Origin of the sequence: Burkholderia sp. BCC1988, from assembly GCF_905339895.1 — a bacterium.
Classification (GTDB): domain Bacteria; phylum Pseudomonadota; class Gammaproteobacteria; order Burkholderiales; family Burkholderiaceae; genus Burkholderia.
In genome coordinates, this window is sequence record NZ_CAJPHA010000021.1 from 1 (window position 1) to 55,589 (window position 55,589).

Genomic DNA, 55,589 nt, shown 5'->3' on the forward strand with positions numbered 1-55,589 from the left:
GGTGGACAGCGAACTGATCGAGCTGTTAGCCGACGACAGGCCGGTCGACGTGGACGACGAAAGCGACGTAACCGAGCTATTGGTCGAGCTCAGGCCCGTGGACAGCGAGTTGATGCCGGTCGAAGTCGAGGTGGACAGCGAGCTGATCGAGCTGTTAGCCGACGACAGGCCGGTCGACGTGGACGACGAAAGCGACGTAACCGAGCTATTGGTCGAGCTGAGACCCGTCGACAGCGAGTTGATGCCCGTCGAGGTCGAGGTGGACAGCGAGCTGATCGAGCTGTTAGCCGACGACAGACCGGTCGACGTGGAAGTCGACAGCGACGCGACCGAGCTGTTGGTTGAGCTCAGGCCCGTGGACAGCGAGTTGATCCCCGTCGAGGTCGAGGTGGACAACGAGCCGATCGAACTGTTAGCCGACGACAGACCGGTCGACGTGGACGACGACAGCGACGTAACCGAGCTGTTGGTCGAGCTCAGGCCCGTGGACAGCGAATTGATGCCCGTCGAGGTCGAAGTGGAAAGCGAGCCGATTGAGCTGTTAGCCGACGAGAGTCCGGTCGACGTGGAGGTCGACAGCGACGCGACCGAGCTGTTGGTCGAGCTCAGGCCGGTGGACAGCGAGTTGATGCCCGTCGAAGTCGAGGTGGACAGCGAGCTGATCGAGCTGTTAGCCGACGAGAGTCCCGTCGACGCCGACGTCGACAGGCTGCTGATCGCGCTCGTCGTCGTGCTCATTCCGGTGCTGAGCTGGGCCACCGTGACCGCGTCCTGCGGTGCCGAGCCGTCGGCGACGTTCGTGATGCGACGCAGGGCCGTCGCGCTGCCGACCGACACTTCCGATGTCGGCGCGGCGCTGCCCGTCAGATAACCCGTTCCCGTCGGCGCTGCCGCGCCGGTCACGCTGCCGGCACCGATCGCGACGCTGGATGCGTAGTTGGCCGTGCCGCCGAGCGCGATCGCATTGGCGCCCGTTGCCGTTGCGCCATTGCCGATGGCGGATGCGCCGGAGCCGGCAGCGGTGGCGCCCGAACCGAGCGCGGTGCCATTGGTACCAGTCGACGTGACGGTCGCATTCGCGCCGATCGCAATGCCCGACGTCGTCGCGGCGTTGACGTTCGAGAACCGGCCGATCGCGATTGCGTTGGTGCCCGCAGCGATGGCGCCGCCCGTGCCCGAGCTGTTGCCGCCGCCGAGCGCGATTGAGCTGGTGCCCGATGCCGTCGCGTCGTTGCCGACCGCAGTGGCGCCGGTATTGAGCGCGGTCGAGCCGGAGCCGATGCCGATCGCGCTTGACCCGGTGGCTACGGAACGCTGGCCGAACGCCTGTGAATAGCTGCCCGATGCGGTCGCGTTCGCGCCGATCGCGATCGACGTTGCGCCGCTGGCCGTGGTCGTACTGCCCGAGTTGCCGCCGATGGCGATCGCCTGGGCGCCCGAGGCTATGACCGAGCCGCCTGCGCCGCCTGCGGAGTACTGTGCGTGCGCGACGTTGCCGACGGTCGCCCCCGCGACGAGCGCAACGGTTGCCACGGCCTTCACGACGGCCGACTTGTTCGGCTTGCCCCGTGCCGAATCGTGTTCGGATGCCGCGACCCAGGCGCCAAGAGCTTCGTTCCAGATCGAGCGGTACGTGCGGTTCATGTCCTACTACCTCCAAATAAGCACGCCACACACCGGTCTCTTTCGTTAGAGGAATCTGCCGTGCGCTCGCGCGAATCTTAAAATTGATGGGCGGAGTTTATTTGAGGCGATATTTTGAGATTGACAAACAGTGATAAATCGAAGGTTTTGGAAGTTAAAAGATGGTTAATAGATCGTGTTTTGAGATGTTGGTGTGTAAGAAAGTTGAAAATGACTGGAAGGTGGAGTGAAGGTCGCGTTCGGATGCGGTGATGGATGAAAAAAGCCATAAAAATCAAGGTAGTGACGTGGTTTTGTGTGTGGTGCCGCACATTGGTTAACCAAAAAAGTAAGACAAATGAAACGACAAACGTTTGCGGCAAACGTTTGCTTTTCTGAGTTGTAATGTCAGACGGGACGCTGGATCGTATGCATTCTAGGCTCTTGTTAATTTATTAATACGAGATTTGATGTGAATTTTTAATTGTATTTATTGGTTTGCTGGTAAATCAAAAAAACATGAGCCACGGATTGTCTGATTATGCTGGTTTGCGCATCTCATCGGCCGCGCGCGCCCGTGGGGCGGGCCTTCCCCGGCGCCGGTTTCACAAAGTTGTAAAAAAGTGCTACAGGTGCATTGGTACGGCGATTGGGATTCCAGTTCGGAATCTGTTCAATTGACGTACTTCATATGACGGGTTGGGGCAGGGGAGACGAGGTGCCAGATCGCCCGCGCCGGCCAGTTTTGCAACCGGAGTCGTTGCGATGATGTGGCGGGGCGTCCACGATGACGGCTGAAGACGCGAACGAAGGGGAGCAACGGGGAGCCGCGAGCAGGAAACCCGGATCTGCTTCACGGTGACTCGACCGTGCTGGCAAGGGGGCATTCCGCGGGAGAGAAAGACGATACGCAAGCGCGTCGGATGAGCACCGTCAGGCTGATGGGTGTCCGTTGGCTGGCGTGATGCCGCGCCCAAATCGCCGGATGCGAGCCGGGGTGTGGTTCGTTCTCGTCCGGAAGGGGGAACCGCGATGAGGATGGCAGCCGCGGCAACGCGCCCCGGTTCTGCCACCCGGTCCGGGCGGCGCAGTACATCGTCCCGGACAATGCGCCGGCGGCCGGCCTGCACCGCCGGCAACCCGCCGCCGCAGCCTTATTTCCGCATGAATCGCAGCGCGAGGCGCGCCATGCGCGGCACGAACATCGGGCGCAGCAGCCGTTTGTCGTACCCGGCCATGCGCCGGTCGTTCTCGCTGACGCACAGTTCGATCAGTTCGCGCGGATTCAGCGCATCGCCGATGTCGGCGGTGCTCGTCGCCGGAAAGTTCGCGTCGTGCGCGACGCCGTCCGCATCGATCCCGCGCGCGATGCCGATACGTTCCCGGATCAGGAATGCCCACACGGCCGCCACCCGCGCGAAGAACCACGGCCGGCGCCACCACGGCAAACTCCGCCAGTACCACGCATACCAGTTCACGAAGAACAGGATGTGCCGGCCTTCCTCCTGGATCACGGGCTCGAAGGTGTCGACGAGTTCGGGCGGGAAATAGCCGGAGCGCTGCGCGGAGCGGAACAGGCCGAACGCGAAGAAGCTGTCGATGCATTCGCTGAAGCCGGTCACCATCCACGACCACTCGGGGTCCTTCGGTGCCGGATAGGCCGGTTCGGGGGCGAGCTTGATGCCGTATGCCTGGACCAGCTTCGACAGCACGACCTTGTGCCGAGCCTCCTCGGCGCCGTCCATCTCGAGCGCCCGGCGCAGCAGCGGATCGCCGACGGTTGCGGCGAAGGTGGCGACGCGGATCGACGCGCGGCCTTCGGTCTGCACGGCGATGTCCCAGATCGGCAGCGACGTGAGCCGCTTGAGTTCGTCGGGCTTGAGCGGCGGCCAGTCGATGACGGCCGGTTTGTACGGGTTGTGCGTATCGAGCAGCATGCGGCAGAACATTTGCCTGTGCGCATCGGAACCGATCCTGACCGGACCTTGACGTTCGAAAGTCCAGTTGCGCATGGCGTGATCTGCCGCTGCATGGTCTTCCTGCAGCGTGTCGGACATGGCTGTTGTTATGCGATTACGAGACGAAAGATTCTTGCATAGCTTCCGTAATCGCGCATTTTCGAGCAGCCCTGCGCTGCCGGGTGCCGCGCTCAGGCCTGTGTATCGACCCAGAGGCGTCCCCAGCGGGACGCATACGCGAGCGCGTGTTCCTCTTCGAAGAAGAAATCGATTGCGTCGAACGATACGGCGCGCGGCGACGGGCCGCCGCTTGCCTTCTCGATCGTCAGGTTCGCGGCGAACAGCCCGTTCGGCAGCCGGGCGGCGGCGGGGGCGACTTCGTAGCCCTTGTAACGGATCGTGCGGTTCATGGCGTGCGCATGGAAGGTTCGGGCTTTCAGCGTACGAAAACCCGCGGCCCGCGTGAACCAATCTTTCGGCCAATGCAAATCACGTGGCGGGCCGGATCGTTATCGGGGTGGGGCGCCGGCATGAAGCAGGCGGCAGCGCTGCGATGCGCGCCGGACGGCCGGATGCGCGCAGCCCGCGCGCGGCGAACGTCGTCGGCCGGGCGCGGGCTGCGGGGTGGCGGGGATTACTGGTTGGCGATCTTCAGCACGGGCGCGAGCGCGTCGACCGATGCGGCATGCGTGGCCGCGCGATGCGATGCGAACGCGAGCGCGAATTCGGCTGCCTGCGAGCCGACGGTCTCGAGCTGTGCGACGACCTTCGGATCCGAGCAGCTGTCGGCGCTTTCGAAGCGCGTTTCGAGCGTGTTTACGGTGGCGCCGAACGGGGTCGGCCAGCCGCGCAGCGCGTGGACGATCGACCGCAGCGACGTCAGCACGGTGCCGGCGGCTTGCCAGCCGTAGGCCGTGACGATCAGGCCGACCGCGCGGCCGTCGAGGTACGGGCGCTCGTCGGCGCGCAGTTCCTCGAGCGTGTCGAGCGCGTTCTTCACGAGGCCGGACACGCCGCCGTGATAGCCGGGCGTCGCGATGATGATCGCGTCGGCTTCGCGCACGGTGTCGATCAGTTCTCGCTGCGCGTCGGTCAGCGTCTTGTGTTCGGGGGCGTAGTGCGGCAGCGTATGCAGGAACGGGCCGTCGAACAGGCGCGTGCGTGCGCCGGCGGCTTGCGCGCCGCGCAGCGCGAACGACAGTGCGCGCTCGGTCGACGACGCGGCCCGGGTGGTGCCGCCGATGCCGACCACGAACGGGCGGCGGTGTTGATCGAATGCAGTCAAAGGGCGCTCCTTGGGGATGGCTTGCCCGGCTAAGCACAGGCTTAAAACCAGATGGTAACGACCCCGCCGCCACTCTGAAAACGACTTTTCGTTCTATCGATATGCCAGGCACGCGGGGCGCGCGTGCGCGCGGCGACGCAGATGGATAGCAGAAATGCTTGGTTGGGACGGCGAGCCGCGCTCGATAAGATGGGCCCGTCTCCTCCATGATGTCTCTACTGACATGGGTTGGCCCCGCCGCGCGGATGCAGGCGGGGCTTTTTTTCGTCCGGCGCCGGAAAGGGGGCGCGATGCGCGGGGTTACTCGAACACCGGCCGGAAGAAGCTGCGCTCGTAGCTGACGATGCAGCGCGTTTCCTCTGCATACCGGAACGCGGCCTGGCACGCGGGATCGGCCTTCGAGCGTTCGCGATAGCGCTCGTACTCGGCGAGACTCGGGAACGAGAACATCGCGAGCGCGATGTTGCTGGCGCCCTCGGAAGGCAGGAAGTAGCCGTGGTGCGTGCCGCCGAATTGCTCGACGAGCGGAATCCACATCTTGCCGTAGGTTTCGAACTGCTCGAGTTTGTACGGATCGATGACGTAGCGAAGGAAGCAGGTGACCATGGGCGCTCGCGGTGAGGTGGAGGATCAGCGAGTCTGGAGCGCGTCGCCGGGTGTGTCAACGACGATGCGGGGCGCTCGCGCGGGGCATCGCGAGTCCGGAATCGCGCGGCATGGTGTCGGCGACGAAGTGCGTCTCACGCATTGCTTGCAGGCACAACGATCGGTGTGTTCGACCACGGGTCCGAAGGCGCCGAACGCATGAATATGCACACCGTCGCGCCATCGCCTCGCTTCGAATTCTCGTCTTTTTTACGACATTTTTTCTTGCGACGCCTCGCGGCGCGCTCCTAGACTTCGGTCATCCTGACCACGGAGCGCTGCCATGTCGATATCCCGGAACACGATCGCCGAACGTTCACCCGCCGCGCCGCCTGCCGTGCGCGCCGACCGGGTCGTCGTGCGGCGCTTCGATCCGGCAGTCGACAGCTACACGCAGCTCACCGCGCTGCTGCACCGTGCGTTCGCGCGACTCGGCGCGATGGGGCTCAACTGTACGTGTGTCGACCAGGCCGAGGAGGTCACGCGTCGCCGCGCGGAAGCGGGCGAATGTCATGTCGCGGTGTCCGGCTCTCGCGTCGTCGGCACGATGACGCTCTACGCCACCGATCCGGCGTCGCCGTGTTCGCTGTACCGTCGCGACGGCGTCGCGAGCGTGCGCCAGGTGGCCGTCGATCCCGGCTGGCAAGGCGGCGGGATCGGTGCGACGTTGCTCGCGTTTGCCGGGCAGTGGGCCGCGTTGCGCGGTTATTCGCTGCTCGCGCTCGATACGCCGCATCCCGCGTCGCATCTGCTGGCGTTCTACCGGGCCCAGGGCTTCGACGTCGTCGATATCGTGCGCTTCGCCGGCAAGCGCTATGACAGCGCGATCCTGTGCAGGCGTCCCGTCGCATGCGTCGCGCGTCGCATGTCGCCGGCATCGCGGCGGGGCGTGCGGCCTGTCGTGATGGCGCAATCATGGGCGCTTCGCGCGATCGCGGCGATCCGGGCCGACTGGCGTGCGCGTCGCGGTACGCGCTCGCCGGCGATGGGGGCGGCCGGCGCGGCCAGCTGCCGCTCGTCGCCGTGGCGTCCGCGTCCGCACGGCCGCGTCGCGGTGCGAACGGTGCAAACGGTGCAAACGGTGCAAACGGTGCAAACGGTGCGCGCGGCACCGGCCTGATTCGGTGTACCGGCGTGCCGGCGTGGTCCTACTCGTCGCGAGCAGGCGTGTCGCCGCCGCCGCGTGCGAGGCGCCATGCGATCGTGCCGAGCACGCCGACCGCGACGACCAGCGCACCCCACAGCACGTAACGGCGGGCCGCATCCGTATCGGCTGCGGGCCCGGGCGGGACCGCCGACGCCGGCAGCGCCGCACCGACGCGCGCGGGCCGCACCTCCGGCGCCATTCCGACCAGCAGCGCATCGCGGCTCACGGCCGACGACGGCAGCGACGCATTGCCGACACCGAGCGTGAACGGCGGCGTGCCGCGCGCGACGAAGGTCAGGGCGGCCGGATGCCAGCCGACCGCGACGGCCGGCTGGCCGCCGCCGAGCCCGCCGTTGCGCATGTCGACGACGATTCGCCACGCGCGATCGGGATTCGACGCAAACGCCAGCGGCGGGTTGCGCTGCTCGCCGCCCTTGCCCTGCAGCCGGAACAGCACGGCGCCGGCGACCTCGCGCCACGGCGCCTGCGCGTCGGGGCGACTCTGCAGCGTTGCGCGCGCAACCGTATTCGGTTGCGGCAGGTCGATGCGCACGCGGTCGACCGGATAGGCGCCGTCGGTATCGAACAGATACTCGCCGGGCGCGCTGCCGGCCCGCACGTGTACCGCTTCGCGCCATTGACGCGGCACGGCAGCGGAGTCCGTCGTGCGCGCATCGTGCGGTTGCGTTTCGATCTCGATCGATCCGATCGCGGGCGCGCCGTCGAGCCAGTCGAGCCGCAGGTAGCGCGGTCCCACGCCCTCGAGCGCGATGCGTTCCTGCACCAGCAGGTCGCCGCCGCGGCCGACCTTCAGCAGTTGCGTGCTGCCGAGCGAGCGCCAGCTGCGCAGGTCGTCGCTCGCTTCGACGGCGACACGGCCCTGGTAGCTGTCGTCGCTCACATGCACGAGCAGCACGTCGACCTCGCCGTCCGCATGCGACAGGTCGACGAGATCGGCCGCATGCTTCGCGCGAGCCGGTGCGGTGACGGCCGCGCGCAGCGAGCCGTCCGGCGCGACCGACACGCCGAGCGGCGCGCGACCGTCGTCGGCGCGCACGGGCGGCAGCGGGAACCAGTGTACCGGCGTGCGCGCCGGCGGCACGGCGGCCGCCGCAGGCGCATCGAGCGAATACGGCACGGGCTCGCCGGCGCCGTTGAACACGCGCACGTCGCCGAGATCGTCGCGCCGGCTGGCCGCATAGACGGCCTGCGGCACGGTGAGCTGGTAATACGCGGCGCTGCCGTCGAGATCGAGCGAGAAGCGTCGGGCGACGCGTTCCGCGCCGGGTGCGCCGTCGGCCGTCGCGAACGACGTCAGCAGGCTCAGGCCGAGCAGGGCTGCGAGTCGTTTCATGGTTGGGTGTCGCCCGGTTGGGCCGCGGCCTTCGGCGGCAGCGGCGAGAAATAGCCGATCAACAGCAGCAGGATGCCGATGCCGATGAACGACACGATGCGTTCGATGCCGGTGACGTGCGACAGGTCGAACAGGAACAGCTTGATCACCGTGAGCGCGAGGAGGGCGGCGCCGACGAACCACAGCGGACGCAAGCCGCGGCGTGTGGCCCAGATCATCGTCGCGAGCGCGCAGAGCGTCCAGTACACGGAGACCGACGCCTGCACGAGCGTCGATTCCGCCATCGCGTCGAATGCGTACGGCACGCCGGTCCAGTGATGCAGCGTGCGCAGCAGGATCGCGTTCAGCCACAGGAAGGCCGTTGCGCCGGCCGCGCCGAGCAGTTCGACGCGATAGTTGTCGAACGGCCAGCCGAGCGTGCGTGCGCGCACGAACCACGACGCGGCGAGCGCATAGACCACCACCAGCACGAGGTCGAGCGGATTGAGCAGAGGAATGCGCGCCCAGCTGCCGCCGTCCTGCGTGAAGTTCGCGTAGAAGGTCCAGGCCCACATCACGACGATCAGCGGCAGCGACGCCAGCGCGCACACGCGCGCGATGCCGTTGCGGCGCGTCAGCCACATGCCGGCGAACGCGAACAGGCTCCAGCCGACCATGAACACCTGCTGGATGCCGAACGACGACAGCACGGTGTCGATGTCGTAGGCCAGGTGGAAACGCTGATGCAGCGTGCGCAGCAGCAGCGCGTTGAACCACAGGAACACGGTCGCGAGCGCGGCGAGGTCGGCCGCCAGCGGATGCCACGTGACCCCGAGCGTCTTCAGGCGGCGCAGCCAGGTGGCGAACGCGACGAAGATCAGCAGTTGCGCGACGTCGAGCGGATTGAGCAGCGGCAGCCAGAACAGCGGCGACGCATCGCCGTCGCTCGTCACGCTGGCGATGCTCCACAGCCACAGCAGCGCGGCGAGCGGCGCGGCACCCCATACCTGATACGCGCGCGGAAACGCGGCGACCGGCCAGCGCAGGCGCGAGCCGGGGCCCGACACCAGCAGAAGCAGCGCGCCGAAACCGTAGGCCCACGCGCTCCAGCTCCACGCGCCTTCGGGGACGAACGCACGCAGGCGCCAGAAGCCCTCGAGCGAGAACAGCCCGCACAACGTCCAGAACATCAGCGTGTGCAATGGCGCGATCACGGGGGCGGGGATGGCCGCCACGGCCGACGTGCCCGTCGCGCCCGCCGCGCCCGCTGCCGGACCGGCGACCGCCGTGCCGCGCGACTGCCGCAGCAGCAGCGCATAGCATGCGATGACGGCGATCGGCCACGCGAACGCGCCCATGCCCGACAGCGGCGCCTCGTGCGAATCGAACGCGCGCAACGCGAGCAGCGCGAGCACCGGCGTCAGCGCGAGCGCCGGCCATTCGGCGATCGGCCACGCGAGCTTGCGCCGCGCGACGTGCGCGAGCCACGCGGTGCCGGCGGCGAACAGCGCGGTCGCGTCGACGACGAACCGGTCCGCATGCAGGTCGACGTGACGGCCCGCGTAGACGAGGATCTCGTGCAGTCCGCCGCTCACCCACCACAGCAGCCCCCACGCCGCGGCGGCCGCGCCGACGTCCGGCATCCACGCGTGCCACGCGCGCGCTTCGTCGCGTCCGTGCAGCCACCAGCCCGTGAACAGCCCGGCGAGCGCGATCAGCAGCATCGCGATGTATGCGCTATTGAGCACCGGCAGCGCGTTCGTGTCGGCCGGGCCGAGCAGGCTCGTGAAGAATGCGCCGGCCGCGGCGATCTGCATCAGCAGGCCGAAGCCGAACGGCGCAAGGCGCTTCTCGCGCACGCCGACCCACACGATCGCCGCGCCTTCGATCGCCCACGCGGCACTGGTCGTCGGGCCCGAGAACGCGAGCGGCACCGCGAGCGTCGCGAAGATCACCGCGAGCGCGAGCATCGCTTCGAACAGCAGCGCGAGACGATCGCGGCGCCGCGCGAGCCAGGCGGCGATCGCGACGTAGAACGCCGACAGCGCGACCGCGCTCCATGCTAGCCCGAACGGCATGTCCTTCACGAGCGACGCCTGCAGCGCGGTCGCGACGATCGGCGTGCCGAACACGAGCGTGCCGTCGACATAGTGGCGCAGCGCCAGCTCGCGTTTCACCGCGTACAGCAGCGCGATGCCGACATACATCAGGAAGAACAGGATCAGGAACGGCTCGGTGGTCGCGAACAGCGCGGGGCGGTACGCCGTCACGCCCCACGCCGAGCCGATCGTGAACGTGAACACGAAGCCGAGCAGGTTCAGCGGACGCCAGGCCTTGAACCACGCGATCGCGAAGATGCCTGCGTTCAGCAGTGCGTAGTAGCTGAACAGCGCGACATGGCTACCGTGGCCGGTCGACAGCAGCACCGGCGCGAGAAAGCCGCCCGCGCTGCCCATGAACGCGAGCGGCAGCGCGTTCTGCTTCACCGCGAGGAACGCGCTCAGCGCGCACACCGCGACCATCAGCGGGAACGCCGCGCCGACCGGCAGCAGCGTGTAGAGCTTGGTCGCGGCGAAGATCGTCAGGTACAGGATGCCGATGCCGCCGCCCTGCAGCACGAGGCCGTACGCCGCGCGGCGCGCGCGCACGCGCCAGCCGATCGCGAGCAGCGCGGCCGCGGCGAGCGCCGTGCCGGCCAGGCGGAATTCGATCGGCAGCATGTCGTTGTCGGCCGCGTACTTGAGCAGGAACGCGACGCCGAAGAACAGCACGATGATGCCGACGCGCACGACCGTGTTGCCGCCGAGCAGCCAGTCGCGCGCGGCGCGCAACGCGCGTTCGGCGATACCGGGTTCGCGGGGTTCGGGCGGGGCGGGCGGCGTGGTCGTTGCGGGCGCACTCGTCGGTGCGCCGGCGGCGGCCGGTGCGGCGCTCGTCCGCATGGCGACTGCCGGCGCGGGAGCGGGCGCGGACGTCGACGACGGCACGCCGGCGCTCGCGACCGCAGGCTGCACGGATGGTCGAGGCGGGATCGCGGCGGGCGCAGGCGTGATGGCGGAGGGAGGCGTCGACGGCACCTGCGCGGCGCTGCCGGTCGTCGCGGCACCGGCCTTCGCGCCGGCGAGCTGGCCGCGCAGCACGTCGAGCTCGCGCGTGAGCGCGTCGACCGTCGCTTCGAGGCGCGCGACGCGATCGGCGAGCGGCACGGGAGCGGGTTGCGGCGTCGCGGAAATCGCGAACGCGTCGGGGGTCGTACCGCCGTGCGTGCGCTTGCGTTGCTGCAGCGCGTAGCCGATGCAGAACCCGGCCGCCGCACCGAGCAGCGTGCCGTTGGCGGCGGAGAAATCCCCGAACAATGCGGCGATACCGCCCACGATGAAACCGATTGCGGCAAAAGCCCAATTCATCGCCTTGCTCCCTCTCTCATTTCGTTATCGTCCTTCGATCGTCGCGTGGCCCGATCGAGGCTGTTTCCGCATGGCCGGCAGGCGAACCGGCATGCGCGGACTGCCGGCGCAGCGCCATGCGCAAGGCGCGCGGCGACGTCGCGATCGGCGTGTTTGCCGGAATGTATCACAATGGCCATGGGGGATTTTCTGGGTTGCGGGCGGGTCGCGAAGCATGGCTGTCGCGCGTTCGCGGCGCCTGTTTTCGTACGACCATTCTTTTTGCCGGCGCCGGGCAGGCGAGACGGTCCGATCGGACGTGGAATTGTCGCAAAGCGACGCGCGGTTTTTGCGGGTTGTCGCAAAACGCCGCCGCTCGCGCGTCGCGCTGCTGCGCACAAGTCACGCCCGTGATGCCCGCCGGTGCTGGCTGTGCGCGTATTGCGTCGCCGCAATCGGGGGCCGCCGAGCGCCGCGCCCCGCCGGGCGGGCCTGCGGGGTGTGTCGTATTTGCGCAAGCGTTTGTCGTAATTCGTCGGCAGGTCGGGGTTTTTTCTGGCAACTATGTAGGCACGTTGAGTCACACGCGTGAGTCCCCGCTACACGAGGAGAAGGTTTCGATGGATGCCCCCAAGGTCGTAGTCGAAGGTCTGTGCAAGGTATTTGGAAGCAACCCGCAGCAGGCGCTCGACATGCTCGCCGCCGGCGCAACGAAAGACGATGTGCTCAAGCGTACCGGTCAGGTCGTCGGTGTGCACAACGTTTCGTTCGACGTGCAGGAAGGCGAAATATTCGTGCTGATGGGCCTGTCCGGCTCCGGCAAATCCACGCTGATCCGCCTCGTGAACCGGCTGGTCGATCCGAGCGCCGGCAAGGTGCTGATCGACGGGCTCGACGTCGCGTCGGCACGCCGCTCGGCGCTGACCGCGCTGCGCCGCAAGGACATGAGCATGGTGTTCCAGTCGTTCGCGCTGATGCCGCATCGCACCGTGGTGTCGAATGCCGCATTCGGCCTCGAGGTCGCGGGCGTCGGCAAGAAGGAACGCGAACGCCGTGCAATGGAAGTGCTCGAGCAGGTCGGCCTCGCACCGTTCGCGCACAAGCTGCCGTCCGAGCTGTCGGGCGGCATGCAGCAGCGCGTCGGGCTGGCCCGCGCGCTGGCCGTGAACCCGTCGCTGATGATCATGGACGAGGCGTTCTCCGCGCTCGATCCGCTCAAGCGCCGCGAAATGCAGGACGTGCTGCTGCAACTGCAGAAGGAACAGCGCCGCACGATCATGTTCGTGTCGCACGATCTGGAAGAGGCGCTGCGCATCGGCAACCGCATCGCGATCATGGAAGGCGGCCGGCTCGTGCAGGTCGGCACGCCGCAGGACATCATCGCGAACCCGGCCGACGACTACGTGCGCGCGTTCTTCGACGGCATCGACACGAGCCGCTATCTGACGGCGGGCGACCTGATGCAGACGGGCGCCGTGCCGACCATGTCGAAGTGCGATGCCGCGAACGTCGCGGCGACGCTGAACGGCAGTGCCGAATATGCGTTCGTGCTCGACGCCGCACGCAAGATCCGCGGCTTCGTCACGCGCGAGGCGATCGGTCAGGACACGCCGTCGGTGCGGCCGATCGAAAGCATCCGGCGCGATGCGTCGCTCGAACATGTCGTCGCGCGCGTCGTCGCGAGCCCGAATGCACTGCCCGTCGTCGACGACGACGGCTGCTACTGCGGCTCGGTCGACCGCGCTCTTATCCTGAAGGCCATCACGCGTTCGCGAGGCTCCCATGTCTGAAATGATTCCGCTCGGTACCTGGGTCGACCAGTCCGTTCACTACCTGCTCGATCATGACGCGGCGACGTTCGATGCGATCGGCCGCGCGATCGAGGGGCTCGCCGCCTTCGTCGAGCACAGCCTGCAGGCGATCCCGATGTGGCTGATGATGGCGATCTTCATCGGCGTCGGCTTGTGGCGCGTGGGCTGGCGCTTCGCGCTGTTCACCACCGCGTCGCTGCTGCTGATCTTCGCGACGGGCTTCTGGGACCAGACGGTCATCACGCTCGGCCTCACGCTGTCGTCGACGATCATCAGCCTCGTGCTCGGCATTCCGCTCGGCATCTGGGCCGCGAAGAGCAAGTGGGTCGCCGCGATCGTGCGTCCGATCCTCGACCTGATGCAGACGATGCCCGCGTTCGTCTACCTGATTCCGGCCGCGATGCTGTTCGGTCTCGGCCGCGTGCCGGGGATCCTGTCGACGGTGATCTTCGCGATGCCGCCGGCCGTGCGCCTGACGAGCCTCGGCATCCGTCACGTGAACCGCGAGATCGTCGAAGCCGGCCAGGCATTCGGCTGCACGCCGTGGCAGCTGCTGTACAAGGTGCAGTTCCCGAACGCGCTGCCGTCGATCATGCAGGGCGTGAACCAGACCATCATGATGGCGCTGTCGATGGTGATCATCGCATCGATGGTCGGCGCGGGCGGCCTCGGCAACGACGTGCTCGCAAGTATCCAGCGCCTCGACATCGGCCTCGGCTTCGAAAGCGGTCTGTCGGTCGTGCTGCTCGCGATCATTCTCGACCGCATCACCGAGAGCTTCGGCCGCGCGCCGGGCACCGCGAAAGCACCGCTGTTCTCGGGCCTGAAGCAGCTGTTCCGCGCGAAGGCCGCGCCCGCGCAAGCGTAAGCAACCGGCGGCCGGTTCGACTTCCGGCCGCCTCTTCCGATTCGATACCGGCTTCCGTGGCGTTTGCCACGGGGCTGGCTGCGTGCAACCTGCTCAACCGTTCGCCAGGAGCTCGATGTGACGTCCGCCGCCGCTGCCGCCGTGCCTGCCGCTCGCGTTTCACCGGTTTCGTCTCTTGCCCATTTCGGCTTCCTGACGCTGCCGCACTTCTCGATGATCGCGTTCTCGAGCGCGGTCGAAGTGCTTCGGATGGCGAACTACGTCGGGCGTGCCGATCACTACCAGTGGTCGATCTATTCGCTCGACGGCGCCCCCGTGCGGGCCAGCAACGGCATCGCGGTGCGGCCGACCCAGGCGCTCGACTACACGAACCTGCCCGACGTGATGATCGTGTGCGGCGGGATTCACATCCGCGAGGTGGTCGACGACGGCGCGCGCGACACGCTCGCGGCGCTCGCCGAACGCGGGCTGCCGCTGGGCGGCATCTGCACCGGCGCGTATGCGCTGATGTCGGGTGGCCTGCTCGACGGCTATCGCTGCACCGTGCACTGGGAGAACCTGTCCGCGCTGCATGCGGAGTTTCCGCAGGTGGGGTTCGCCGACGAGCTGTTCGTCGTCGATCGCGACCGGCTCACCTGCACCGGCGGCACCGCGCCGCTCGACCTGATGCTGAATCTCGTCGGCATGCGTTTCGGCCAGCAGCTCGCCGCGCAGGTGTCCGAGCAGTTCATCCTCGAACGCATCCGCAGCTCGACCGATACGCAGCCGATCCCCGTCGATGCGCGCGTCGGCTTCTCGCGCGCGGAACTGATCGAGGTCGTGCGGCTGATGGAAGCGAACATCGAGGAGCCGCTGTCGCTCGAGGAACTCGCGCGGCTCGTGCGGCTGTCGCAGCGTCACCTGCAGCGGATGTTCAAGGTGTACCTGAACGTGTCGCCCACTCACTATTACCTGACGCTGCGGCTGAAACGCGCGCGCGACCTGCTGCGCACGACGGATGCGTCGATCGCGCGCGTGACGACGACGTGCGGATTCCATTCGCCGTGTCACTTCAGCAAGGCGTATCGCGCGCAGTTCGGTCACGCGCCGAGCTACGAGCGACGGTTGCCGGGGCGCTGACGCCACCCGCGCGAACCATTCGGTCCGCGACGCCGCCGGGATCGCGGCGCGCGGCTTCAACCATCGATCCCGCCCCCATGAAAAACGACGTCACTTTGAGGAGAAGACAGATGAAGCGCCAATTGATCGCAGCGGTATGCGGGATCGGGATGGCCGCGCCGATGTCGGCGGTTTATGCGGCTGACGCGCCCGTGTGCAAGAACGTGCGCTTCGCGGACGTCGGCTGGACCGACATCGCGGCCACCACCGGCCTTGCTGCGACGATGCTGCAGGGGCTCGGCTACGCGCCGACCAAGACGATCGCGTCGGTGCCGATCACGTTTGCGGGCATCAAGAGCAAGCAGATCGACGTGTTCCTCGGCTACTGGTCGCCGACGATGGACCCGATCATCCAGCCGTTCACGAAGGCCGGCACGATCAAGGTGCTCGCCACGCCCAACCTGACCGGCGCGAAATATACGCTCGCGGTGCCCGACTACGTGTACCAGGGCGGCCTGAAGTCGTTCGCCGACATCCAGAAGTACGCCGACAAGCTCAATGGCAAGATCTACGGGATCGAACCGGGCAACGACGGCAACCTGCTGATCAAGAAGATGATCGACGGCAACCAGTTCGGCCTCGGCAAGTTCAAGATGGTCGAGTCGAGCGAGGCCGGGATGCTGGTCGAGGTGAACCGCGCGATCCGCGACAAGCAGTGGATCGTGTTCCTCGGCTGGGAACCGCATCCGATGAACGTGCAGATGAAGATCGACTACCTGAGCGGCGGCGACGACGTGTTCGGCCCGAACTACGGCGAGGCGAAGGTGCTGACGGCCACGCCGCCGGACTACGCGCAGCGTTGCCCGAACGTCGCGAAGTTCGTGTCGAACCTGCAGTTCACGACGTCGATCGAGAACCACGTGATGTTGCCGATCATGAACAAGGAAGACCCGAACAAGGCCGCCGCCGAGTGGCTGAAGGCGAATCCGCAGGCGCTCGACAAGTGGCTGGCCGGCGTGACGACGCTCGACGGCAAGCCGGGCCTGCCGGCGGTGAAGGCGTATCTCGGCGTGCATTGAGCGTCGACGTGATCGGCGGGCTCGCCGAAGGCGGCGCGCCGGCGTGATGAAACGCGGCCCTCCCGTATCGTGCGGGCGGGCCGCGTTGCTTTTGGGGTTGCGCGTCGATCGGCGCGAAGCCGGCCCGCGAACACCCCGTCACGATTCCTTCGTCGCCGCCGGCACGTCGAACACGCGATCGAACGCCCACTGGAACACGAACGCGTAGCAGAAGAAGAACGCGAACAGCCCGATGTCGACGACGAACGCGTCGAACCACGAGATGTCGAGCCACCACGATACGACCGGCACGAGGATGAAGATGAGCCCGCCCTCGAAACCGGTCGCATGCAGGATCCGTCGCGCGAGCGTGCGCGCGGGTTGCCGGCGCGACGCTTCCCAGCGCTCGAACAGCGCGTTGAAGATCATGTTCCACAGCAGCGCGATCGCCGACATCGTCGCGGACAGCGCGCCCGAATACACCAGACCCTGCTTGAAGAGCGCCGCGATCGCGGGCGAGATGCAGGAAATGGCGATCGCTTCGTAGAGCACCGCCTGCGTGATCCTGCGCGGTAGGCCTTGCACGTTGGTTCTCCGGTTCGACGGTCGTCGGTTCGTCGATGGTTGGGCGGTGGGTTGGCCGCTGCTGCGTGCAGCGGCCGCCGTGCCGCGACGTCCCGGAAGGCTACCCGCGTTGCGCGCGTGCCTCAATTCACCTAATCTCACGCGGATTGAATCGAATTCAACCCGGCCGGATCCGGCCCGCGAGGCGTCGTGTTCTCGAAAATTCCCCTGACCGCATTGCGTGTATTCGAGTCGTGCGCGCGGCTCGGCACGTTCAAGGCGGCCGCCGACGAACTGTCCGTGACGCCGGCGGCCGTGTCGCATCAGATCAAGTCGCTCGAAAGCCGGCTCGGCGTGCTGCTGTTCGAGCGCGGCGCGAGCGGCGTGCGGTTGACGGAAGAGGGCGAGCAACTGTTTCGTGCGTGTCACGACGCGCTGCTCGGCATGAGCCGCGGGCTCGATGTGCTGCGGCCCGCGACGGCCGATGCGCGCACGCTGGTGCTGACCACCACGCCCGCGTTCGCCGCGATGTGGCTGATTCCGCGGCTCGGCCGGTTCCGGCGCGTCGATCCGCAGTTGCACATCAAGGTGGAAACCGGCAACGCGCTCGTCGATCTCGAACGCGACGCGCGGGTCGATCTCGCGATCCGCGCGACGTCGCGCACGTTTCCAGCGCTGCACGAGATCGCGCTGATCGACGAGTATTTCGGCGCGTATGCGGCGCGCGGCCTCGACGTCGGGCGCGCGAACGAGCGTATCGAGCTGATCGAGACCACCTGGGATACGCCGCTTCCCGTGTCGGTCGACTGGGCATCGTGGTGCCGTGCGGCCGGCCGCGACGCATGGCTCGAGCGCGCGGTGTTCCGCCATTACGACGACGAGCATTACGCGCTGCAGGCCGTGCTGCATGGCCAGGGTGTCGGGCTGCTCAGTTCGGTGCTGGCCGCCGAGCACGTCGAACGCGACGCGCTGACGCCGATCGATGCATCGGTGCGGCTCGCCGGCGCGCGTTTCGTCGCGCTGTGCCGGCCCGGGCGAGAGCGCGAGCCGCGGGTCCGGCGGTTTCTCGACTGGCTCGAAGCGGAAATCGTGCAGACGCGCGACGCGGTCGCGCGGATCGCGCCGCCGACGTAACGCAACGGGCGGGCGCTTGCCGTCGGCGCGCGCTGCGTGTGAGTCGTTCGTTATCCGAAGCGCACGCAATACACCGGCGGCAGATGCGCGGAGACCTGCCGCCAGTTTTCGCCGCCGTCCGCGGAGGTCCATAACCCGCCCGTCGTCGACGCCATCGCGAGACGCGTGCCGGAGTCGTCCACCGCGAGCCCGTGCCGATAGACGAGATCGTAGGCCGGCGCAGGCGGCAACCCGTTCGACAGGCTCTCGAAACTGCGGCCGCCGTCGCGCGTGCGCGTGACGACGAAGCGGCCGTTCACCGGAATCCGGCACGCATCCTTCACGGCGGGGACGAACCACGCGGTGTCGGGATCGGCCGGATGCACGGCGACCGCGAAGCCGAAGCTCGACGGCTGCGCTTCGATCCGCTGCCAGTGCGCGGCACCGTCGGTCGAGCGGAAGATCGCGCAGTGATGCTGGGTCCACAGCACATCGGGGTTGGCCGCGCACTGGACGACGCGATGCGGGTCCTGCACGTTGGGTTCGCCGCGCCGCTCGGGCGGCATGTAGTCGGCCTCCATGCCGTCGGCGCTGACCCGCCAGGTCGCGCCGCCGTCAAAGGTCTGCCAGACGCCGCCGCACGAGATGCCGATCGTCACGTGCCGGCTGTCGCGCGGATCGACCATCACCGAATGGATGCCCGGCGCATCGTAGCCGCCGCCGAACCACTCGGGGCGCTCCGGGCGATCCCACAGCGGGCGGTTGAGCGCCCACGAATCGCCGCTGTCGTCGGAGCGGAAGAGGCCGCCCGGTATCGTGCCGGCCCACAATGCGCCCGGTTCGTCCGCGCCGCCGGTTTCGAGCGACCAGATCTGCTGAAGCGTCCACGGCGGGCGGGGCGGGGTGGGCGCTTCGTCGTGCGCGTCGCCGGTGCCGGCATGGGCGCTGACGTCGGCGCGCGGTTCGTCGGCGGGCTGCGGCGGATAGACGGGGACCGCACATTCTTCCCATGCGGTGGCACCGGCACGCCTGCGGTGCAGCTTGACCCCGAAATGGCCGAGATTGAGCGCCGCATACAGCGTGCCGTCGCGCGGGTCGGCCAGTGCCATGCTGACCGGTTCGCCGACGAAGTGCGGCTCGCCGAGCGCCCAGCCGCCGTTGCCGTCGGCGTGCAGCACGAACAGGCCCTTGCGGGTCGCGACGAGCAGTCGATCGTTCATGTCGGATGTCTCCTGTGGGCGCGGCCGCGCGCTCGTTTGGATGGCGATGCGTCCCTTTATCCGCCGGAAAGCGCCTGCACGACGTACACGCGGCTGCCGTTGCCGAGCGGATCGGACAGATGTTGCCGGTCGCGTACCGGCTGGCCGTCGATGAACACCGACAGGTGCTTTCGCAGCGCGCCCTGGTCGTCGACGATATAGCCGCGCAGCCGCGGCTGTTCGCCGAAGACGGTTTCAAGCGCTTCGCCGAGCGTCCGTGCGTCGATGTCGCGCTCGGGCGTGTCGATATGGCGCTGGATCGACGCCGCGAAGAAGAGGTGTGCCATGGCGGTAGCTGGCAGGAGCCGTGCGGGGGGACGGTCTGTAGTGTAGGCGATCGATCGGGCCGGCAGCGACATTGCCGTGCGGCCGGCGGCGCGGCGCCGTTGCTGCGCCGCGCAACGGCCGGGGCGCCCGATCCCGTCGCTGCGCTATGCGTACTTGTCGCCGACCGTACTGCGGATCGGATAGGTGTCGTAGACGATGATCATGCGCTCGATGCGCGCGTCGTCGTCGAATTCGAAGACGTCGACACACTCGAATTGCACCGCGGTGCCGTCCTTCAGTCCCCAGTCGTAGACGAAATAGCCGGTGGCCCGACGTGCGCCCGTGGCGCTGACGCAGATGTCGATCGGCGTGATCCGGCTTTGTCCGGAGGCCGCCGCGACTTTTTCGAAGAAGGGCAGTGGCGACATCCAGCCGAGGAACGGCGAAAATATCTGCGCATCCGGCGTGAACAATGCGCAGATCGCGGCGACGTCGCCGCTCTCGAGCGCTTTGAGGTAGGTATCGACCTGCCGCGTGTATAGTGCGTCGGACGACGAGACCATGGTATTTCTCCGCTGATTGTTGACGAGCCAGCCACGACAGCCGTCGCGAACCGGTTCAACCACGATAGCGATGCAGCGATGACCGAACAAACGAATAATCCGCAACCCGGGTATGCCGCCCGCGCATATCCGCTCGCGGATCTCACCCGTGCGCTGCCGCCGCTGACGGCATTCCAGGCGTTCGTCGCCGCCGCCGAACTCGGCAGCTTCAACCGCGCGGCCGAGCATCTGTGCCGGACCCAGGGTGCGGTGAGCCGTCAGGTGCAGCAACTGGAAGCGCATTACCGGTGTGCGTTGTTCGTCCGTCATGCGTCGGGATTGACGTTGACCACGGAAGGCGGCGCGCTGCTGACGGTGGCCGTCGACGTACTCTCGCAACTGGCGCAACACGCGAGCGCGCATGCGCATGCCGCGTCGACTCTCACATTGCGCTTGCCCTCCACGTTCGCGATTCGCTGGCTGTTGCCGCGGCTGTCGGCGCTCAATCATGCGTTGCCGCGCACGGAGTTGCGCATTCACACGTCGGCGGACGACACGCCGGATTTCACCGACGCCGGTTTCGATGCGATCGTCGTGCGCGGCAGCGGAAGCTGGGCGGGCATGGTGGCCGTGCCGCTGTTCGACGAATGCCTCACGCCGATGTGTACGCGCGAGGCGGGCGCGGCGCTGAAGTCGATCGCCGATCTCGCGCACGCGACACTGCTGCATCCCGCCAGCAATCCCGACGAATGGCGATGCTGGCTGGACGCCGTCGGCGCAACGCAGGTCGACCCGGGCACCGGGCTCGTGTTCGATACGCTCGAGCTGACATTGACGGCCGCGTCGGACGGGCACGGCGTCGCGATCGGCGATCCGCGCATGGCGGCGGATCGGCTGGAAGCCGGCGCGCTGATCGCGCCGTTTCCGGAGGTGGTGCGCAACGGTCTGGGCTATTACCTCGTGTACCCGGTGCAGCGCGCCGCACAACCCGCGATTCAAGCGCTCACGGAGGTGCTGACGCGGCTTGCGTGCGAGGATTGACCGCAACGCGCGTGCGCCGGGCGGGTTGCTAAACCGGAATCGACCGCCCCCGCACCCTGATCCCGAGCCGCACGACGCCGATCACCGCATTCGACAGCCACATCAGCAAGCGCGGCATGCCGCGCCGGCGGATATCGAGCAGCAGCACGATCCGCACTTCGTCACTGTCGTTCCACACTTCGTGCACGAAGGTGTCGTCCCACAGCAGGAAGCAGCCTTCGTCGAGCCGGTAGTCGCGGCCGTCGACCTTCAGCACGGCGGCCGGCGTGCCATCCGCGCGCTTCGGCATCGACAGCACAAGATAACCGCGCAGGATGCCGCGGAACGGCCCGCGATGCGGCGGGATGTGTTTGCCGGGCGCGAGGAACGACAGCGATGCGGACAGCACGTCCGGCGACGCCGCGACGATCGATTCGACGGTCGGGCAGCGCGACAGGTTGCGCGGGAACGGCTGGCCGTAAGCCTGCATGATGAACATCCGCCAGTCGCGCGCATCGTTGGCCGAGATGTCGTGCTGCTCGCGCATGATCTCGTGGAAGCGCGGGATGCGCGGCAGGTCGCGCGCGACGGCCAGCGCTTCCGCGCGAATGGCCGGCCACGCACGAACGAATCGCTCGGCGTCGGGAAACGCGGCCGTATCGAGCACGGCGCCGCCGTCGAGATGGCGGTCGTACAGCGTGCGAAGCAGGCCGGCTGCATAGTCGTAAGCGACGGACATGATCGAGGGGCGATCCACAAGGTGTCGTCAGTCTGCCCCACGCGCGGTGGGGCCTGCGTTACCTCAGGTTACGCCGGCTGACGAAAGAATGACAGATCGGTGAAGGTCCGGTGCGAGCGCTCCGGCATTCCGGGAATAAACGTACGCCCCGCGTCGTCATACGGGTGTAGCACCTCGTTTCGTTGACTTCCGAAGGAGTGGAGCATGAATACGCATTGGCTGGTGGCCGCCACGGTGGCGGCGATGTCCGTCGCGAGTGTCGCGACGCCTGCGTCGGCACAGGCACTGACGCGCGCGCAGGTCAGGCAGCAACTGATCGACGCCGAAACCAACGGGCTGCGCTACGTGACCGATACGTCGTATCCGGACGTAAGTCCGCTGTTCCAGCAGCAGGCCGGGCAACTGCCTCGGCATCAGGCCGAAACCGCGGTCGGCGGCGATCCGGCGGGGACGTCCGATGCGGGCAGGCCGGCGGCGCAACCGACCCGCCCGCGCCCGGCCGCATGCGTCGGCCCCGAGAGCTTTTGCACGCCGTATTTCGGAAGCTGACGCAGCGGACCGCCGCGGCGGGTTCGACATTCACGAAGGTTGATCGGCACGCAACATTGAAGGAGTTGATGATGAAAACTTATATCGCACTACTGATGATGATCGGTGCAATCTCCGGTCAGTCCGCATTCGCGCAATCGAATGCGCCGCTCACGCGTGCCCAGGTTCGCGAGGAGCTGATTCGTCTGGAAGCGGCCGGGTACGATCCGTCGAAGGGGGATGACGGCGAATATCCGGCGGACATTCAGGCCGCGCAGGCGAAGCTCGCCGAGCAGGATCGCGCGAGGATGGCGGCTTCGGCCGCCGCGCCTGCGCCGGCCTCCGTCATGCCGGCGCAGGCCGGCAACTAGGAGCCGACATGTACGTGTGTGTCTTCAGGCCGTCGTGTTCGCGGTGCGGCGATACGCATGCCGTTCGCGGCACGCGGCCCGGTCGAACGGCACGGACGGTCAGGCCGTCGATCGCGCGCCGCTTCGCGCGGCGCCGCGACCGTCTCGTTGCCCGATTCCGTTGGGCGCGCAGGTGGATCGCGGGATGAGCGGCGATGCGGGCGAGATGCGATCCGCCATCGGCGGACTGCTGTCCGCGATGACGTGCAACGATGCCGGCGGTGGGATTACCAGGGCATCATCCGCTGCATGACCTGGTCGCGCAGGATGAAACGATGTGCGACCGCGGCCGCGACGTGAACGCAGATGCCGCCGAACAGCACCCACGCGAGGATGCCGTGCACGTCGCCCATCGCATGCCCGAACCCCGATCCGGCCGCCGACAGCGCGGGCAGCGGCACGATGCCGAGCAGCGTCACGGCCCACGCGCGCGACGACGCATTGATCCAGCCGAGCAACGGCACCGCGATCAGCAGCGCATAGAGTCCGAAGTGCGTTGCGCCGGACACGGCGCGCATCGCGGGCGACAGTTGGTCGGCGGGCGGACGATGCGTCACGCGCCAGAGTACGCGGCAAGCCATCGCGGCGAGCAGCGCGGTGCCCACGATCAGGTGCGCGGCGATCAGGCCGACCGGTTGCGTATCGCGATGCACGTCGGGCATCGTCCAGCCGATCGCATACTGCGCGACGACGAGCGCCACGATCAGCCAGTGGAGAAGGCGTGCGACTGCATCGTATCGGGCGGAGGTAGACATGAAAGCTCCTGGCAAGCGGGTGGGGACCGTATCTTCCGGAGGATTCTACGGCCGAATCCTTAACAAAACGTTAAGCGTTCGGCTGCGCATCGGATTCGCCCCGTGACGCATGTGCGCTCTCGACCCGGGCGGCGTCGGCCGACGGCAACACGATCGCGACGCCGGGGCCGTATCCGCCGATGCCGTGCCCGAACCGCACGCGGCCGCCGAACCATCGCGCGATGCGCCCGACGATCGACAGCCCGGGCCCGCTACCGGGCTGGTGGTGCGCCGGATCGTCGGTTGCGAGCGCCACCAGGGGATGTGTCGTGCCGGTTGCGCTGTTTGCGCCGAGCGTACCCGAAGCGTCTTTCACGGCGATGACATTCCGCATCCGGACCGTCATCGCGACCGCGATCCTGTCGGCCCGTAAGGTGGCCCACGCGGCGTTCAGGGCCGCGGGCGTTCGCGGCTATGTGCGCATGACCGGAATCGATCGCCGTACGGTAGTCGTGTCATCTGATTGCGCGTACCGTCGGTTGGTCGTCCTTGATATCCGGCTCAACGGGAATCGATACGGCGGCGTGTCCGGGTGAGCGCGCGTTCGCGCGTGCCGGCCGGCGCGTCGCGGTCATTGGGCCACCACTGGGGAGAAGCATGATCTTGCTGCATCTGCTGCACGCGATGGCCGGCGCGATGTCGATCGCCTGCGGACTGGGCGTGTTGCTCGGCATTGCCTACACGGTCACGGCCAGCGTGCTGGTCGGCCGGTTCTTTTCCCGCGCGCGGGCGGTGCCGTGCGATTATCCGGGCGTGACCGTCGCGAAGCCGCTGCACGGCGACGAATGGAATCTCGTACAGCATCTCGAAAGCTTCTTCGTGCAGGATTATCCGGGGCCGGTACAGCATCTGTTCGGCGTGCACGATGCGGGCGACGCGGCGCTCGCGGCCGTCGAAACGTTGCGCAGGCGCCATCCGGACGCGAACATCAAGGTCGTCGCCGACGCGCGACTGTACGGGCCGAACCGCAAGATCGCGAATCTCGTCAACATGCTCGAACACGCGGAACATTCAGTGCTGTGTCTCGCCGACAGCGACGTGCTGGTCGAGCGCGATTATCTGCGTGCCGTCGTCGGCGCGCTGCAGCAGCCGGAAGTCGGCATCGTGACGAGCGTGTATCGCGGCATCCCGTCGCCGGGCTTCTGGCCCGGTGTCGCCGTCGCGATGACGAACTACCATTTCCTGCCGGGCGTCATCACCGGGCTTTTCATCGGGCGCGCCCGTCCGTGCTTTGGCCAGACGATTGCGATCACGCGCGCGACGCTCCAACGCATCGGCGGGCTCGCGCGTTTCGCGCATCACCTGGCCGAGGATCACGCGCTCGGCGAAGCGGTGCGGCAGATCGGCGCGCAAGTCGTCGTCCCGCCGTTGGTCGTCGGGCACGCCTGTGTCGAAGAGACGTTCGCCACGCTGTACGCGCACGAATTGCGCTGGAGCTGCACGATCCGCGCGGCGGACCGGCTCGGTCACGCCGGGTCGGTGCTGATGCACCCGTTGCCGCTGGCGGTGCTGGCCGTGCTGTTTTCCGGAGGCACGCTCGCCGCCTGGGGGCTGGCGTTCGCGGCGTTCGTCGCGCGGGCGTTGCTGATGTTGAAGACGAGCCGCGCCACCGGCGCGGGTCTGCGCGGCGCGCTCTGGTTGCCGTTCGTCGATTTCCTGCAGTTCGTGGTGTTCGTGTCGAGCTTCTTCTCGTCGCACGTCGTCTGGCGCGGCACGCGCTTTCGCGTCGATCGCGAGGGCTTGCTGTCGCCCGCGGGGAAATCATGACGCACGACACGCATGCCGACCTCGAAGGCGCGGACCGGCGGTCCGCGCGTCGCGACGCGCGCCTGCGGCAAGCGGGGCGCGCGGCGGCGCTGGCCGGGCTGGTGCTCGCGGTGTGGCTGGTCTGGCGCGAGCATCCGCTGGAAATCCTGCACCGGCTGAGGATCGCCGGCGCCGGGTTGCTGGTCGCCGCGCTGGCCCACATCCTGCCGATGCTCGCGAATGCGTGGGACTGGCGGATGCTGATCCGCGGCCCGCGCCGGCCGTCGTTCGCGACGATGCTCAAGCTCGTGTGGATCCGCGAATCGATCAACGGATTGTTGCCGGTCGCGCGAATCGGCGGCGAGATCGTGTCGTTCGGCCTGCTGCGGCAGGCGGGCGTACGCCCCGCGACCGCCGTGGCGAGCCTCGTCGCCGACATGCAGCTGACGTTGATCAGCCAGCTCGTGTTCGCGCTGGTCGCGATCGGCTACGTGCTCGAACACGTATCGTCCGATGCCGCGCAGGTGGCCGCGCGCCTCGCCATCGGCATGGCGGCGCTGGTGCCGGTGCTGCTGCTGTTCGCACTGGTTCAGCACGCGCGGCCGTTCGAGCGCGCGATGCGCGTGGTCAACCGCGTCACGAGCGGCAAGGTGGTGGCGCTGGTCGGCGAATCGGCACGCACCGATCAGTCGATCCTTGTGATCTGGCGCAAGACGGGTATCGTCGTCCGCTATCTGGTGATCTGGCAGACGCTGCAGTTCGCCGGCTATGCGCTGGAAATCTGGCTCGCGCTGCGTTTCCTCGGCGCCGATCCGACGTTCGCCCAGGCGCTCGCGATCGAAGCGCTGATCCAGCTGCTGAGCAGCCTCGCGTTCCTGATGCCGGGCGGGCTGGGCGTGCAGGAGGGCGGGTTCGTGCTGATCGGCGGGCTGCTCGGGTTCGATGCGCCGACCTGTCTGGCGCTCGCCGGCGCGCGACGAGTGCGCGATCTGCTGTTCTATCTGCCGGGATTGCTCGCGTGGCAGCATGCGGCCGGCGCGGCGCGCTCGCCATCCGGCGCGAAGCGCGCATCGATGCACGTCGGGGAGTCCGCCGGGCCGCGCTGATGCAGCCCGACGTTGCCGGCCTGCCGGGCAGGCGGCAGCGACGCCGGGGCGGTCGCTTGCCTGCCGGGCGGCGCGGCCGTCAACGCCGTTCGTCGGCGAGATGGCTGCGGATGACGTCCGCGAACGACGTGTCGCCCTTCAGCCCGAGCGCTGCCGCGCGCGTCGTATCCCAGCGGCCCGGCCAGCTGCCGACGATCTTCTCGACGCGTTCGTCCGGTGCATGGCGGATCAGCTTCACGACCTCGTCGCCCGCGACTTCGCGCAGCGCCGCGATCATCTCGTCGACCGACACCGACAGGCCGGGCAGGTTGATCACGCGCTTGTTGCCGAGCTTGTCGCTGTCGAGCTCGCAACCGGCGACGAGCGCGTCGATCGCGCCGCGCGGCGACAGCAGCCACAGCCGCGTCGACCCCGGCACCGGGCACACGCTTTCCTCGCCGTTCAGCGGCTCGCGGATGATGCCGCTCGCGAACGACGACGCAGCCGCGTTCGGGCGGCCCGGCCGCACGCTGATGGTCGGCAGCCGCAGCACGCGGCCGTCGACGAAGCCGCGGCGCGCGTAGTCGCAGAGCAGCAGCTCGGCGATCGCCTTTTCCGCGCCGTACGACGATTGCGGATTCAGCGCGGTATCGTCCCGCACGACGTCGGGCAGCACGCCGCCGTAGACGGCCACCGAACTCGTGAACACGACGCGCGGACGATGGCCGCGCGCGCGGCACACTTCGAGCAGCGTGCGCGATGCGTCGAGGTTGATCCGCATGCCGAGATCGAAATCGGCTTCGGCCTGCCCGCTGACGATCGCCGCGAGGTGGAAGATCGCGCCCGTCTGCGTGTCGATCGCGCTTTCGAGCACCGCGCGATCGGCGATGTCGCCGACGATCGACGTCACGCGCGCGTCGCCGAAATCGCTGCCCTCGACGACGTCGAGCAGCACCAGCTCGTCGATCCTGCTGCTCCGGCCGTCGGGGCCGGTCAGCTCGCCGCGTTCGAGCAGCTTGCGCGCGAGACGCTGGCCGAGAAAGCCGGCGCCGCCGGTGATCAGTACTTTCATGTTCTTTGCCCTCTGAGGAATGCGGAAATTACAGGTACGGCCTGAGCCAGCCGAGGCCCTCGGACGTGCCGGCCTTCGGGCGATACTCGCAGCCGATCCAGCCGTCGTAGCCGAGCGCGTCGATCAGCGCGAACAGATACGGGTAATTGAGTTCGCCGATGTCCGGCTCGTGACGCTCGGGCACGCCGGCGATCTGGATGTGGCCGATGCCCGCGAAATCGCGCTTGAGCTTCATCGCGAGGTCGCCCTCGACGATCTGGCAGTGATAGCAGTCGAACTGCACCTTCAGGTTCGGCGCGCCGACTTCCGCGCGGATGTCGTGCGCATCGTCCTGGCGGCTCAGGAAATAGCCGGGCATGTCGCGCTGGTTGATCGGCTCGATCAGGATCGTGATGCCGTGCGCGGAGGCCGCCTGCGCCGCATGCCGCAGGTTCGCCACGTAGGTGTCGCGATGGCGCGCGCGGTCTGCGCCCGGCGCGACCATCCCGGCCATCACGTGCAGCTTCTTGTTGCCGAGCACGCGCGCATAGTCGAGCGCCTGGTCGATGCCGCGCCGGAACTCGTCCTCGCGGCCCGGCAGCGATGCGATCCCGCGTTCGCCGGCGGCCCAGTCGCCGGGCGGCGCGTTGAACAGCGCCTGCTCGAGGTCGTGCGCGTCGAGGCGCGCGCGGATGTCCTCGGCGGCGAAGTCGTACGGGAACAGGTACTCGACGGCCTTGAAGCCGTCGTGCGAGGCAGCGGCGAAGCGTTCGAGGAACGCGTGCTCGGTGTACATCATCGAGAGGTTGGCGGCGAAGCGGGGCATGGCAGCGGTCCGGTGAATGAATGGGGCGGGGCGCCCGGCGCCCCGCGTCGAATGAAGGGTCAGCGGTTCACGAGTTTCGCGGGCGTGAGCCACACGGCGATCGCGCCGATCACGAGCATGCCGGCCAGCACGTACATGCCGGACGACGTGCTGTGCGTGAGGTCCTTCAGGTAGCCGATCACGTACGGGCTCGCGAACCCGGCGAGGTTGCCGACCGAGTTGATGATCGCGATCCCGGCGGCCGCGGCGGAGCCGGCGAGGAACGCGGTCGGCAGCGACCAGAACAGCGGTGCGCAGGTCAGCACGCCGCCCGCCGCGAGCGACAGGAACACGATCGACACCGCCGTATTGTGCGAGTACGACGCGGCGACCGCAAACCCGACCGCGCCCATCAGCGCCGGCACGATCAGGTGCCAGCGGCGTTCGCGGCGCTTGTCCGCGCTGTGGCCGAACAGGTTCATCACGACGATCGCGACGACGAACGGGATCGCCGACAGCAGGCCGATCTGGAGCGTATCGGTGATGCCGGTCGATTTCACGAGGGTCGGCATCCAGAACGTCAGGCCGTACTGGCCGGTGACGAACGCGAAGTAGATCAGCGACATCCACCACATGCGCGGGTCGGCGAACACGGCCTTCAGCGAATGGCCGTGCTGCTGCTGTTCCTGCGGCTGCGCGGCGATTTCGTCCTCGAGCAGCTGCTTCTCGCGCGCGTCGAGCCACTTCGCGCTGCGGATGCCGTTGTCGAGATACAGGATCGTCGCGATGCCGACGAGCAGCGCCGGCACGGCTTCGATCACGAACATCCATTGCCAGCCGTGAAAGCCCGAGCCGCCGTGGAAGCGCTCCATGATCCAGCCGGACAGCGGGTTGCCGAAGATGCCCGACACCGGAATCGCGGACATGAACACCGCGATGATCTTCGCGCGCCGATGCGACGGGAACCAGTACGTGAGGTAGAGGATCACGCCCGGATAGAAGCCGGCTTCCGCGAGACCGAGCAGGAAGCGCAGCACGTAGAACTGCGTCGGCGTCTTCACGAACGCGAACACCGCCGACAGCAGGCCCCACGTGATCATGATCCGCGCGATCCAGATGCGCGCGCCGATGCGGTGCATCAGCAGGTTGCTCGGCAGCTCGAACAGGAAGTAGCCGAGGAAGAAGATGCCGGCGCCGAGGCCGAACACGGTTTCGCTGAACGCGAGGTCCTGCGACATCTGCAGCTTTGCGAAGCCGACGTTCACGCGGTCGAGATACGCGACCACGTAGCAGAGCATCAGGAACGGCACGATCCGCCAGAACACTTTCCTGTAGGTGCGGTCGAGCTCGCCCGATTGGGCGGGCGCGGCGGGCGAGCGGCTTGCGGCCGCGTCGAGAGCAGTCATCGTCGTCTCCAGAGATGTCGTATGCCGGCGGCGCGTACGCCGCCGGATCGTGTGTGTGTGCTGACGGAAGGGCCCGCGCACACGGCGGGCATGGGAATCGTTACGGAGTCCTGCGTGATTCGAATACGCGATGCGTTGCGTTACCAGCGCGCGCCGAAGGCCTGGCGCAGTTCGTCGAGCGCGGCGTCGGGCAGCGGCTCGGGCTTCGGGTCCGTCATCAGCCACAGCCGCGCGGTTTCCTCGAGTTCCTCGAGCGCATACGATGCGTGCGACACCGACGGACCCCACATCACCGGGCCGAGGCGGTCGAGCAGCACGCCGCGCACCTGGTCGGCGAGCGCCGCGACTTCGGCCGCGACGGCCGGGTCGCCGGGGCGGCGATAGCGGATCAGCGGAATGTGGCCGACCTTCATCACGTAGTACGGCGTGAGCGGCGGCAGCACGTCGGTGTCGCGCCACACGCCCGCGAGCGTCAGCGCGACGAGGTGCGTCGAATGCGTATGGACGATGCCGTGCGCTTGCGCGTTGCGCGCGTAGATCCCGCGATGCAGCGCAAGCGTCTTCGACGGCCTGCCGCCCGATACCGGCTGGCCGTCGAGGCCGACCTTCGCGATGTCGTTCGGGTCGAGGCGGCCGAGGCACGCGTCGGTCGGCGTGATCAACCAGCCGTCGTCCAGGCGCGCGCTGATGTTGCCTGCGCTGCCGACCGCGTGGCCGCGCGCATACAGGCTCGCGCCGACGACGCAGATCTCTTCGCGCAGTGTCGCTTCTTGACTCATCATGCGGCTCCGTCGAGCGCGCGCAGCGCCTTGTCGAAAAAGTCCACCGTGCCGAAGTTGCCGGATTTCAGCGCGAGGCCGAGCGGCTGCGCGTCGATGGTGGCCGTCGCCGGCACGCCCGGATCGATCTGCGCGCCGATCTGCAGCGATTTCACGTCGAGCGCCTGCACGACCGCGCCGGACGTCTCGCCGCCGGCGACGACGAACTTGCGCACGCCGAGGTCGCGCAGGCCGCGGGCGATCGCCGCGAGCGTGCTTTCGACGAGATGGCCGGCCGCTTCGACGCCGAGCGCCTGCTGGACGGCCTTCACTTCGTCGGGCGTCGCGGTCGCGTAGATCAGCACGGGCTGCGGCAGGTGCGAGCGTGCGAACGCGAGTGCCGCGTCGACGACGGGTTCGCCGCGCGAGGCCGCGAGCGGATCGATCCGGAAGCTCGGCCGGCTTTCGCGCCACGCGGCGACCTGTGCGTTGGTCGCCTTCGACGCGCTGCCGGCGAGCACCGCCGACAATCCGTCGATCTGCGGCAGCGAGGCCGCGTTGTCGCGCTCGGGCAGTTGGTCCACGCGGCGGAAATTCGCGGGCAGGCCGAGCGCGACGCCCGAGCCGCCGGTGACGAGCGGCAGGCCTGCGCACGCTTCGCCGAGCACGTAGAGGTCGTGATCCGACAGCGCGTCCGCGATCGCGAAGCGCGCGCCTTCCGCGCGCAGCTGCTCGATCCGCTCGCGCACGGCGGCCGCACCCAGCGCGATCGTGTCGTAGCGGATCAGGCCGACTTGCGACTTCGTCTGCCGTTGCAGCACGCGCACGAGGTTCGCGTCCTTCATCGGCGTGAGCGGGTGGTTCTCCATCCCTGATTCGTTCAGCAGCACGTCGCCGACGAACAGGTGGCCGCGATAGATCGTGCGGCCGTTCTCCGGGAACGCCGGGCACGCAATCGTGAAGTCGCCGCCGGCCGCATCGAGCAGCGCGTCGGCCACCGGCCCGATGTTGCCCGCGTCGGTCGAATCGAACGTCGAGCAATACTTGAAGAAGAACTGGCGGCACCCTTGCGCGCGCAACCATTCGTAGGCGGCAAGCGATTGCGCGACGGCGTCGGCGGCGGGAATCGTGCGCGACTTCAGCGCGACGACGATCGCGTCGGCATCGACTGCGGTGCCGCCGGCGGGCACGCCGATCGTCTGCACGGTACGCATGCCGCTCTTGACGAGCATGTTCGCGAGATCGGTCGCGCCGGTGAAATCGTCGGCGATGCAGCCGAGCAGGGGGCGGGAAGCGGAAGCGGTCATGGCGGGAACGTCGTTCGAATCAGCGGGCGGGCGGCAGCGTGATGCCGGGGAAAGTCTTGATCACGGCGGAATCGTCCTCGCCGCCGTGGCCGGCGCTCGATGCGCTCATGAACATCTGGTGCGCGGTGGCCGACAGCGGCAGCGGGAACTTGCTGCGGCGCGCGGTATCGAGCACGAGGCCGAGATCCTTCACGAAGATGTCGACGGCCGACAGCGGCGTGTAGTCGCCGTTCAGGATGTGCGGCACGCGGTTCTCGAACATCCACGAGTTGCCGGCGCTGTGCGTGATCACGTCGTACAGCGCGTCGGCGTCGACGCCTTCGCGCAGGCCCAGCGCCATCGCCTCGGCGGCCGCCGCGATATGCACGCCGGCCAGCAGCTGGTTGATGATCTTCACCTTCGAGCCGATGCCGTGCGCGTCGCCGAGGCGATACACCTTGCCGGCGATCGCGGCGAGCACGTCGTCGCAAGCTGCATATGCGGCGGCGGGGCCCGACGTCATCATCGTCATCTCGCCGGAGGCCGCGCGTGCGGCGCCGCCGGACACCGGTGCATCGAGCATCTGCAGGCCCGCGGCCTCGAGGCGCGCGCCGAGCGCGACCGCGAAGTCGGGCGCGACGGTCGCGCTCGCGATCACGACGCCGCCCGGCTTCATTGCCGCGACCGCGCCGTGCTCGCCGAACAGCACCGTTTCGGTCTGCGCGGCATTGACGACGAGCGTGACGACGACGTCGCACTGCGCGCCGAGTTCGGCCGGGTTCGCGCAGGCCACGCCGCCTTCGGCCGCGAATGCCTGCAGCACGGTGTCGCGCACGTCGCAGGCGTGCACGTTGAACCCCGCGCGCAGCAGCGAGCGGGCGACGCCGAGGCCCATCGCGCCGAGGCCGATGACTCCAACATTTCGTGACATGGTCAACCTTGATCGATTCGGGAGAGGTTCGGGACAACGACGGCGCCGGTTCGGCCCGGGCCGCCGCATTCGTTCATCAACAGATGCCGGCTTCCGCGAGGCGGCGCGCGGCGTTGTACATGTGCGTGCGCGCCGCGTTGCGCGCCGCCATCGGGTCGCGTGCGCGGATCGCGTCCGCGATCGCCGCGTGCTCATCGCGCACCTGCCGCGAGAAATCCTCGCGCGTCGCTTCGTTGCGCCGCGTGACCTTCACGCCGGCCTCGAGGTACTGGTTCAGGAACTGCAGCGTCTTCAGGAAATACGGGTTGCCGGTAACGGCCGCGATCGTGCGGTGGAACGCGACGTCTTCCGCGACGCCGTCGCGCCCTTCGGCCACCGCGTCGTCGATCTTGCGCAGCGCGTCGTCGATGTCGGCCATGTCGTCGGCGGTGTGATGCAGCGCGGCTTCGGCCGCGACTTCAGCCTCGATCGCGCGGCGCACCGCGAGCAGGTGCGGCAGCGAGCTCGCCTCGACGGCTTCCGCGTAGTCGATCCGCAGCGGCCGGATCGCGCCGTGCTGGTTCACGTACACGCCACTGCCCTGGCGCGGCTCGACCACGCCTTCGTTCTTCAGGCGCGAGATCGCCTCGCGGATCACGGTGCGGCTCACGCCGAATTCCTGCGCGAGCACGGCTTCCGTCGGCAGCTTGCCGGTGGCCGAGAAACTGCCGGCTTCGATCTGCTTCAGCAGCTGCTGTGCGACGTGGTCGCTCATCGCACGGGCGGGAATTTTCTCGAACATGGCGCTCTGGTTTGTAAGGTGATGTGGTCATCATACAAATTTGAAGGTGCGTCAGCATCCGGAATAACCCTCGATCAATGGGTGCAACGTCGGTCAAATGGATTGGAACCGGTTCCAAATGGCGGGGAAATGTGGCGATTGTGCCGGGTTCGATGTGCGGTTGGCGGGCGAAGGGAGGGCGGAGGTGAACGGCGAACGGCGGGGCCGAGGCGAAGAACGAAGAACGAAGAACGAAGCCGCGCGCCGGCGGCGCGCGCGATCGTCAATCAGTCGGCGATGTCTTCCACGGGGTCCGGATCGGTCGCCGCCGACATACCGCCTTCCGCGACTTCCCCGCCGCGCTCGCGATAGGTCGCCGGCGGCACGCCGAACTGCTTGCGGAACTCGCGGCCGAGGTGCGACGCGTCGGCGAACCCGCAGCTCGACGCGATATCGGCGACGGTGCGGTCGGAACTGGTCAGCAGCCACGCGGCCGTGCGCAGCCGCACCTGCTTCGCGAATGCCTGCGGGCTCTTGCCCGTCTCGGCCTTGAACAGCCGCTCGAGCTGGCGGGTCGACATGTCCAGCTTGCACGCGAGCTCCTCGAGCGGCAGCGCGCGCCCGACATGCTGTTCCATCAGGAGAATCGCGCGCTTGACCTTCGGATGCGTGGCCGGCTCGAGGCCCGGCGGATGCGGCTGCGGCGCATTGCCTTTCTGCATCTCGCCGACCAGCAGGATGCGCAGCGCCTTCTGCACGGTCGCATGGTCGAAATGGCGCAGCAGGATCGCGGCGGCGACGTCGATCGACGCGCGGCCGCCCGAGCAGGTGATCCGGCGCCGGTCGATCACGAACAGGCGATCGGCGATCAGGAGGTCCGGATCGGCGTTCGGGAAGCGCTCGATGAAATCCCAGTAGTGGAACCAGCTCACGCAGGTGCGGTAGCCATCGAGCACGTTCGCGCGCATCAGCGTGAACACGCCCGTGCAGATGCCGACGACCGTCGCGCCGTCCGCCGCCGCGCGGCGGACGAACTCGAGCGTTTCGGGGCCGGCTTGCGGCCCCGAATGCAGCAGCCCGCCGACCACGACCACGTAGTCGAACGGCTCGGCGCTCTCGAAGGTTTCCCACGGCGTGATCTGGATCCCGCAGCTCGCGCGCACCGGCGCCAGCGTTTCGCCGATCACGCTCCACGCGCAGCGCACCGGCTTGCTGTAGTCGCCGTCGTCGGCCGACAGCCGCAGCATGTCGACGAAACCCGAGAAGGCCGTGAGCGTGAAGTTCGGCAGCAGCACGATGCCGAACCGGATGCGCCGCGGCGCAGGTTCGGCGAGGGGGAAAGCGGGTACGTCGGGTGTCATCGCGGTCAATCTCGTCACGCCGGGAAGGCGGGTCTCACTTGTTGCACTCTGCTTGCGGGCGCGCCGGCCGACTTGTGGTTTTGCGTCGCCGATCATCGTCAAAACGCACTTTCCGGCCGTCCTGCGCGGGGCTTGGCGGCGGTATCCCACGCCGATGCCGTTTTTGTTCTATCGGCCAATTTTACGCTTTGATGTACTGATGCCAACGACATTTCACGTACGCCCACCCAGAGGAAGCCAGATGAACGTCAGCGCGTTCGACCTGTTCAAGATCGGCATCGGCCCGTCCAGTTCGCATACGGTCGGCCCGATGATCGCCGCGTGCCGCTTCGCGTCGCACATCGAGGACGCGAACCTGCTCGGCTTCGTGCGCCGCGTGCGGGTCGAACTATACGGCTCGCTCGGTGCAACGGGCAAGGGCCACGGCACCGACAAGGCGGTGCTGCTCGGCCTCGAGGGCCACCTGCCGGACACGATCGATCCGGACCTGATCGAGCCGCGGCTCGCGGCGATCCGCGCGGAGAAGTCGCTGGCGCTGCTCGGCAAGCAGACGATCCGCTTCGACGAGAAGGAGAACATCGGCTTCTACCGCAAGCTGATGAGCGGCACGAGCATCGTGCATCCGAACGGGATGCGCTTCCAGGCGTTCGACGAGCACGGCCAGCTGCTCGTCGAGAAAGAGTATTACTCGGTCGGCGGCGGCTTCGTCGTGAACCGCGACGGCGATCGCGTGAACGGCGTGCGCGCGGCGGTCGAGGTGCCGTATCCGTTCCGCACCGGCGACGACCTGATGCGCCAGTGCCGCGAACACGGGCTGTCGATCGCCGAACTGATGCTGCGCAACGAATGCGCGCTGCGCCCCGAGGACGAAGTGCGCGCCGGGCTGCTCGCGATCTGGCGCACGATGGCCGCATGCGTCGAGCGCGGCTGCAAGGTCGAGGGCGAGCTGCCGGGCCCGATGCGCGTGAAGCGCCGCGCGGCCGAACTGAACGGCCGCCTGCGCGCGCGTTCGGAGGAGTCGCTGCGCGATCCGCTGTCGATGCTCGACTGGGTCAACCTGTACGCGATGGCCGTCAACGAGGAGAACGCGGCGGGCGGCCGGGTCGTCACCGCGCCGACCAACGGCGCGGCCGGCGTGATTCCCGCGGTGCTGCACTACTACGTGAAGTTCGTGCCGGGCTCGAACGAAGCCGGCATCGTCGAATTCCTGCTGACGGCCGCGGCGATCGGGATCATCTACAAGGAAACGGCGTCGATCTCCGGCGCGGAAGTCGGCTGCCAGGGCGAAGTGGGCGTCGCGTGCTCGATGGCCGCCGCCGCGCTGGCCGCGGTGATGGGCGGCACGCCCGACCAGGTCGAGAACGCGGCCGAGATCGGCATGGAGCACAACCTCGGCATGACCTGCGATCCGGTAGGCGGGCTCGTGCAGATTCCGTGCATCGAACGCAACGCGATGGGCGCGATCAAGGCGCTGAACGCGTCGCGCATGGCGCTCAAGGGTAACGGCCAGCACTACGTCTCGCTTGATTCGGTGATCAAGACGATGCGCGAGACGGGGGCCGACATGAAGACGAAATACAAGGAAACGTCGCGCGGCGGTCTTGCCGTGAACGTCATCGAATGCTAACGAAGGATCACTAACATGAGCCGCTACTCGATATTCAGCCTGTTCCGCAACGGCCTCTCGTATCACGAGAACTGGGAAAAGCAGTGGAAGAGCCCGGAACCGAAGAAGGAATACGACGTCGTGATCGTCGGCGGCGGCGGCCACGGCCTCGCGACCGCGTACTACCTCGCGAAGGAGCACGGCATCACGAACGTCGCGATCCTCGAGAAGGGCTGGATCGGCGGCGGCAACACCGCGCGCAACACGACGATCGTGCGCTCGAACTACCTGTGGGACGAATCGGCCGCGCTGTACGAGAAGGCGATGAAGCTGTGGGAAGGGCTGTCGCAGGACCTCAACTACAACGTGATGTTCAGCCAGCGCGGCGTGATGAACCTCGCGCACACGCTGCAGGACGTGCGTGACACCGAGCGTCGCGTGAACGCGAACCGCCTGAACGGCGTCGACGCCGAATTCCTGACGCCCGCGCAGATCAAGGAAATCGAGCCGACGATCAACCTGAACAGCCGCTACCCGGTGCTCGGCGCCTCGATCCAGCGCCGTGCGGGCGTCGCGCGTCACGACGCGGTGGCCTGGGGCTTCGCGCGCGGCGCCGACCGCGCCGGCGTCGACATCATCCAGAACTGCCAGGTGACGGGCATTCGCCGCGAAGGCGGCGCGGTGGTCGGCGTCGACACGGTGAAGGGCTTCATCAAGGCGAAGAAGGTCGCGGTGGTCGCAGCCGGCAACACGACGACGCTCGCCGACATGGCCGGCGTGCGCCTGCCGATCGAAAGCCACCCGCTGCAGGCGCTCGTGTCCGAGCCGATCAAGCCGGTGGTGAACTCGGTGATCATGTCGAACGCGGTGCACGCGTACATCAGCCAGTCCGACAAGGGCGACCTCGTGATCGGCGCCGGTATCGACCAGTACACGGGCTTCGGCCAGCGCGGCAGCTTCCACATCATCGAGAGCACGCTGCAGGCGATCATCGAGATGTTCCCGGTGTTCTCGCGCGTGCGGATGAACCGCCAGTGGGGCGGCATCGTTGACGTGTCGCCGGACGCCTGCCCGATCATCACCAAGACCGACGTGAAGGGCCTCTATTTCAACTGCGGCTGGGGTACCGGCGGCTTCAAGGCGACGCCGGGCTCGGGCTGGGTGTTCGCGCACACGATCGCCCGCGACGAACCGCATCCGCTGAACGCCCCGTTCGCGCTCGACCGCTTCTACACGGGCCACCTGATCGACGAACACGGCGCTGCCGCCGTTGCGCACTAAACCCGACGACCATTGGAGAAAGAAACATGTTGCTGATCGAATGTCCGTGGTGCGGGCCGCGCGCCGAATCCGAGTTCACGTGCGGCGGTGAAGCCGACATCGTGCGCCCGGTCGCGAACGAGACCATGACCGACCGCGAATGGGGCGAATACGTGTTCATGCGCGAGAACAAGCGCGGCCTGCACAAGGAGCAATGGCTGCACACGCAGGGCTGCCGCCGCTGGTTCAAGGTGACGCGCGACACGGTGACCTACGATATCAAGGGCTACGAAAAGTTCGGTGGGGCTGCCACCGGCAACGCACACGAAGAGGGCACGAGCAAATGAGCCAGAAAGACCGCCTCGGCACCGGTGGCCGCATCAATCGCGCGATTCCGCTGACGTTCACGTTCAACGGCCGCACGTACCAGGGCTTCCAGGGCGACACGCTCGCGTCCGCGCTGCTCGCGAACGGCGTGCACTTCGTCGCGCGCAGCTTCAAGTACCACCGTCCGCGCGGGATCGTGACGGCGGATGTCGCGGAACCGAATGCCGTCGTGCAGCTCGAAACCGGCCCGTACACGGTGCCGAACGCGCGCGCGACCGAGATCGAGCTGTACCAGGGCCTCGTCGCGACGAGCGTGAACGCGGAGCCGTCGCTCGAGAACGACAAGTACGCGATCAACCAGAAGTTCTCGCGCTTCATGCCGGCGGGCTTCTACTACAAGACCTTCATGTGGCCGCGCAACATGTGGCCGAAGTACGAAGAGAAGATCCGTGAGGCCGCCGGCCTTGGCAAGGCGCCCGAAGTGCTCGACGCCGATCGCTACGACAAATGCTACGCGCACTGCGACGTGCTCGTGGTCGGCGGTGGCCCGTCGGGCCTCGCCGCCGCGCATGCGGCAGCGATCGCCGGCGCACGCGTGATCCTCGTCGACGACCAGCGCGAACTCGGCGGCAGCCTGCTGTCGTGCCGCGCGGAAATCGACGCGAAGCCCGCGCTGCAGTGGGTCGAGAAGATCGAGGCCGAGCTGCGCAAGCTGCCCGACGTGACGATCCTGTCGCGCAGCACGGCGTTCGGCTACCAGGACCACAACCTCGTGACGGTCACGCAGCGCCTGACCGATCACCAGCCGGTGTCGATGCGCAAGGGCACGCGCGAGCTGCTGTGGAAGGTCCGCGCGAAGCGCGTGATCCTCGCGACCGGCGCGCACGAGCGTCCGATCGTGTTCGGCAACAACGACCTGCCGGGCGTGATGCTCGCCGGCGCGGTGTCCACCTACGTGCATCGCTACGGCGTGCTGCCGGGCCGCAACGTGGTCGTGTTCACGAACAACGACCGTGCGTACCAGGCCGCGCTCGACCTGAAGGCGTGCGGTGCGAAGGTGACCGTCGTCGACTCGCGTGCGTCGTCGAACGGCGCGCTGCCCGCGGCCGCGAAGCGGCAGGGCGTGACGGTGATGAGCGGTGCGGTCGTGACGGCCGCTTCGGGCAAGTGGCGCGTATCGTCGGTCGACGTCGCGTCCTACTCGAACGGCCAGACCGGCGGCAAGCTGCAGTCGCTGTCGTGCGACCTCGTCGCGATGTCGGGCGGCTTCAGCCCGGTGCTGCACCTGTTCGCGCAGTCGGGCGGCAAGGCGTGCTGGAGCGACGAGAAGGCGTGCTTCCTGCCGGGCAAGCCCGTGCAGGCCGAAGCGAGCGTCGGTGCGGCCGCGGGCGAGTTCGGTCTCGCCCGTGCGCTGCGGCTCGCGGTCGACGCGGGCGCCGAAGCGGCGAAGGCCGCGGGCTTCACGGCCGCGCAGCGCCCCGTCGCGCCGCAGGTCGCGGAAACCGTCGAAGGTGCGCTGCAGCCGTTGTGGCTCGTCGGCAGCCGCGAGGCCGCCGCACGCGGGCCGAAGCAGTTCGTCGACTTCCAGAACGACGTGGCGGCCGCCGACATCCTGCTGGCCGCGCGTGAAGGCTTCGAGTCGGTCGAGCACGTGAAGCGCTACACCGCGATGGGCTTCGGCACCGATCAGGGCAAGCTCGGCAACATCAACGGGATGGCGATCCTCGCGCAGGCGCTCGGCAAGACGATTCCGGAAACGGGCACGACGACGTTCCGCCCGAACTACACGCCCGTGTCGTTCGGTACGTTCGCGGGCCGCGAGACGGGCGACTTCCTCGACCCGATCCGCAAGACGGCCGTGCACGAATGGCACGTCGAGCACGGTGCGATGTTCGAGGACGTCGGCAACTGGAAGCGGCCGTGGTACTTCCCGAAGAAGGGCGAGGACCTGCATGCGGCCGTGAAGCGCGAATGCCTCGCGGTGCGCAACGGCGTCGGCATCCTCGACGCGTCGACGCTCGGCAAGATCGACATCCAGGGTCCGGACGCGGTGAAGCTGCTGAACTGGATGTACACGAACCCGTGGAACAAGCTCGAGATCGGCAAGTGCCGCTACGGGCTGATGCTCGACGAAAACGGGATGGTGTTCGACGACGGCGTGACGGTGCGCCTCGCCGACCAGCATTTCATGATGACGACGACCACCGGCGGCGCGGCGCGCGTGCTCACGTGGCTCGAGCGCTGGCTGCAGACCGAATGGCCCGACATGAAGGTGCGGCTCGCGTCCGTCACCGATCACTGGGCGACGTTCGCGGTGGTCGGCCCGAAGAGCCGCAAGGTCGTGCAGAAGGTCTGCCAGGACATCGACTTCGGCAACGACGCGTTCCCGTTCATGAGCTACCGGAACGGCACCGTCGCGGGCGCGAAGGCGCGCGTGATGCGGATCAGCTTCTCGGGCGAGCTCGCCTATGAAGTGAACGTGCCGGCCAACGCGGGCCGCGCGGTGTGGGAAGCGCTGATGGCAGCCGGTGCCGAGTTCGACATCACGCCGTACGGCACGGAAACGATGCACGTGCTGCGCGCGGAGAAGGGCTACATCATCGTCGGACAGGACACCGACGGCTCGATCACGCCGTACGACCTCGGGATGGGCGGGCTCGTCGCGAAGTCGAAGGATTTCCTCGGCAAGCGTTCGCTGTCGCGCTCCGATACGTCGAAGGAAGGCCGCAAGCAGTTCGTCGGCCTGCTGACCGAGGACGAACAGTTCGTGCTGCCGGAAGGCGCGCAGATCATCGCGAAGGACACGCAGGTGTCGGCGGTCGATCCGACTCCGATGATCGGCCACGTGACGTCGAGTTATTACAGCCCGATCCTGAAGCGCTCGATTGCGCTGGCGGTGGTGAAGGGCGGCCTGAACAAGATGGGCGAGAGCGTCGTGATTCCGCTGGCCAACGGCAAGCGCATCACCGCGAAGATCTCGAGCCCGGTTTTCTACGATACCGAAGGGGTGCGCCAGCATGTGGAATGAAACGAGAAACCAGACGCCGGTGGCGGGCGCGGGCGTGACGCTTGAATCGCCGTTCGTCGGCGCGGCCGATGTGCTGAAGCTGCACCAGGCGCGCGCATCGAAGAAGTTCACGCTGCGCGAGCGGCCGTTCCTCGATCTCGTGAACGTGCGCGGCGAGCTGAGCGACCCGGCATTCGTCAGCGCGTTCGAGCGCGTGGTCGGCTGCCGGCCGCCGTCGGTGCCGAACACGGTGGCGCGCGGCGCCGAGTACGACGTGCTGTGGCTCGGTCCCGACGAGTGGCTCGTGCGCTCGAACGGGCCCGTGCAGGCGGGCGTGCTCGAGGCGCAACTCGCGGAGGCCGTGCAGGGTTCGTATGCGGCGGCCGTCGACGTCGGCAGCGGCTACACGGTCGTCGAGGTCAGCGGCGAACGCGTGCGCGACGTGATCGCGCGCGGCTGCCCGCTCGACCTGCATCCGCGCGTGCTCAAGCCGGGCCAGTGCGCGCAGTCGCACTACTTCAAGTCGCCGATCACGCTGATCCCGACCGGCGACGATACGTTCGAGATCGTCCTGCGCCGCAGCTTCGCCGACTATTTCGTGCGCATCATGCTCGACGCCGCGGCGCCGCTCGCATCATGAAGCCGTTCGACGAACCGTTCGTGGCGATCGACGCGCCGCGCCTGCGCGGGCGTGGCTGGAGCGTGTTCGTCGACGAACTGAAGGTGCCCGCGCGGATCGGCATCCACGCGCACGAGCACGAGGCGCCGCAGCCGATCGTGATCGATGCGCGGCTCGGGTATCGCTGCGAGCCGAGCGAGCAGGGCGAGTGGATCGATTACGACGGGTACTGCGCGCGCGTCGCGGCGTTCCTGTCGCACAAGCCGCATACGCGGCTGCTGGAGACGCTCGTCGCCGATCTCGCGGTGCTGTCGTTCCGCGAATGGCCCGCGCTGGAGTCGCTGACGCTGTCGATGTACAAGCCGAAGATCCGGCCGGGGACGAAGCGCGTGGGCGTGTCGCTCGACTGGACGCGCGGGGATTACCTGCGGTGGACGGGGGCGGCGGGGCAGCTTTGAGCGGGTAGGGCTGGTCGGCGGGATCCGGTCAGCAAGAGACGGCGGCGCGGAGGCGTCGCCGTTTCCATTTATAATTCCTGAAATATGCGAATAATCGACGGTCGCGTACCGTTCTCGATTTTATTCCTGAAATGCCGGAACAATTAGCCGTTCGGCCGTTGAACCACTATAATTCCGATATTTGCGTAACTATGCCGTCAGCTCCCTGTGACGGCGCTTTGTTCCTGAAATTTCGGAATTATGGCCCGCACCTTACCGCAACCCATCGCGACACCCGACCCGTTCGCACCGGACCTTGCCGCCCTGGGCGCGCTCGTGCGCAACCGGCGCGCGCAGAACCAGATGCGGATCGACGATGCGGCCGACATGCTCGGCGTCTCCAAGGACGTGCTGTCGCGGCTCGAAAACGGCCGCGCGGTGAGTCTCGACAAGCTGTTCAAGGTACTGGACGGCTTCGGCCTCAATTTGCTCGTCGTGCCGAAACGCGACGTCCCGGCGGCGCGCAACGCATTGCGTGACACCGCGACGGTGCGCGCCGCTCCGCCAGGCTCGTCCGGATTGCCCGAGGGCCCGTGATGATCCATCTTCTGCGCATCTCGGCCGATGGCTCGCCGGTCGGGCAGTTGACTTACGATGCCCGCCGCGACGACTACGGCTTTTCCTACGATCCGGCGTGGCTGGCACGCGGCGATGCGTTTGCGCTGTCGCCGTGCATTCCGCTCGACGGGGGGATCCCGCCGTCGGGCGCGATCCAGCGCTTCGTGGGCAACCTGCTGCCCGAGGGGCGCGCACTCGACGTGGCCGCCTCGATGTATCAGATGTCGAAGGACAACGTTTTCGGCCTGATTCGAATGCTCGGCAAGGAGCCCGTCGGTGCGCTGAGCTTCGTTCCGGACGACGGTTCGCCCTCACGGGCGCCTGAGGCCCTCGAACCCGTGCGCCGACCGATCTCCGCGGAGGAGCTGACCGATCGGATCCGCAAGCGCGATGCGATTCCGTTTCCCGTCTGGGACGATCAGGTACGCCTGTCGATCGCCGGCCATCAGGACAAGCTCCAGGTGCTCGTCGAGGGTGAACGGTATGCGCTTGTCGACGGGTCGCTTAGCAGCTCGCATATTCTGAAGCCCGAGTCGCGCAGCCCGCAGGCGCCGTTCATGGTGGCCAACGAGCATTTCTGCATGACGCTGGCGGCCCGCATGGGCTTGCCGGTCGCGCATGTCGAGATTCGGCGCATCCCCGAACCGATTCTGCTGATCGAACGATTCGACCGGGTCGTGACGACCGATCCGGCGGATCCGCAGCGCGTGAGCGCGGTGCGGCGACTTCATGTCATCGATGGGTGCCAGGCCCTCGACTTGCCGGCGACACTCAAATACGAACGCAATCTCGGCAACAACGCGGACGTACGCAATATCCGCGAAGGCGTGAGCTTCGAAAAGCTGTTTTCGCTGACGCCGTTTCTCGAGACGCCCGCCGCCGCGCGTTCGGCCATGTTGCGCTGGGCGTTGTTGCAACTGCTGATCGGCAACAGCGACGCGCACGGCAAGAACATTTCGTTTTTCGTCAGCAGCGGCGGGCTCGATCCGGCGCCGCTTTACGACCTGGTGTGCGTGAACGTCTACGGCGACGCCTATGTGCAGGACATGGCGATGGCGTACGGCGATGTGTTTCGCACCGAGGAGCTCACGGCTTTCGCGCTCGCAGACTTCGCGCATCGTGCGCGGATCCGGCCGGCGCTCGTTGCGCGTGAAATGACGCGGATGGCGACGCTGGCCGGGAAGCTGGCTCCCGAACTGGCGGAATCCGGCGTGTACGCAGGCGACGAGCGTGCATGGGTACGCCGTATTTCGGAGTACGTGCGAGCTCAGGCCGAGCGCGTGCTGCGGATTGCGCCCATGGTGCCCAAGGTCAACGTCGAGCTGCTCTGACGCGCGCGGTGCGCCTACTTTGCGTTGCGGCTCGCGGCGGGCGCCGCGGTCGACGGATCGCTGACCGGCACCATCGGGTTCGTGTCGTTCGAGCCTTTCGCGCCGTCTTCCGGTTCGAGCACGAAGCGGAACGCGTCGACCCGCTGCATCACCTTCGCCGCATACGCGTTGGAGCCGCCATAACTCCTCAGCCCGGCTTGCACGTTGCCGCCGGCCGCCCGCACATAGCCCGACAGAATTTTGGAGCCCGCTTCGACGTTCGCATTCGGCTCGGTGAGGTCCTTCACGTCGCGCAGCATGCCGCGGTGTGCGCCCGGCACGACCTGCATCAGCCCGGTCGCGCCATGCTGGCCGCGCGCTTTTTCCTGAAAGCGCGATTCGATCGAGATAATCGCGTAAACGAGTGCCGGAGGCAGCGAATATTTCGTCGCAGTGACGCTCACGATGTCGGCGAGCTTCGCGGCGCGCTCTTTTGCGACGCCGAATTTCTTCGTCAGGTAGGAGGTGATGCGGCGGTTTGCTTCGTTCGGCTGATCGTTCGCGAGCGGGGCGGAGGCCTCGGCCGGGGCGGATGCGGCCGCTTCGGGCGCGGAGGCTGGCAGCGTTGGCGCCTGCTGCGCGGAGGCCTGTTGCGCAATGCCGAGCGAAAGCACGATCAGCCAGAGAAACCGTCGTCGCATGGTGGAGTGCGGGGAAATGAGAGGCGCATAGTATATCGGCCAATCGTCGTGCGCGTTCGAGCGCAGGCTCGAATGAAAGCACGATGTAGGCTTGTATCGATGCGCGCGGCGCGCAGGCGGGATCGTTGCACGAACACGCATCGGAGTCCGGATGAAGCGCGTCCGGCTCTTTTTCGCGCTCCCTTTTTCGCCCGCGGCGCAGCGACTGCGGGTGCGTAATCCGCCTGCCGCGTGCTACGCCCGCCGCGCGCCCGCCACTCGCGCGATCGCCCCGATCGCATCGCTGACCAGCACCGCGAGCAGCCCGACGATCACGCCGCCCTGCAGCACGAACGCGGTGTTCGACGTCTGCAGGCCCGCGATGATTACATCGCCGAGCCCGCGCGCGGCAACCGTCGAGCCGATCGTCGCGGTGCCGAGATTGATCACGACCGCGAGCCGGATGCCGTTCACGATCACCGGAAACGCGAGCGGCAGCTCGACCGACACCAGCTGCTGCCAGCCGCTCATCCCCATCCCGCGCGCGGCGTCGACGACGTCGCGCGGCACGTCCTCGAGCCCCGCGATCGTGCTCTCGAAAACCGGCAGGAGCCCGTACAGCACGAGCGCGATCAGCACCGGTTTCAACCCGAAGCCGACCGCCGGTACCGCGAGCGCGAGCACCGCGACGGGCGGAAAGGTCTGGCCGATGTCGACGACGCTGCGCGCGACCGGCAGGAAATCCGCGCCGGCCGGCCGCGTGACCGCGATCCCGGCCGCGACCGCGACCAGCGTGCCGAGCAGGCTCGACAGCGCGACGGTGCCGAGATGCGCGAGCGTGAGATCGAGCAGGCTCGCGCGATCGTAGATGACCGGCGCGCCGTTGTCCGCGAACGGCGCGAACACGCCCTGCAGCCACGCGGGGCGCAACAGCAGCACGAGCAGCAGCGCGAGCGCGGCCGCGCGCGCGACATGCGCGGGCAGCCGCCGCGGCCGGGACGAGTGCGAACGCGCGGGCCGCGTCGTCATGCGGGCTTCCTCGCGTGCGCGCGGATCGCGTCGAGCGTGATGCGGCGCACGTCGGGCCCGTTACCGCCTTCGACCGGCAATGCGTCCGCGCCGCGCCACAGCAGTTCGGACACCGCATCGCGCAGCGTGCGTGTCGCGGCGATCGGTTCGCCATCGGCGTGACCGGGCTCGGCCACCGCGTCGATCGGCGTCAGCGCGAGCAGGCGCAGCGGCCGGTCGACGCCGGCGACGAGCTGCTCGACGACACCCGCCGCCGGCCTGCCGAGAATCTCGGCCGGCGACGCGACCTGCAGCAGCCGTCCGCCGTCCATCACCGCGATCGTGTCGCCGAGCTTCAGCGCTTCCTCGATATCGTGCGTGACGATCACGACCGTGATGCCGAGGCGGCGCTGCAGTGCGTACAGATCGTCCTGCGCCTTGTTGCGGATGATCGGATCGAGCGCGCCGAACGGCTCGTCCATCAGCAGCATCGCGGGCTCGGCCGCGAGCGCGCGCGCGACGCCGACGCGCTGCTGCTGGCCGCCCGACAGTTCGTGCGGCAGCTTGTCCGCGAATTCGGACGGCGCGAGATGAAACAGGTCGAGCAGTTCGCGCACGCGCGCGTCGATGCGCTCGGCCGGCCAGCCGAGCAGGCGCGGCACGGTCGCGATATTGCGCGCGACGCTCCAGTGCGGGAACAGGCCGTGCCCCTGGATCACGTAGCCGATGCGCCGCCGCAACTGCTCGGGCGGCACGCTCGCGGTGTCGACGCCGTCGATGCGGATCGTGCCGCCGGTCGGCGCGATCAGCCGGTTGATCATCCGCAGCAGCGTCGACTTGCCGCTACCCGATGCGCCGACGAGCGCGGTGATCGTGCCTTGCTTCATCGTCATCGATACGTCGTCGACGGCGACGACGTCGCCGAAGCGTTTGCCGATGCGTTCGATCTCGATCATGCGGTACGTCCCTTCGCGAGCGTGGTCGCGGCTTCGAACACGACGGCGGCCGCCAGCGCGAGCGCGATCGTCGGGATCGCGCCGAGCAGTACGAGATCGGCGGCCGATTGCCCGATTCCCTGGAAGATGAAGATGCCGAACCCGCCGCCGCCGATCAGCGCGGCGACCGCGGTCAGGCCGATGTTCTGCACCAGCACGATGCGCACGCCGCTCAGGATCACCGGCAACGCGAGCACGAGATCGACGCGCAGCAGCCGCTGCGCGCGCGTCATGCCCATCGCGCGTGCTGCTTCGGTCACGTGCGGCGGCACCTGCTCGAGCCCGACCACGACGCTCGACGCGATCGGCAGCAGCGAGTAGAGAAACAGCGCGAGCACGGCCGGCGCGACGCCGATCCCGCGGATGCCGAGCGCGGCCGCGAGCGGCACGTGCGCGGCGAGCAGGCCGAGCGGCGCCATCATCAGCCCGTACATCGCGATGCTCGGGATCGTCTGCACGATATTGAGCACCGGCATCACGACGGTGCGTACCGGCGCGACCCGCGCGCACACGATGCCGAGCGGCAGGCCCGCGACGAGCGCGGCCGCGACCGAGCCGCCCGCGAGCGCGACGTGCCGGATCGCCTCGCGCCAGAAGTCGTCGCTGCGCACCGCGTATTCGCGCATCACCGACAGGCCGTCCCACCAGCCGCTCGCGAGCGGCAGCGATATCGCTGCCATGGCGACGGCGAGCGCGACGAGGCGTCGCCACGGGCCGAAGGCGAGCCGCGCGAGCGCGTCGGCGACGAGCACGGCCCACGCGAACAGCAGCAGCCACACGCCCGCCGCGGGCGACACGCGTGCGAGCGCGTCGTCGGCGGCGACGGCGTGCGTCGCGGCCGCACCGACCGCGTAGGCCAGCGTCGCGAGCCACGTGCAGCCGGCCGCGAGCCGCCATGCGGGACGGCTCGCCGTCATCGCCCACAACGCGCCGACGAGCCACAGCGCGGCGAGCGCGGCACCCTGCGCGGCGGGCAGCGCGGCGAATACCGACAGCCCCGTGCCGGCCGCGATACGGTTCGGCCGCAGCACCATGAACGGCATGCCGAACACCGCCACGATCGTCAGGACACCGATCAGGATACCGACCTTGTCGAGCGTGATGCGCCGCGCGGACGCCACCGCGCGACCCGTCACTTAACGAAGCCTTTCGACTTCAGGTAGCTTTTGGCCACGCCGGCCGCCGGTTCGCCGTTGATCTGGATGCGTGCGTTCAGCGTCTGCAGCGTCTTCAGGTCGAGGCTCGCGAACACGGGTTTCAGGAAGTCGGCGATTTGCGGATGCGCGTTCAGCACGGCTTCGCGAATCACCGGCGTCGGCGCATAGACGGGCTGCACGTGCTTGTCGTCGTCGAGCACGACGAGGCCGCTCGACGAGATGCCGCCATCGGTGCCGTACACCATCGCCGCGTTCACGCCGTCGGTCTGGTTCGCGGCGGCCTTGATCGTCGCGGCCGTGTCGCCGCCCGACAGCACGACGAGCTGATCGGGTTTCAGCTTGAAGCCGTATGCCTTTTCGAACGACGGCAGCGCGGATGCGCTGTTCACGAACTCGGCCGATGCCGCGAGCTTCAGCTTGCCGCCGCCCGCGATCCACTTGCCGAAGTCGGAGAAGGTCTTCAGGTGCTGCGCTTGCGCGACCGGCGCGAGCACGGCGACGCCCCACGTGTTGTTCGCGGGCGCCGGCGTCAGCCAGACGAGATGGTTCGCCGCGTAGTCGAGCTTCTTCGCGGTGTCGTAGCCCTGGCTCGCGTTCTTCCACAGGGGATCGTCGGCCTTGTTGAAGAAGAACGCCGCGTTGCCCGTGTATTCGGGGTAGATGTCGATCTCGCCGCTCGTGAGCGCCTTGCGCACGATCGGGGTCGTGCCGAGCGCGATCTTTTCGGTGACGGGGATGCCGTGGGCCTTCAGCACCTGTGCGATGACGTTGCCGAGCAGGTTGCCTTCGGTGTCGATTTTGGATGACACCACGACGGGCGTGTCGGCGTGCGCGCCGGGTGCGACGACTGCGGCGGCGAACGCGAGGCCCAGGATGCGGGCGGGCAGGGCGAGCTTCATCGGGGCCTTTCTCCAGAACGGGGACGTACGCCGAAAGTTACTTGACTGAGTCGGCTTTGGCAAACCGCGTGCGGCGGCACGTCCACAGCACGCGTGGGGGTAACCCGCATGCGTCGCACGCCGTTGTTACACTGGAGCGCATTCCCGCCTGCGGACACTTGCTGACATGAAACCCGAGCTACTGGTCCTTATCGCGCTGCGCGACGACGCGCACCGCCAGATCGCCGCGTCGTACGACGTCCACCATGCACCGACCGCCGAGGAACGCGAGCGCGCGATCGCCGAACACGGCCGCACGATTCGCGCGGTGTTGACCAACGGCAGCACGGGCCTGACAGCCGCCGAAATCGATCGTCTGCCGCAGCTCACGTTCGTCAGCGCGCTCGGCGCCGGCTACGAGCACATCGACGTCGCGCATGCGAAGGCGCGCGGCATCACCGTGGTGACGGGCGCGGGCACCAACGACGATTGCGTTGCCGATCATGCGTTCGCGCTGCTGCTGGCGGCGGTGCGCAACGTCGTGCAACTCGATGCGAAGACCCGCGCGGGCGTATGGCGCGACGCGCTGCCGATGCCGCCGAACGTGTCGGGCAAGAAGCTCGGTATCGTCGGGCTCGGCAAGATCGGCGAGAAATGCGCGCGGCGCGCGGCCGGCTTCGACATCGAGATCGGTTATCACAACCGTTCCGGGAAGGATGTTCCGTATCGCTATTTCGAGCGCGTCGAGGCGCTCGCGCAATGGGCCGATTTCCTGATCGTCGCGACGCCGGGCGGCGCGGGCACGCGTCACCTGATCGACCGCGCGGTGCTCGATGCGCTCGGCCCCGGCGGGTTTCTCGTCAACGTGTCGCGCGGCAGCGTTGTCGATACCGCCGCTTTGGCGGATGCGCTGAGCGAACGGCGCATCGCGGGCGCGGGGCTCGACGTCTACGAAGGCGAGCCGGAGCCGCCGCGCGCGCTGACGGCGCTCGACAATATCGTGCTGACGCCGCACATGGGCGGCTGGTCGCCGGAGGCGCTCGATCGCTCGGTCCAGCAGTTTCTCGACAATGCGGCGCGGCATTTCGCCGGGGAGCCGGTGCTGACGCCGCTGTGAGTGTGGTCCGTGCGGCGCGCGGGCATGTATCCGCAACCCGCACGCGAAAATCGGAAAAATTCGCATCATGGCCGGCCATTCGGCGCCGGAACGTCGATCCCGCTGCAATGACATCGCATTCCATGCCGTCCGGCTGCTGCCGGACGTGTGCCGTTCATGGAGATGATCGATGACTATCGCTGCCGTACCCTTCGTGCCGAGCCGCGGCGCGATCAGCCGCCACCCGCGCGAACATGCCGGCGACGATCAGCGCGTCGAGCGCGCGAACGTGTGGCCGGATGTCGTGCCCAGGCGTGTTGCGGCGGGCTGAGCCGCGTTGCCGATGAAGAACGGCGCCACGCAACGGTGCAGCATCGCCGCGTGGCGCCCAGGGTGCGTTTCGTGTGGATTCGGGCGCGTGCGATCGTTCACGATCGCACGCGCATCCTTTGGGCCACCGCGCCCGTTTTGCGCGCTCCGGGTCAGGACGACACCAGCGGCACCGTCACCGACGTTCCTGCCGGGTCGAGCGCGAGCCCCGTGCCCGGTGCCGGCCGCAGCGTCGCCTCGTTGTCGCTCGACAGCACGACGAGGCCGAGCCTGTGACCCGCTTCGAGCGTGTAGTCGCGCGGCATGAACGTCAGCTTCAGGTCATACGGCATGCCCGGCAGCACCGGCGCCGAGATCCAGTCCGACACGCGGTTGCGCGGATCGGTCCATGCCCGCGAGACGATCGTCGCCGTGCCGTCCGGCGCGCGGTCGACCAGCAGCGCCGTCACGTTCGCGACGCCGGTGAAGGTCAGTCGCACGCGGGCGGTCGCGGAGCCGGACAGGCGCGTCGCGGTCGTGAACGGAGTCGTCTCGAAGCGGCTGCGATGCTCGCCGGTCGGCGCGTTCGCCAGCGTGAGCGCGGGAATCGACGCATCGTCGGTGAAGCGCGCGAGCGGGCCGCCGCTCGGCAGCCGCGACAGCGTGCCGGTGCCCGTGCCGTCGCCGCCCGCGAAATACGCGACCGGCGTGGCGCGCCGCGCGGCCCAGTCGGTTTCCTTCAGCAGGGTGCCGTCGGCCTGCGCGACCACCGCGCGCGGATCGCGTTCGACGCCGTTGTCGACGCCGATCAGGTAGCGCGTGAACCAGCGGTTCACCTCGGCGGTCCACGCATCGGCCATCGCCGGCACGCGGGTCGGGTCGGTGTGCTTCAGGCGATGCAGCCACAGCTGCGTCGGCACGCCCTGACGCCGCATCGCGAGATACCACGACGTCGACTGGTCGACGCGCACGTTGTCGTCGGTCAACCCCTGCGCGACGAGTGCCGGCGCGACGGCGTGCTCGGTCGGGATGTCGCGCGCGGCCCAGAACGGCGAATAGTCGCCCGTCTTGCGGTCTTCCTGCTGCAGCGCTTCGTCGACCAGGTGCGTGCAGCGCTCCGGATGCGCATTCGTCAGCAGCGCCTTGATGTAGACGTCGACGTCCTCGCCCTGATAGCCCTCCGGCGCGCGCACGAGGCCGCCCGAGCGATAGTAGCCGTACATGTTCGACAATCCGGCGATCGGCACGATCGCATCGAGCCCGCGCGTGCGCAGGCTCGCGACCATCTTCGGCAGCGTGCCGTCGTACGACACGCCGTACATGCCGACGTGGCCCGTCGACCAGCTCGCGACGACTGCCTTGCCGCTCGCATCCTTCGCGGTCGCATCGCGGCCGAGCCAGCGGATCACCGACGCCATCGCGACGGATTCGTCGCGCGTGAGGATCGTCGGGCAGCCGTCGGAGCCGGCGGTGCCCAGCGAATCCGCATAGACGATCGTGAAGCCGCGCGGAATGAAGTAGCCCTCGATCCACGAACGGCCGGCCGCGGCCGCCTCGAGTTGCTGCAGCATGCGCACTTGCGGCGCGGCGGCCATGATCCGCGTGGACGCGCCGCCGGGGGCGGCGGCCGTCGCGACGGGATGCGGCGAGCCGTCGAGTTCGACGTCGACGTCGTGGTTCGGGCTGTCGGCAAGCCCCGCGTAGTACGGGCTCGCGAGCACGATGACCGGCGTGCGCGCGCCGTTGGCGGTTTCGGACGGGCGCACGATGCGCACGTGAATGCGATCGCGCGTACCGTCGCCGTCGGAGTCGACCGGCGTGTCGATCCACGCGTTTTCCTCGATCGTGCCGCCCGACAGCGACGGCTGTACCTGGCCGTTGCTGATCACCGGTTTGTAGCGTCCGCCGCTCGCCGGGTTCGCGTACGGGACGCCGGACGGCGACACGCGCGCTGCGAGCGATTGAGCGCCGGCCGCCGCCGATGCAGCGGCCTCGTCCTGTTGATTTTGCGCGAGCGCGGAGACGCCCGCCACGCTGCCGCCGTCGTCACCGCCGCACGCGGCGAGCGTCGCGGCCGCGACGAGCGCGGGTAGCCATGCGCTGCGCGATCCTCTGATATGAAATTGCATTGCCGACCTCGTTTTTTTGATTGTGTGGATACGACCGTTCCGCGATACGCCCCCTGCGGGCCGGGCCGATTACTGCATGCGACGAAGAGGAAACTGCACCATCGGGACAACGCCGGGCGCGATCCCGGCCGGAAAGCGGCGGCAGTGCATTGCAGTCATGCAGGACTACGAATCAAATGCGTGCATGCCACGCGTCCTTCCAGATGAAACGGAACGACATCATTCGATGAGACGGGGATGTTGCGAGCTGCGGTGCTGCGCTGCGAAAAAACACGACGCGACGCGCGTGCGGCGACGGAATGAAACGGATCGGCGGTTTCGGCCGCGCCGCGCATCGTGATGGCTTGCCGGTTCGCGTTTGCTTTCCGGAAGCTTGCGCAAAAGTTATCTCAGCGAAAACGGCGTGTCAAACTTTTTTAACCGTAGGTAAAAAAGTTTCGAAGCGCATGCCGATGCGGCGCGCGTAGTGCGATGACCTCGCGCATGTGCGGCGACGCGCTTGCCGTTGCTTCGCGTCCTGTCGCCCCAAGCAAAACGGGCGGTGACGAATCGCATTCGCCACCGCCCGCTCGCCGGATGCTCTCGGTCTACCTTCCATTGATGAACGCCCGCGCGCGCGCCGTCACCCGTCATCCGCCTTCGCCTGCAGATCCTTCAACCCTTGAATCACGACCAGCAGCGCGCGCCCGTGCTCGTCGGAGCCGTCCCACGCGTCGACGATCGCGTCGCGCAGCAGGTCGTTGTAGCGGCGGCGCGCCGGGCCGGTATCGACGCCGTAGAAACTGCATAGCTTGTTGAATGGCGCGCTGCGCCGCAGCCGATGCCCGTTCGACAGCCGCAGCCGCGACACGGTCGGCTGGCTGACCCCGGAAAGTCGCGCGATTTCGCTGGACGAGCGCGTGTCCGCCATCAGACGGCGTAACAGGTCTTGTACAGGAAAATCGTGATCCGGGGCTTCCATGCGATGCATTATACCTATACAGTTACGGTTGTTGAATGGGCTTGCTGTCACCAGCGAGGCTGTATCCCGAGAAAGTTGATGACACTGAAACACCTCCCTCCCACGTTCTGCTGGACGAAGATCGGTACCGAGTCCGGCGAGGAACTGCCGACCGTCGTGCTCCGCAAGGAATGGGAGCGCCGGCTCGGAGGCGGGCGTTTTCTGTGGGGCATCAACCAGCCGCTCGGCAGCAGCGCGCAAGTCGCCGCGCATCGCACGGGCTCGCTGCTCGCGCTGTTCTCGCCGGTTGCGTCGCGTCCGCGGCCCGGCGAGCGCAAGCGCGAGGACGCGCTGCTGTGGAATGCCTGGGTCGACGCCAGCGGCCAGGTGCGGCCGCTGCCGCCGCACACGTTCATTGCAAGCCGCGCGACGCTGCCGTCGGGCCGGCGTCGCGAACAGCACTACGCGCTCGTCTGCGCATCGTCCACCGCGCTGACGGTCGGCACGCAACTGCGCGTGTGCCCCGATCACCTGCGCAGCGTGAGCACGGGCAAGCCGCTCGGCGTCGCGCAGGGCGCGGCCGTGGTCGACTGCATCGGGCGCGCGAAGGAACAAACCGGCAAGAGCTATCCGCTCGCGCTGTCGGTCGAACTCGAGGCACCGTATTTCGTGCGGCTCGCACAGCCGTGCGTGCTGAAGGCGCGCGATCTCGCCGAAGTGAACAAGGCGACGCGCGCCGGCGATTTCGACCGCTTCGTCGAACTGGTCGCGCGCTTGCGCGGAAAGTCGCCGACGGATGCCGTGCGCGGTGTCACGCGCGACCTGTTCGACGTGCCGCCGATCGAAACGGCGGCTGCCTACGTCGCGCCCACGCATGTCGCGCGGCTGCGCAGCCGGCCCGCGGCCGAGCATCCGCACGAACCCACCGGCGATCTGTTCGATCTGTCGCCCGGCGAAGCGGCCGCGTTCGGCGGTCTCGCGCATCCGCGCATCGGGCGCGCATGAGTTTCGCGCCGCCGGTGCGCGGCGCGTGACGCGTGACGCCAGGCAGGGCAGCTGAATGCGCGTGCAACGACGCGCACGCGTATGGCCGCCATCCCGGCGCGCGCAAGAATTTGTTGCAATCTCGCCGTAGCGGAGCGGCGGGTGCGGAGCGACAATCGCCACGAAGCGTGCCGCGCGGTGGCCGTGCATCGACAGGCGGCTTGCCGTCGTTCACGCCGCCGACATGCGCACCACGCACACTGGGCGTCGGCTTGCTTCACACAGCAACCCTGAGGGAGAAGTGTCGATGTCGACCCACACCTGTTCGCGGGAAGCCCGGGCCGCGCAACGCTTCGTCGAGGCGACGCGCAACGTCGACCAGGCGTTTCGCGCCGTGCGCGGCGAAAGCGACGACGACATCTCGTCGGCCGACTATGCACTTGCGATGTCGCGCCTCGATCGCGCGCTCGCCGAACTGGCGCGTGCGCAGGAATTCTTCGATCGCGTGGTGGGCGCCGACGCCGCGCACGGCAACTGAACAACTGAACTGAATTCGCGGCTTCTGCTTTCGCTTCGGCCGCGGTCGTCTGCCGTTTTTCGTTCTGATCGTTTCGCCGCGTCATTCGACGTTCGTCGGCGTGCCGACGTACCAGCATGCCGGACGACAACGTCCGGAATGTCAGTCGCTCATCCTCCGCCAAGCTGCCATTGCACGCGTCGCATCATGCGGTCGGGCGGCGCGCACCCGGTTTCAGCAGACGAACATCAAACCTTCCGCCCTTCGACCGGATAGCCGGGATCCGTGTATCCGTGTGTCGACGCATGTCCGGGCGGCACCAGCGAATCGACGAAGCGTTCGTCGTCGGGGCCGAGTTCGAGCGTCAACGCATCGATGTAGCTGTCCCAGTGCGCTTCGGTGCGCGGCCCGGCGATCGTCGAGCTGACGATGCGGTTCTTCATCACCCACGCGATTGCGAACGCGACCGACGTCGTGCCGCGCGCGGCCGCGTGTTCGGCCACCTGCCGCGCGATGTGCAGCGACTCGGGCCGCCATTCCGTCTGCTGGATGCGCCGGTCGCCACGGCCCGCGCGCGAATCGGCGGGCGGCTGCGCGCCGGGCGCGTATTTGCCGGTCAGCACGCCGCGCGCGAGCGGGCTGTACGGCACGACGCCGATGCCGTAATGCGCGGCCGCCGGCAACTGTTCGACCTCGGCCGTGCGATCGACGAGGTTGTACAGCGGTTCGCTCGCCACCGGGCGATCGATGCAGAGCTGGTCGGCGAGGCGCACGATCTCGGCGATGCGCCAGCCCTTGAAGTTCGACAGCCCGACGTAGCGCACCTTGCCTTGCCGGATCAGGTCTGCCACCGCGCGCATCCCTTCTTCGAGCGGCGCATCGGTCAGCGCGCGGTGGAAATAGAGGATATCGATGTAATCGGTGCCGAGCCGCTTCAAGCTCGCGTCGACCGATTCGTAGATCCACTTGCGCGACTGGCCCTGACGGTTCGGCCCCGCGTCCGGACCGGCCGGAAAGCCGAACTTCGTCGCGACGACCCAACTGTCGCGTTGCCGCGCGATCGCACGGCCGACGA

Annotated in this window: 52 protein-coding genes and 2 pseudogenes (1 of these 54 running past the window's edge); 24 read left to right on the forward strand and 30 right to left on the reverse strand. The window is 67.9% G+C overall.

Going from position 1 to position 55,589, the window contains the following annotated elements; translation table 11 throughout:
* The coding region (locus U4012_RS35990; protein ID WP_415750408.1) for a hypothetical protein at positions 1-871 on the forward strand (871 nt) is incomplete at its 5' end.
* 107 nt (positions 872-978) lie between these two features.
* Here the strand turns inward: U4012_RS35990 and U4012_RS35995 are convergent.
* The 5 genes and pseudogenes from U4012_RS35995 to U4012_RS26650 all read right to left on the reverse strand — a co-directional run.
* Positions 979-1,644: pseudogene (locus tag U4012_RS35995) on the reverse strand (ESPR-type extended signal peptide-containing protein); the annotation flags it as partial.
* 1,133 nt (positions 1,645-2,777) lie between these two features.
* Positions 2,778-3,680, reverse strand: coding sequence for a ferritin-like domain-containing protein (locus U4012_RS26635; protein WP_124485089.1), 903 nt, complete (start codon positions 3,678-3,680; stop codon positions 2,778-2,780).
* 92 nt (positions 3,681-3,772) lie between these two features.
* A complete protein-coding gene (locus U4012_RS26640; protein ID WP_006749916.1) occupies positions 3,773-3,991 on the reverse strand; it encodes a hypothetical protein in 219 nt (72 codons plus the stop codon).
* A gap of 224 nt (positions 3,992-4,215) precedes the next feature.
* Positions 4,216-4,866 carry an NADPH-dependent FMN reductase gene (locus U4012_RS26645; protein WP_044844444.1) on the reverse strand — a complete coding sequence of 217 codons (651 nt, stop codon included), beginning with the start codon at positions 4,864-4,866 and terminating at the stop codon, positions 4,216-4,218.
* A 300-nt stretch (positions 4,867-5,166) separates the two neighbouring features.
* Positions 5,167-5,472: an NIPSNAP family protein gene (locus tag U4012_RS26650; RefSeq protein ID WP_124485090.1), complete on the reverse strand. Its 306-nt coding sequence runs from the start codon at positions 5,470-5,472 to the stop codon at positions 5,167-5,169.
* Positions 5,473-5,794: 322 nt separating this feature from the next.
* On the opposite strand from U4012_RS26650, the gene U4012_RS26655 reads away from it, so the two are divergent.
* Complete coding sequence (locus tag U4012_RS26655) at positions 5,795-6,631, forward strand: GNAT family N-acetyltransferase (protein WP_321802208.1); 837 nt, start codon at positions 5,795-5,797, stop codon at positions 6,629-6,631.
* Positions 6,632-6,659: 28 nt separating this feature from the next.
* On the opposite strand, the gene U4012_RS26660 is transcribed toward U4012_RS26655, so the two are convergent.
* Entirely contained in the window at positions 6,660-8,012 is a 1,353-nt protein-coding gene (locus tag U4012_RS26660) for a DUF3999 domain-containing protein (RefSeq protein ID WP_321802209.1), read from the reverse strand.
* A complete protein-coding gene (locus tag U4012_RS26665; RefSeq protein ID WP_321802210.1) occupies positions 8,009-11,398 on the reverse strand; it encodes a DUF2339 domain-containing protein in 3,390 nt (1,129 codons plus the stop codon). Before U4012_RS26665 ends, U4012_RS26660 begins: the two co-directional genes overlap by 4 nt.
* Positions 11,399-11,840: 442 nt before the next feature.
* Between U4012_RS26665 and U4012_RS26670 the strand changes: the two are divergent.
* From U4012_RS26670 to U4012_RS26685, 4 genes and pseudogenes are all read left to right on the forward strand, one after another.
* Positions 11,841-13,167, forward strand: a pseudogene (locus U4012_RS26670) (quaternary amine ABC transporter ATP-binding protein); the annotation flags it as partial.
* Complete coding sequence (choW, locus tag U4012_RS26675; protein ID WP_044844439.1) at positions 13,160-14,056, forward strand: choline ABC transporter permease subunit; 897 nt, start codon at positions 13,160-13,162, stop codon at positions 14,054-14,056. The pseudogene U4012_RS26670 and the gene choW, both read left to right, overlap by 8 nt.
* A gap of 117 nt (positions 14,057-14,173) precedes the next feature.
* Positions 14,174-15,175 carry a GlxA family transcriptional regulator gene (locus tag U4012_RS26680; protein ID WP_044844438.1) on the forward strand — a complete coding sequence of 334 codons (1,002 nt, stop codon included), beginning with the start codon at positions 14,174-14,176 and terminating at the stop codon, positions 15,173-15,175.
* A 110-nt stretch (positions 15,176-15,285) separates the two neighbouring features.
* Positions 15,286-16,233: a choline ABC transporter substrate-binding protein gene (locus tag U4012_RS26685; RefSeq protein WP_044844437.1), complete on the forward strand. Its 948-nt coding sequence runs from the start codon at positions 15,286-15,288 to the stop codon at positions 16,231-16,233.
* Positions 16,234-16,371: 138 nt separating this feature from the next.
* On the opposite strand, the gene U4012_RS26690 is transcribed toward U4012_RS26685, so the two are convergent.
* Positions 16,372-16,797, reverse strand: a complete 426-nt coding sequence (locus tag U4012_RS26690; RefSeq protein WP_124485095.1) for a PACE efflux transporter — start codon at positions 16,795-16,797, stop codon at positions 16,372-16,374.
* 189 nt (positions 16,798-16,986) lie between these two features.
* Here U4012_RS26690 and U4012_RS26695 point away from each other — a divergent pair, with 189 nt between their 5' ends.
* Positions 16,987-17,910, forward strand: coding sequence for a LysR substrate-binding domain-containing protein (locus U4012_RS26695; RefSeq protein ID WP_321802211.1), 924 nt, complete (start codon positions 16,987-16,989; stop codon positions 17,908-17,910).
* A gap of 50 nt (positions 17,911-17,960) precedes the next feature.
* Here the strand turns inward: U4012_RS26695 and U4012_RS26700 are convergent, their stop codons facing one another.
* From U4012_RS26700 to U4012_RS26710, 3 genes are all read right to left on the reverse strand, one after another.
* Positions 17,961-19,109 (reverse strand): exo-alpha-sialidase, encoded by a 1,149-nt coding sequence (locus U4012_RS26700; protein ID WP_321802212.1) that lies wholly within the window; start codon positions 19,107-19,109, stop codon positions 17,961-17,963.
* A gap of 56 nt (positions 19,110-19,165) precedes the next feature.
* Positions 19,166-19,435: a MoaD/ThiS family protein gene (locus U4012_RS26705; RefSeq protein WP_044844433.1), complete on the reverse strand. Its 270-nt coding sequence runs from the start codon at positions 19,433-19,435 to the stop codon at positions 19,166-19,168.
* 144 nt (positions 19,436-19,579) lie between these two features.
* The gene (locus tag U4012_RS26710) at positions 19,580-19,978 is read right to left on the reverse strand and encodes a nuclear transport factor 2 family protein (protein WP_321802282.1); all 399 of its coding nucleotides are present in this window, start codon (positions 19,976-19,978) and stop codon (positions 19,580-19,582) included.
* Positions 19,979-20,056: 78 nt separating this feature from the next.
* On the opposite strand from U4012_RS26710, the gene U4012_RS26715 reads away from it, so the two are divergent.
* Positions 20,057-20,998 carry a LysR substrate-binding domain-containing protein gene (locus tag U4012_RS26715; protein ID WP_321802213.1) on the forward strand — a complete coding sequence of 314 codons (942 nt, stop codon included), beginning with the start codon at positions 20,057-20,059 and terminating at the stop codon, positions 20,996-20,998.
* A 28-nt stretch (positions 20,999-21,026) separates the two neighbouring features.
* Here U4012_RS26715 and U4012_RS26720 read toward each other — a convergent pair whose 3' ends face one another.
* On the reverse strand, positions 21,027-21,716 hold the full coding sequence (locus U4012_RS26720; RefSeq protein ID WP_044844430.1) for an aspartyl/asparaginyl beta-hydroxylase domain-containing protein: 690 nt from the start codon (positions 21,714-21,716) through the stop codon (positions 21,027-21,029).
* A gap of 204 nt (positions 21,717-21,920) precedes the next feature.
* Here U4012_RS26720 and U4012_RS26725 point away from each other — a divergent pair, with 204 nt between their 5' ends.
* Together U4012_RS26725 and U4012_RS26730 are read left to right on the forward strand one after the other, a co-directional pair.
* On the forward strand, positions 21,921-22,265 hold the full coding sequence (locus U4012_RS26725) for a DUF4148 domain-containing protein (RefSeq protein ID WP_321802214.1): 345 nt from the start codon (positions 21,921-21,923) through the stop codon (positions 22,263-22,265).
* 71 nt (positions 22,266-22,336) lie between these two features.
* Complete coding sequence (locus U4012_RS26730) at positions 22,337-22,615, forward strand: DUF4148 domain-containing protein (RefSeq protein ID WP_257774678.1); 279 nt, start codon at positions 22,337-22,339, stop codon at positions 22,613-22,615.
* A 266-nt stretch (positions 22,616-22,881) separates the two neighbouring features.
* On the opposite strand, the gene U4012_RS26735 is transcribed toward U4012_RS26730, so the two are convergent.
* Positions 22,882-23,409 (reverse strand): cytochrome b, encoded by a 528-nt coding sequence (locus tag U4012_RS26735; RefSeq protein ID WP_321802215.1) that lies wholly within the window; start codon positions 23,407-23,409, stop codon positions 22,882-22,884.
* A gap of 70 nt (positions 23,410-23,479) precedes the next feature.
* Positions 23,480-23,794: a hypothetical protein gene (locus U4012_RS26740; protein ID WP_321802216.1), complete on the reverse strand. Its 315-nt coding sequence runs from the start codon at positions 23,792-23,794 to the stop codon at positions 23,480-23,482.
* A gap of 251 nt (positions 23,795-24,045) precedes the next feature.
* On the opposite strand from U4012_RS26740, the gene hpnI reads away from it, so the two are divergent.
* Both hpnI and U4012_RS26750 read left to right on the forward strand, forming a co-directional pair.
* Positions 24,046-25,215, forward strand: coding sequence for a bacteriohopanetetrol glucosamine biosynthesis glycosyltransferase HpnI (gene hpnI / locus U4012_RS26745; protein WP_321802217.1), 1,170 nt, complete (start codon positions 24,046-24,048; stop codon positions 25,213-25,215).
* The gene (locus U4012_RS26750) at positions 25,212-26,300 is read left to right on the forward strand and encodes a lysylphosphatidylglycerol synthase domain-containing protein (RefSeq protein WP_321802218.1); all 1,089 of its coding nucleotides are present in this window, start codon (positions 25,212-25,214) and stop codon (positions 26,298-26,300) included. Before hpnI ends, U4012_RS26750 begins: the two co-directional genes overlap by 4 nt.
* A gap of 79 nt (positions 26,301-26,379) precedes the next feature.
* Here U4012_RS26750 and denD read toward each other — a convergent pair whose 3' ends face one another.
* The 8 genes from denD to U4012_RS26790 form a co-directional block, all read right to left on the reverse strand.
* Positions 26,380-27,351, reverse strand: coding sequence for a D-erythronate dehydrogenase (gene denD / locus U4012_RS26755; RefSeq protein WP_321802219.1), 972 nt, complete (start codon positions 27,349-27,351; stop codon positions 26,380-26,382).
* Positions 27,352-27,379: 28 nt separating this feature from the next.
* Positions 27,380-28,156, reverse strand: coding sequence for a 2-oxo-tetronate isomerase (gene otnI / locus U4012_RS26760; RefSeq protein ID WP_044844421.1), 777 nt, complete (start codon positions 28,154-28,156; stop codon positions 27,380-27,382).
* Between the two features lie 59 nt (positions 28,157-28,215).
* Positions 28,216-29,541, reverse strand: a complete 1,326-nt coding sequence (locus U4012_RS26765) for an MFS transporter (RefSeq protein WP_321802220.1) — start codon at positions 29,539-29,541, stop codon at positions 28,216-28,218.
* Positions 29,542-29,681: 140 nt separating this feature from the next.
* Entirely contained in the window at positions 29,682-30,320 is a 639-nt protein-coding gene (locus U4012_RS26770; protein WP_321802283.1) for an aldolase, read from the reverse strand.
* A complete protein-coding gene (gene otnK, locus U4012_RS26775) occupies positions 30,320-31,606 on the reverse strand; it encodes a 3-oxo-tetronate kinase (protein ID WP_321802221.1) in 1,287 nt (428 codons plus the stop codon). Before otnK ends, U4012_RS26770 begins: the two co-directional genes overlap by 1 nt.
* 19 nt (positions 31,607-31,625) lie before the next feature.
* The gene (gene ltnD / locus U4012_RS26780) at positions 31,626-32,516 is read right to left on the reverse strand and encodes an L-threonate dehydrogenase (protein WP_321802222.1); all 891 of its coding nucleotides are present in this window, start codon (positions 32,514-32,516) and stop codon (positions 31,626-31,628) included.
* 76 nt (positions 32,517-32,592) lie between these two features.
* Positions 32,593-33,297 (reverse strand): FadR/GntR family transcriptional regulator, encoded by a 705-nt coding sequence (locus U4012_RS26785; protein ID WP_044844417.1) that lies wholly within the window; start codon positions 33,295-33,297, stop codon positions 32,593-32,595.
* A 266-nt stretch (positions 33,298-33,563) separates the two neighbouring features.
* A complete protein-coding gene (locus U4012_RS26790; protein ID WP_124485107.1) occupies positions 33,564-34,637 on the reverse strand; it encodes a GlxA family transcriptional regulator in 1,074 nt (357 codons plus the stop codon).
* A gap of 241 nt (positions 34,638-34,878) precedes the next feature.
* On the opposite strand from U4012_RS26790, the gene U4012_RS26795 reads away from it, so the two are divergent.
* From U4012_RS26795 to U4012_RS26830, 8 genes are all read left to right on the forward strand, one after another.
* The gene (locus tag U4012_RS26795) at positions 34,879-36,264 is read left to right on the forward strand and encodes an L-serine ammonia-lyase (protein WP_044844415.1); all 1,386 of its coding nucleotides are present in this window, start codon (positions 34,879-34,881) and stop codon (positions 36,262-36,264) included.
* A 15-nt stretch (positions 36,265-36,279) separates the two neighbouring features.
* On the forward strand, positions 36,280-37,524 hold the full coding sequence (locus tag U4012_RS26800) for a sarcosine oxidase subunit beta family protein (RefSeq protein ID WP_034180813.1): 1,245 nt from the start codon (positions 36,280-36,282) through the stop codon (positions 37,522-37,524).
* A 26-nt stretch (positions 37,525-37,550) separates the two neighbouring features.
* The gene (locus tag U4012_RS26805; protein ID WP_044844414.1) at positions 37,551-37,850 is read left to right on the forward strand and encodes a sarcosine oxidase subunit delta; all 300 of its coding nucleotides are present in this window, start codon (positions 37,551-37,553) and stop codon (positions 37,848-37,850) included.
* A complete protein-coding gene (locus tag U4012_RS26810) occupies positions 37,847-40,858 on the forward strand; it encodes a sarcosine oxidase subunit alpha family protein (protein ID WP_321802223.1) in 3,012 nt (1,003 codons plus the stop codon). Before U4012_RS26805 ends, U4012_RS26810 begins: the two co-directional genes overlap by 4 nt.
* A complete protein-coding gene (locus tag U4012_RS26815; RefSeq protein WP_124485109.1) occupies positions 40,848-41,477 on the forward strand; it encodes a sarcosine oxidase subunit gamma in 630 nt (209 codons plus the stop codon). The genes U4012_RS26810 and U4012_RS26815 overlap by 11 nt, the downstream gene beginning before the upstream one ends.
* On the forward strand, positions 41,474-41,914 hold the full coding sequence (locus tag U4012_RS26820; protein ID WP_321802224.1) for a dihydroneopterin aldolase: 441 nt from the start codon (positions 41,474-41,476) through the stop codon (positions 41,912-41,914). Before U4012_RS26815 ends, U4012_RS26820 begins: the two co-directional genes overlap by 4 nt.
* Positions 41,915-42,154: 240 nt before the next feature.
* Positions 42,155-42,490: a helix-turn-helix transcriptional regulator gene (locus tag U4012_RS26825; RefSeq protein ID WP_321802225.1), complete on the forward strand. Its 336-nt coding sequence runs from the start codon at positions 42,155-42,157 to the stop codon at positions 42,488-42,490.
* Complete coding sequence (locus U4012_RS26830; RefSeq protein WP_321802226.1) at positions 42,490-43,842, forward strand: HipA domain-containing protein; 1,353 nt, start codon at positions 42,490-42,492, stop codon at positions 43,840-43,842. The genes U4012_RS26825 and U4012_RS26830 overlap by 1 nt, the downstream gene beginning before the upstream one ends.
* A 14-nt stretch (positions 43,843-43,856) precedes the next feature.
* Here U4012_RS26830 and U4012_RS26835 read toward each other — a convergent pair whose 3' ends face one another.
* The 5 genes from U4012_RS26835 to U4012_RS26855 all read right to left on the reverse strand — a co-directional run bounded on the left by U4012_RS26835 (position 43,857) and on the right by U4012_RS26855 (position 48,560).
* A complete protein-coding gene (locus tag U4012_RS26835) occupies positions 43,857-44,522 on the reverse strand; it encodes a lytic transglycosylase domain-containing protein (protein WP_321802284.1) in 666 nt (221 codons plus the stop codon).
* Between the two features lie 234 nt (positions 44,523-44,756).
* Entirely contained in the window at positions 44,757-45,530 is a 774-nt protein-coding gene (locus U4012_RS26840) for an ABC transporter permease (protein WP_321802227.1), read from the reverse strand.
* Entirely contained in the window at positions 45,527-46,465 is a 939-nt protein-coding gene (locus tag U4012_RS26845; protein WP_321802228.1) for an ABC transporter ATP-binding protein, read from the reverse strand. Before U4012_RS26845 ends, U4012_RS26840 begins: the two co-directional genes overlap by 4 nt.
* Complete coding sequence (locus U4012_RS26850; RefSeq protein ID WP_321802229.1) at positions 46,462-47,640, reverse strand: ABC transporter permease; 1,179 nt, start codon at positions 47,638-47,640, stop codon at positions 46,462-46,464. The genes U4012_RS26845 and U4012_RS26850 overlap by 4 nt, the downstream gene beginning before the upstream one ends.
* Positions 47,637-48,560, reverse strand: coding sequence for an ABC transporter substrate-binding protein (locus U4012_RS26855; protein WP_044844405.1), 924 nt, complete (start codon positions 48,558-48,560; stop codon positions 47,637-47,639). The genes U4012_RS26850 and U4012_RS26855 overlap by 4 nt, the downstream gene beginning before the upstream one ends.
* 166 nt (positions 48,561-48,726) lie before the next feature.
* Between U4012_RS26855 and U4012_RS26860 the strand changes: the two genes are divergently transcribed.
* Together U4012_RS26860 and U4012_RS26865 are read left to right on the forward strand one after the other, a co-directional pair.
* Positions 48,727-49,656 carry a 2-hydroxyacid dehydrogenase gene (locus U4012_RS26860; RefSeq protein WP_124485115.1) on the forward strand — a complete coding sequence of 310 codons (930 nt, stop codon included), beginning with the start codon at positions 48,727-48,729 and terminating at the stop codon, positions 49,654-49,656.
* A 169-nt stretch (positions 49,657-49,825) separates the two neighbouring features.
* Positions 49,826-49,966 (forward strand): hypothetical protein, encoded by a 141-nt coding sequence (locus tag U4012_RS26865; protein WP_185702602.1) that lies wholly within the window; start codon positions 49,826-49,828, stop codon positions 49,964-49,966.
* A 151-nt stretch (positions 49,967-50,117) separates the two neighbouring features.
* Here the strand turns inward: U4012_RS26865 and U4012_RS26870 are convergent, their stop codons facing one another.
* Together U4012_RS26870 and U4012_RS26875 are read right to left on the reverse strand one after the other, a co-directional pair.
* Positions 50,118-52,073 carry a Xaa-Pro dipeptidyl-peptidase gene (locus tag U4012_RS26870; protein WP_321802230.1) on the reverse strand — a complete coding sequence of 652 codons (1,956 nt, stop codon included), beginning with the start codon at positions 52,071-52,073 and terminating at the stop codon, positions 50,118-50,120.
* Positions 52,074-52,695: 622 nt separating this feature from the next.
* Positions 52,696-53,034 (reverse strand): helix-turn-helix domain-containing protein, encoded by a 339-nt coding sequence (locus tag U4012_RS26875; RefSeq protein WP_044844401.1) that lies wholly within the window; start codon positions 53,032-53,034, stop codon positions 52,696-52,698.
* 78 nt (positions 53,035-53,112) lie between these two features.
* Between U4012_RS26875 and U4012_RS26880 the strand changes: the two genes are divergently transcribed.
* Both U4012_RS26880 and U4012_RS26885 read left to right on the forward strand, forming a co-directional pair.
* The gene (locus U4012_RS26880) at positions 53,113-54,018 is read left to right on the forward strand and encodes a hypothetical protein (protein ID WP_321802231.1); all 906 of its coding nucleotides are present in this window, start codon (positions 53,113-53,115) and stop codon (positions 54,016-54,018) included.
* 286 nt (positions 54,019-54,304) lie between these two features.
* The gene (locus tag U4012_RS26885) at positions 54,305-54,535 is read left to right on the forward strand and encodes a hypothetical protein (protein WP_044844399.1); all 231 of its coding nucleotides are present in this window, start codon (positions 54,305-54,307) and stop codon (positions 54,533-54,535) included.
* 227 nt (positions 54,536-54,762) lie between these two features.
* Here the strand turns inward: U4012_RS26885 and U4012_RS26890 are convergent, their stop codons facing one another.
* A protein-coding gene (locus U4012_RS26890; RefSeq protein ID WP_321802232.1) for an aldo/keto reductase crosses the window boundary here: on the reverse strand, positions 54,763-55,589 show its 3' portion. The gene runs 181 nt beyond the window's last position; only the last 827 of its 1,008 coding nucleotides appear in the window; its start codon lies off the right edge, out of view; it ends in the stop codon at positions 54,763-54,765.

What these genes read in the sequence shown, in the direction of transcription:
- U4012_RS26635 (WP_124485089.1), bottom strand. Translation starts at nt 3,680, where the DNA reads ATGTCCGACACGCTGCAGGAAGACCATGCAGCGGCAGATCACGCCATG.
- U4012_RS26640 (WP_006749916.1), bottom strand. Translation starts at nt 3,991, where the DNA reads ATGAACCGCACGATCCGTTACAAGGGCTACGAAGTCGCCCCCGCCGCC.
- U4012_RS26650 (WP_124485090.1), bottom strand. Translation starts at nt 5,472, where the DNA reads ATGGTCACCTGCTTCCTTCGCTACGTCATCGATCCGTACAAACTCGAG.
- U4012_RS26655 (WP_321802208.1), top strand. Translation starts at nt 5,795, where the DNA reads ATGTCGATATCCCGGAACACGATCGCCGAACGTTCACCCGCCGCGCCG.
- U4012_RS26660 (WP_321802209.1), bottom strand. Translation starts at nt 8,012, where the DNA reads ATGAAACGACTCGCAGCCCTGCTCGGCCTGAGCCTGCTGACGTCGTTC.
- U4012_RS26665 (WP_321802210.1), bottom strand. Translation starts at nt 11,398, where the DNA reads ATGAATTGGGCTTTTGCCGCAATCGGTTTCATCGTGGGCGGTATCGCC.
- choW (WP_044844439.1), top strand. Translation starts at nt 13,160, where the DNA reads ATGTCTGAAATGATTCCGCTCGGTACCTGGGTCGACCAGTCCGTTCAC.
- U4012_RS26685 (WP_044844437.1), top strand. Translation starts at nt 15,286, where the DNA reads ATGAAGCGCCAATTGATCGCAGCGGTATGCGGGATCGGGATGGCCGCG.
- U4012_RS26700 (WP_321802212.1), bottom strand. Translation starts at nt 19,109, where the DNA reads ATGAACGATCGACTGCTCGTCGCGACCCGCAAGGGCCTGTTCGTGCTG.
- U4012_RS26705 (WP_044844433.1), bottom strand. Translation starts at nt 19,435, where the DNA reads ATGGCACACCTCTTCTTCGCGGCGTCGATCCAGCGCCATATCGACACG.
- U4012_RS26710 (WP_321802282.1), bottom strand. Translation starts at nt 19,978, where the DNA reads ATGGTCTCGTCGTCCGACGCACTATACACGCGGCAGGTCGATACCTAC.
- U4012_RS26715 (WP_321802213.1), top strand. Translation starts at nt 20,057, where the DNA reads ATGACCGAACAAACGAATAATCCGCAACCCGGGTATGCCGCCCGCGCA.
- U4012_RS26720 (WP_044844430.1), bottom strand. Translation starts at nt 21,716, where the DNA reads ATGTCCGTCGCTTACGACTATGCAGCCGGCCTGCTTCGCACGCTGTAC.
- U4012_RS26725 (WP_321802214.1), top strand. Translation starts at nt 21,921, where the DNA reads ATGAATACGCATTGGCTGGTGGCCGCCACGGTGGCGGCGATGTCCGTC.
- U4012_RS26730 (WP_257774678.1), top strand. Translation starts at nt 22,337, where the DNA reads ATGAAAACTTATATCGCACTACTGATGATGATCGGTGCAATCTCCGGT.
- U4012_RS26735 (WP_321802215.1), bottom strand. Translation starts at nt 23,409, where the DNA reads ATGTCTACCTCCGCCCGATACGATGCAGTCGCACGCCTTCTCCACTGG.
- U4012_RS26740 (WP_321802216.1), bottom strand. Translation starts at nt 23,794, where the DNA reads ATGACGGTCCGGATGCGGAATGTCATCGCCGTGAAAGACGCTTCGGGT.
- hpnI (WP_321802217.1), top strand. Translation starts at nt 24,046, where the DNA reads ATGATCTTGCTGCATCTGCTGCACGCGATGGCCGGCGCGATGTCGATC.
- U4012_RS26750 (WP_321802218.1), top strand. Translation starts at nt 25,212, where the DNA reads ATGACGCACGACACGCATGCCGACCTCGAAGGCGCGGACCGGCGGTCC.
- denD (WP_321802219.1), bottom strand. Translation starts at nt 27,351, where the DNA reads ATGAAAGTACTGATCACCGGCGGCGCCGGCTTTCTCGGCCAGCGTCTC.
- otnI (WP_044844421.1), bottom strand. Translation starts at nt 28,156, where the DNA reads ATGCCCCGCTTCGCCGCCAACCTCTCGATGATGTACACCGAGCACGCG.
- U4012_RS26765 (WP_321802220.1), bottom strand. Translation starts at nt 29,541, where the DNA reads ATGACTGCTCTCGACGCGGCCGCAAGCCGCTCGCCCGCCGCGCCCGCC.
- U4012_RS26770 (WP_321802283.1), bottom strand. Translation starts at nt 30,320, where the DNA reads ATGAGTCAAGAAGCGACACTGCGCGAAGAGATCTGCGTCGTCGGCGCG.
- otnK (WP_321802221.1), bottom strand. Translation starts at nt 31,606, where the DNA reads ATGACCGCTTCCGCTTCCCGCCCCCTGCTCGGCTGCATCGCCGACGAT.
- ltnD (WP_321802222.1), bottom strand. Translation starts at nt 32,516, where the DNA reads ATGTCACGAAATGTTGGAGTCATCGGCCTCGGCGCGATGGGCCTCGGC.
- U4012_RS26785 (WP_044844417.1), bottom strand. Translation starts at nt 33,297, where the DNA reads ATGTTCGAGAAAATTCCCGCCCGTGCGATGAGCGACCACGTCGCACAG.
- U4012_RS26790 (WP_124485107.1), bottom strand. Translation starts at nt 34,637, where the DNA reads ATGACACCCGACGTACCCGCTTTCCCCCTCGCCGAACCTGCGCCGCGG.
- U4012_RS26795 (WP_044844415.1), top strand. Translation starts at nt 34,879, where the DNA reads ATGAACGTCAGCGCGTTCGACCTGTTCAAGATCGGCATCGGCCCGTCC.
- U4012_RS26800 (WP_034180813.1), top strand. Translation starts at nt 36,280, where the DNA reads ATGAGCCGCTACTCGATATTCAGCCTGTTCCGCAACGGCCTCTCGTAT.
- U4012_RS26805 (WP_044844414.1), top strand. Translation starts at nt 37,551, where the DNA reads ATGTTGCTGATCGAATGTCCGTGGTGCGGGCCGCGCGCCGAATCCGAG.
- U4012_RS26810 (WP_321802223.1), top strand. Translation starts at nt 37,847, where the DNA reads ATGAGCCAGAAAGACCGCCTCGGCACCGGTGGCCGCATCAATCGCGCG.
- U4012_RS26815 (WP_124485109.1), top strand. Translation starts at nt 40,848, where the DNA reads ATGTGGAATGAAACGAGAAACCAGACGCCGGTGGCGGGCGCGGGCGTG.
- U4012_RS26820 (WP_321802224.1), top strand. Translation starts at nt 41,474, where the DNA reads ATGAAGCCGTTCGACGAACCGTTCGTGGCGATCGACGCGCCGCGCCTG.
- U4012_RS26825 (WP_321802225.1), top strand. Translation starts at nt 42,155, where the DNA reads ATGGCCCGCACCTTACCGCAACCCATCGCGACACCCGACCCGTTCGCA.
- U4012_RS26830 (WP_321802226.1), top strand. Translation starts at nt 42,490, where the DNA reads ATGATCCATCTTCTGCGCATCTCGGCCGATGGCTCGCCGGTCGGGCAG.
- U4012_RS26835 (WP_321802284.1), bottom strand. Translation starts at nt 44,522, where the DNA reads ATGCGACGACGGTTTCTCTGGCTGATCGTGCTTTCGCTCGGCATTGCG.
- U4012_RS26840 (WP_321802227.1), bottom strand. Translation starts at nt 45,530, where the DNA reads ATGACGACGCGGCCCGCGCGTTCGCACTCGTCCCGGCCGCGGCGGCTG.
- U4012_RS26845 (WP_321802228.1), bottom strand. Translation starts at nt 46,465, where the DNA reads ATGATCGAGATCGAACGCATCGGCAAACGCTTCGGCGACGTCGTCGCC.
- U4012_RS26855 (WP_044844405.1), bottom strand. Translation starts at nt 48,560, where the DNA reads ATGAAGCTCGCCCTGCCCGCCCGCATCCTGGGCCTCGCGTTCGCCGCC.
- U4012_RS26860 (WP_124485115.1), top strand. Translation starts at nt 48,727, where the DNA reads ATGAAACCCGAGCTACTGGTCCTTATCGCGCTGCGCGACGACGCGCAC.
- U4012_RS26865 (WP_185702602.1), top strand. Translation starts at nt 49,826, where the DNA reads ATGACTATCGCTGCCGTACCCTTCGTGCCGAGCCGCGGCGCGATCAGC.
- U4012_RS26870 (WP_321802230.1), bottom strand. Translation starts at nt 52,073, where the DNA reads ATGCAATTTCATATCAGAGGATCGCGCAGCGCATGGCTACCCGCGCTC.
- U4012_RS26875 (WP_044844401.1), bottom strand. Translation starts at nt 53,034, where the DNA reads ATGGAAGCCCCGGATCACGATTTTCCTGTACAAGACCTGTTACGCCGT.
- U4012_RS26880 (WP_321802231.1), top strand. Translation starts at nt 53,113, where the DNA reads ATGACACTGAAACACCTCCCTCCCACGTTCTGCTGGACGAAGATCGGT.
- U4012_RS26885 (WP_044844399.1), top strand. Translation starts at nt 54,305, where the DNA reads ATGTCGACCCACACCTGTTCGCGGGAAGCCCGGGCCGCGCAACGCTTC.